Consider the following 49,114-nt stretch of genomic DNA (forward strand, 5'->3'; position numbering starts at 1 on the left):
TGGGATCATTCAATTGATCTGCCGATTAATGTTTAACTGATCGGCATTAGAGCTAATCACTCTCTCTTCGATCTTAAATTCTATAAAAATACTCCGCTCATACCATATCATTCCATCGTGTAATAAGCGTGTAAATAACAAACCAATTCAGGTAACAAGCTTCAATGATCTAGTTTACGACCGAAGCTGGCGTTAGTTTGTCTTAATATAATGGGTGTCATATCCTCTGCAAACGAATGATGGCACCAACAATGAAACAATCACTAGGTTTTACTCTCATAGAGCTTATGATAGTTGTCGCTATCATAGGAGTTCTGTCATCATTTGCCATTCCAACCTACCAAAACTATACCAAGCGTGCTCACGCCAGTGAGATGTTAAGTTCCATGTCAGCCATGAAAATGGCAGTCGGTATTTGTATATCAACCATAGGCTCTCCTACAAACTGTATTTCAGGCCAAAATGGAATACCCTCGCAGCAAGTCTTTAATGGTTATTCTATAGAAGCTCTATCTAATGACGGTGATACCATTATAAAAGCTATCACTATAGGCTCAAAAGGCTCTCTACCCTCAGATTCGACAATATCCCTGACAAGCCAAGAGTCTAACAACGGTTTGGTTTGGAACCTTGACTGTGTTGGCACCGATAGTCAATATTGGTGTCCAGGGAGCTAAGAATGAGCCTACTTCCGAGATTACTTTGTAATGCCAATATTATTAATGAGCAGCAAGTTAGCTCTACACTTACTTCGATGACAGAAGAAAAGATTGATGTATGCTCAGCTCTGATACAGCTTGATAGTTTCACTCCCCAAATTCTGACTAACACTTTAAGCAAACTGTTTAACCTTCCTATTATCAACTTAGAAGAGTTTAATTATCAGTCATGTTGTGAACAGCTAGGAGTTAGTCATCTAACCCGCCAGCACTTAGCATTACCTCTCGAAGTACAAAATCACCAGTTGGTTGTAGCGGTAACAGATCCATCAAATTCGAGTACTGAACAAGAGTTTTATTTTTCTACTGGTTTGAAAATAAAGCGGGTGCTTAGCGATATTACTCAATTAAAACTGACCATTAATTCGCTGTATGGTGCAGATAAAGATAACCTCGCCTCTAACGCCCAAGATATGAGTCTTCATGAGCTGGATAATTTAATTATCAATGAGGTAAAGATAAAAGATGAAATGGATCAAGATGGATCACCTGTTAGCCACTACATTCATCAGGTTATCTTGCAAGCCGTTGGCAAAAAAGCTTCAGACATTCACTTCGAACCATATGAACACTGGTTTAGAATCCGATTTCGCTGCGACGGAATACTGATTGAAGTTCATCAACCACCTCATACAATTTGCAAAAGACTTATAGCAAGACTCAAAATTTTAGCGCAGCTAGATATTTCTGAACACCGTTTGCCTCAAGATGGTCGCTTTACTTTGGGCCTAACAAAATCAAATAATATCCATATCCGTGTTTCAACTCTACCCACCATGTGGGGTGAGAAGCTAGTATTAAGAATTTTAGATAACCAAGTCACTAGCTTAGATCTTAAAGTACTTGGTTACAGCACAATACAACGCCAATTGTATGAAAAAGCGCTCAAAAAACCTCAAGGCCTTATTCTTATCACAGGGCCAACAGGGAGCGGTAAAACCTTATCTTTATACAGCGGCCTATCTTTACTCAATAGTGAAAACCTCAATATTTCTGCCGCGGAAGATCCAATTGAAATAAGCTTATCAGGGATCAATCAGGTGCAGATCCAGCCGCAAATTGGGTTTGGCTTCGCTGAAGCTTTACGAGCCTTTCTCAGACAGGATCCTGATGTCATCATGCTAGGCGAAATACGAGATAAAGAAACCGCCGATATTGCAACTAAAGCCGCTCAAACTGGCCATCTAGTTCTGGCGACGTTACACACAAACTCAAGTACTGAGGCTATCGTGCGTCTCAAGAATATTGGCATAGAACCACATAATATCGCGGCTTCGCTTTGTCTAGTAATTGCCCAAAGATTACTCCGTCGTCTTTGTCCTTTATGTAAGTATCCTACGGCAAAGCCCGAGTGCTTACCTAAAATCGAGAACTCAATGATTTACCAGGCCAGTGCTAATGGGTGTAGTGCTTGCAATCATGGATACCTAGGACGAATAGGTATCTATGAAATGTTAATCATGAGTCCAGAATTGACCTATTCGATACTCAAAAACGACGCCCAACACCAGTTGGAGAAACTTGCTAAAAAACAAGGCATGAAAACGCTTTATCAACTGGGGCTAGAGAAAGTTCATCAAGGAATAACTAGCTATGCCGAACTGCAACGAGTGCTAGCTCGATAAGGATTGTATCCGTATGCCAGCACCTAAATTAAACGATTATTTTTGGCGTGGATTCGGTTCAAACAGCCAAAAATTGCAAGGGAAGACCCTCGCATTCAGCCAATCCCAAGTCCTTGAACACCTTAATGACAAAGGTATTGAGGTAAGTTTAGTTCTGAAGCGAAAACTGCCTTTTTACCGTCAAATTCGAGAGAGAGTCCATACAAAAGAGATCACCCTACTAACACGCCAATGGGCTAGTATGATCGACTCAGGATTACCCATTACCACTTCACTCAAACTTATTGCAAACAATCTAACAAGAGCAGGAATTAAGTCTCTCATATGGCTAATACGTCAAAAGCTCGAATCTGGGATATCAGTAACCCAAGCTCTTAAAGAATCCTCTAAGCATTTTGACTCCTTATATTTAGCGATTATTCATGCTGGTGAAAACTCAGGGCGGTTGGCAGAATCCTTACAACGTATCGCGGTTCACAGAGAAAAAAGCGAGTATATACGCTCAAAAGCTTTGGCAGCCAGTATATATCCTTGTTTGGTTTTTGGAACAGCATGGCTTGTAACTATACTTATGCTCACTCAAGTAATTCCCGAACTCGAACGCATGTTTACAAGCTATAACGCTCCCTTACCTTGGTTCACTCAACAAGTGATTCACCTATCTCAAGCGATGCTAGATTACGGGCTTTATATCACTGTTGGGTTTATCCTGCTTATCATATCGATTCGACTTGGATACAGATACTCAAATCATTGCCGAAGAAAGCTAGACAGCATAAAGCTGTGCATTCCCCTAATTGGAAAATTATACCGTTTGGCTTGTCTTAGCCAATTTATTAGAACGTTAGCAACTTGCTTTGATTCTGGTATTCCAATTACACCAAGTTTGCAAACAGCAGCCCAAACATTTGACAATACGTTTTACCAAACAGCAATAAGTAGAGTCACTAAGGAGGTGAATTCTGGTCTTGCCTTGCATCTAGCGATGCGAAAAAGTAACACCTTTGACGAATTTATGATGCAAATGGTCATGCTAGGTGAAGAGTCAGGGCGTCTTGCTGAAATGCTAAATCGAGTCGCAGATGAATATGAAAACGAGATTGAAAAGACTATCGACTATATGAGTCGGGCATTTGAGCCTATTATGATAGTAACTCTAGGTACAATTGTAGCAAGTTTGGTGATCGCTATGTACTTACCCATCTTTAACTTAGTCAACGTAATGAGCTAATATACTCACCTTAAATCACGCCTACTTCCTAAATCAGCTGAGTCATATATGGATCTGTTTTTTTATTACCCTTGGTTATTTCCAACCTTAGCTACTTTATTTGGCTTAATCATCGGAAGCTTCATTAATGTTGTCATTCACCGTTTGCCTAAGATCATGGAATATGAATGGCGAAAAGAATGCGCAGACTGCTTTCCAGAATACAAGATAGAACCTCCTTCTGGCAATTTTAACCTGAGCACCCCGGGCTCTCACTGTCCAAAGTGCCAAACACCAGTTCGTATCCGTGATAACATTCCATTGATTAGTTGGCTACTACTAAAAGGAAAATGCCATTCTTGCCAAGGCAAAATAAGCGTTCGTTATCCTTTGGTTGAACTATTGTCTGCTCTACTCAGTTTTACCATAGCGTACCAATTCGAGTTCAGTTATTTTTCTGTCGCTTTACTCTTTTTTACCTTTGTCCTCATTGCGGCAACCTTCATAGATTTGGATACTATGCTATTGCCAGATCAACTGACTCTGCCTTTGGTTTGGTCAGGTATAGCCCTGTCTCTTCTTGGTATAAGCCCAGTATCATTACAAGACTCTGTAATTGGAGCCATCACAGGTTACTTATGCTTGTGGTCTGTATATTGGGCTTTCAAACTTATCACAGGTAAAGAAGGCATGGGTTATGGTGATTTTAAGCTGCTATCAGCTTTAGGTGCTTGGCTAGGCTGGCAGTATTTGCCCATTATTGTCCTGCTCTCTTCTCTAGTTGGACTAATATTGGGACTTATTCAGCTAAGTTTGAAAAAGCAAGGTATAGATAAAGCTTTCCCTTTTGGCCCCTATCTTGCCATAGCAGGTTGGATTAGTGCTATCTGGGGGGAAAATATTGTAAATTGGTACTTCACTCAAATTATTGGAGTCTAAGATGCCTTTTGTTGTCGGGCTTACTGGGGGGATCTCTAGTGGAAAAACCACAGTGGCGAACCTATTCAATTCTCATTATGGTATCGAGGTTATCGACGCCGATATCATAGCGAGACAAGTCGTTGAAAAAGATTCCTTGGGGTTAGAAGCGATAAAATCTCGTTTTGGTTCTAATATCTTATTGAGTGACGGAACATTAAATCGAGCTAAACTAAGAAATAAGGTCTTCGCATGTGAAGAGGACAAAACGTGGCTCAATTCGCTACTTCACCCTATGATTAGGGAAAAAATGCAGTTAGATGTTGCTAATGCGTCGTCACAATATGTGCTGCTAGTAATTCCATTACTGGTCGAGAACAACTTACAAAGCTTGACCAACAGAGTCTTGGTAGTTGATGTTGATGAACAAACCCAGCTGCTTAGAACAATGGAAAGGGACAAGGTAGGACTTGAACAAGCTCAAGCTATCATTGCAGCTCAAGCAAGTCGTGGTGATAGGCTAAATGTTGCAGATGATGTAATAAAGAATGATGCAACAAACAAGGAACTTTTGCCTCAAATCACAGAATTACATAAAAAGTATCTAGAATTAAGTATGGAAAATCGGTCAGAATAAGGGAAGAATAATCGAAGGCTACATGGAATGACAACGCACTACTTTGAACATCCATTGAATGAGAAAACTCGCATATACTTGCGAGTGGAAGCCTTGCTCAATCAATTAAATATGTCATCCCAATTTAGCGATGATATGCAGCATTTATTATTCTTTCGCTCACTTTTTGACTTACTTGAAATTTTTGAACAAATACAACTCAAAAGCGAGTTAGCGAAAGATATCGAAAAACAGCGTCTCTCTTATCGTTCATGGCTACATGTTGAAGGTGTAGATCAAAAAATGCTCAACAACGTATTAGCTGAAGTTGACGATGTTCATAGCAAACTAATGGCGGCCGAACGCTTTGGCCAAAGCCTAAAAGAAGACCGTTTTCTCAGTACTATTAGACAAAGATTTAATTTGCCCGGAGGCTCATGTTGCTTCGATCTACCAGCGCTTCACCACTGGTTGCATCTACCTATCAAGAAGAAAATTGAAGACAGTCGTCTCTGGATAGAAAATCTACAACCTCTCACTGATGCCCTCAAGCTCTGGTTACGTCTAACACGTGAAACTGGACACCTCCAACAGCAAGAAGCACACTCTGGTTTTTATCAAAGTGATGCCGAGGATGCCAATATCCTTCGTCTAGAAATCCCAATGGAGTATGGGGTATATCCCATGATTTCAGGCCACAAGAATCGATTTGCAATCAAGTTTATCTTTTTTGCTTCAGGCCAGGCTTCCTGTGATAATATTGAATTCAAGTTAGCTGTATGTAGCTAAGATATGTATTTTCCTAGAGAAGCCAACTATGACCAAAGTATTTACTGTCGCTTGCCCGAAATGTGGCACAGATGTTAAATGGTGTGAAGCCAGCCCTCATCGCCCCTTCTGCAGTAAGCAATGCCAAATGATAGATTTTGGTGGATGGGCAGACGAAGAAAATTCAATTCCCGGCGCTCCTGACATGTCTGATGCTGATGGTTGGTCAGAAGAGCAGTATTAAATCAATTATTTCAGAACATAAAAAAGCGGAGGCCGATTGGCCTCCGCTAATACGATGAGAACGCTAGTTAAAGCATTACTTCTTAGCAAGCTTCTCTTTAATACGAGCAGACTTACCAGAGCGCTCACGTAGGTAGTACAACTTGGCACGACGTACTGCACCACGGCGCTTAACTTCAATGCTATCAACCATTGGAGAGTGAGTTTGGAACGTACGCTCTACACCTTCACCGTTCGAGATCTTACGTACAGTGAATGCAGAATGTAGACCACGGTTACGGATACCGATTACAACGCCTTCAAAAGCCTGTAAACGCTCACGTTCACCTTCTTTAACCTTAACTTGAACAACAACTGTGTCACCAGGTGCAAAGTTAGGTAGGTCTTTTTTCATTTGCTCTTCTTCAAGAGCCTTGATGATGTTACTCATTTTCAATATTCCTAGAATAAACTGATACTAAATTTAATAGGTTACTGCTTTTGATGTTCTTTTATGAACTCAGCCAGTAATTGTTCCTGTTCGTCAGTCAGAGCTAGGTTTTCCAGGAGCTCTGGTCTTCTTAGCCAAGTACGGCCTAGCGACTGTTTCTGTCGCCAGCGACGAATGTTCTTATGGTTACCAGATGTCAGTACTTGTGGTACTGGTTGGCCATCTAATACCTCAGGTCGCGTATAATGAGGGCAATCTAACAAACCATTGGCAAAAGAGTCTTCTTCTGCCGACGCAAAATCTCCCAATACTCCCGGTATAAACCGTGAAACAGAATCAATTAACGTCATGGCTGGTATTTCACCACCCGTCATCACAAAATCTCCTATTGACCATTCTTGATCAACTTCAGCTTGGATGACACGCTCATCTACCCCTTCATAGCGGCCACAAATCAGAAGTAAATTCTCATTTTTTGCCAGCTCTTCTACTCCTTTTTGGTCAAGTTTACGACCTTGAGGAGATAGGTAGATAACTTTCGTCTTGCCCGGTGAGGCTCTTCTAGCTGCATGGATAGCATCGCGCAAAGGCTGAACCATCATCAACATACCAGGGCCACCACCGTAAGGCCTATCATCGACGGTGCGATGTTTGTCATGAGTGAAATCTCTAGGATTCCATGACTCAACTGACAAAAGACCTTTTTTAACCGCTTGACCTGTTACTCCATAGTCAGTAACGCTGCGGAACATTTCTGGAAAAAGGCTAATTATGCCAACCCACATGTTTTCACCAATATAAACTTGGTTCAATTGCTCCGTTACTTGGAGTTAGAATCCAGGATCCCAGTCAACTTCGATCCGTTGAGCTTGGCGATCAATAAGTTTGATCACTTGCTCTTCAAGGAACGGAATTAGTCGTTCCTTTTGACCAAAAGCATCTTTTAGATTTGCTTTTACCACCAAAACATCATTGGATCCAGTTTCAAGCATGTCAGAGACTATACCTAAATCGTAACCTTTATCAGTTACTACCTGCATTCCAATTAGATCACGCCAGTAGAATTCATCCTCTGGCAATTCTGGCAATACGGCAGGGTCGATAGCAATTTCAAAGTTGGTCAACAACTGTGCATCTTCACGCACGTCTAGACCCTCAAGTTTTACCACCAAACCTTTGTTATGGCGCTTCCAACTTTCTACTTTTTGCTCAACCCACTCACCCTTTTGGTTTATAAACCATGGAGAGTAATCAAATATACTTTCAGTATTGTCTGTGTAGGAAAAAACCTTAAGCCAGCCACGAATGCCGTAAGAAGCACCAAGCTTACCTACTACAATCTTATCACTGCTCGTTGTTTCTTTACCTTTCATCGACATAAGCTAATTACTTCTTCTTAAATTAAGAATTAAGCCGCTTTTTGAGCGTCTTTTACTAGCTTAGCTACACGGTCAGATAGAGATGCGCCTTGACCAACCCAGTGGTTTACGCGATCTAGGTCTAGACGTAGACCTTCTTCTTGACCTTTAGCCGTTGGGTTAAAGAAACCCACTTTCTCAATGAAACGGCCAGTTGCAGCATTGCGGCTGTCCGCTACTACGATTTGATAAAATGGACGCTTCTTCGCGCCGTGACGTGCCAAACGAATGGTTACCATGTCGTCCTCTTTGCTTTCTCAAAAATAAAATTAACCCCAAGGACTGCTCATATGAAACAGTTTGGGGTCTCGTGCCAAAATAAAGCTCCGGAATTTTACTCTTATTCCGCAGTATTGCAAGGTATTTAGCTATTTTTTCACCAACCTACTGCCACTTTATCATTAGATAAAGCAGTAATAATTTTGTGAGCTAACTAACACCTTGAATTTTTAATGGGTTATCGACTATCGACCAAATGGATTGAAGCCACCTCCGCCCATGCCACCCATCATACCTTGCATGTTACGCATCATGCCTTTCATGCCGCCTTTTTGCATTTTCTTCATCATCTTCTGCATCTGAGTAAACTGCTTGAGTAGGCGGTTAACATCTTGAACTTGCGTTCCTGAACCAGCGGCAATGCGTTTTTTACGAGAACCCTTAATGAGTTCAGGACGTTGGCGTTCCTTCATTGTCATCGAGTTGATAATGGCTTCCATCTGTTTGAACATTTTATCATCAACTTTATCTTTTACATCCGTAGGCAACTGAGACATACCAGGCAGTTTGTCTAGCATTCCCATCATGCCACCCATATTCTGCATCTGTCCCAATTGCTCACGGAAATCTTCAAGATCGAAACCTTTCTTTTCTTTAAACTTTTTAGCCAGTTTTTCTGCTTTTTCGGTATCAACGTTGCGTTGTAGATCCTCAATCAGAGAAAGTACATCCCCCATGCCAAGAATGCGAGAGGCAACACGCTCTGGGTGAAATGGCTCTAGGGCATCCGTTTTCTCACCAACACCTAAAAACTTGATTGGTTTTCCCGTGATATGGCGCACTGATAATGCAGCGCCACCACGTGCATCACCATCTATCTTGGTCAAAACAACCCCTGTTAATGGTAAAGCATCGCCAAATGCTTTTGCAGTGTTCGCTGCATCTTGCCCTGTCATCGCATCAACAACAAACAATGTTTCAACAGGAGAAATTGCGGTATGAAGCTCCTGAATTTCAGCCATCATCTGTTCATCAACAGCTAAGCGGCCCGCCGTATCAACAAGTAGTACGTCATAAAACTTTTTCTTGGCGTGGTCTATCGCAGCACTAGCAATATCTAATGGTTTTTGGTCTGCTGAAGATGGGAAAAAATCAACACCTACATCTGATGCAAGTGTTTCTAACTGCTTGATCGCAGCCGGTCGATATACGTCAGCGGAAACAACCAGAACTTTCTTCTTATCTCGTTCTGTTAACAACTTGGACAGTTTACCTACAGAGGTCGTTTTACCCGCACCTTGTAAACCGGCCATCAAAATAACGGCTGGCGGCTGAGCGGCTAAGTTAAGTGCCTCATTAGATTCACCCATGACGGCTTCAAGTTCAGTTTGAACAATCTTAATGAATTCTTGCCCAGGCGTTAGAGATTTTGAAACCTCAACGCCAACCGCACCTTCTTTTACACGTTTTACAAAATCACGCACGACAGGAAGGGCAACGTCCGCCTCCAACAAAGCCATACGTACTTCACGCAATGTGTCTTTTATGTTGTCTTCGGTCAAGCGACCTTTACCACTGATATTCTTCAGGGTTTTGGATAATCGATCCGTTAAATTATCAAACATCTTAGTCTCTTTATCTGAGCGACCCTATATGCCACCGCCCGTTACTTGGCGACAAAATTATTCTGAGTATACCTTAGCCTGACACTGCTTTGCACTTCTGTAGTAACTTTTGATCTATCACAACACGCAAATCAGCTATATAAGTCATAGCCCAAGCTTTTGATGCAAGGTATAATTTATCAAAAATTCACCAGATAACAGAGAAGCATGGACAACATCATAGCCGTTGCTGCTGCAATACTCTATGTTTTAGCAATCGCAAGCATAGTTCCGGGCCTAGTACATCAGGTCGGCATTCGCACCAAAACAGTCTCAGCCAGTGCATTTTTAGCTCTGGCCTTTCATGCTTGGTTGTTGGGTGATCTTATCATTGAAGGCTCAGGGCAAAACCTCAGCATTCTCAATGTTGCCTCATTGATAAGTTTCATTATTTCTTTGGTATTAAGTCTGGCAATGCTAAAAACGCGTTTATGGTTTCTGCTTCCTGTCGTTTATTGTTTTGCAGCGATTAACCTATCTGCGGCAGCCTTCTTGCCCAGTACCTTCATTACTCACTTAGAACAAGACCCGAAACTGCTCATCCATATTTCCTTGGCACTGTTTTCATACTCAACTTTAACAATTGGCGCACTTTACGCTCTGCAACTGGCTTGGCTAGATCACAAACTCAAATCAAAAAAAGCATTAAGTATCAACCCAAATTTACCACCGCTACTTATGGTCGAAAGGCAACTGTTTAAGATTATCCTGATCGGCAATCTTCTACTCACAGGAACTCTATTAACAGGATTTATTTTTGTTGAGGATATGTTTGCTCAGGGCAAAGCACATAAAGGGATACTGTCGTGTGTCGCATGGATCGTATATTCGATTTTGCTGTGGGGCCACTACCAAAAAGGTTGGCGAGGTCGTAAGGTAACTTGGTTCGCTGTTGCTGGAGCTACATTATTAACTTTGGCTTATTTCGGTAGTCGATTCGTTCGCGAAATTATCCTTAACTAATTGATATTTAAAAGTGCACACAGTGCACCTTTCTTTTACAATGTTTTACTTATCACTTGGGATTGACTTCACGCTCAGCTTAGGTCATAAATTAACCAAACCTCAAAAGGAAACAATCAGCTTTGGACGACATATCAACGGGCGCATTATTTGCCCTACTCGCATGTCTTATCGTTATTTCAGGATATTTTTCAGGTTCAGAGACAGGCATGATGGCTTTGAACCGATACCGGCTCAAACACCTTGCCAATCATGGTCACAAAGGCGCTAAACGTGTAGAAAAACTACTGGCTCGCCCAGATCGCCTCATCGGATTAATTTTAATCGGTAACAACCTAGTTAACATCTTAGCTTCCGCTATCGCAACCATATTGGGTATGCGTTTGTACGGCGATATCGGCGTGGCTATAGCAACAGGTGCATTAACTATGGTGATTCTCGTTTTCGCTGAAGTTACGCCTAAAACTCTTGCTGCCCTCTACCCTGAACGAGTTTCCTATGCAAGCAGCATTCTGCTCACCATATTAATGAAGTTATTATCACCACTAGTCATGTTGGTTAATTTCATCACTAACGGCTTTATTCGACTTTTAGGGATCAGAGCCAAACATGGCGGCGATGACCATTTAAGCTCTGAAGAGCTGCGCACTGTGGTAAACGAAGCTGGAAGCCTCATTCCAAGGCGACACCAAGATATGTTGATTTCCATTCTCGACTTAGAGAATGTGACGGTTAACGACATAATGATTCCAAGAAATGAAATTACTGGCATCGACATAAATGATGATTGGAAGTCCATAGTAAGACAACTCACTCACTCTCCGCATGGCCGCGTTGTTCTATATCGAGATCAAATCGATGAAGTCGTCGGCATGCTAAGACTGCGTGAGTCTTATCGCCTAATGCTAGAGAAAAATGAGTTCAATAAAGAAACTTTGCTACGTGCCGCAGATGAAGTGTATTTCATTCCAGAGGGCACTCCGCTCAATATTCAATTGCTCAAGTTTCAGCGCAACAAAGAACGTATTGGCCTTATTGTTAACGAGTATGGCGATATAATTGGCATTATCACTCTTGAAGACATTTTAGAGGAGATTGTTGGTGAGTTCACAACTTCCATCACTCCAAGTCTATCTGATGAAATTACACCTCAAGGTGACGGTAGCTTTCTTATTGAAGGTAGTGCAAACATCCGAGATATCAATAAAGGGCTGATGTGGAAATTACCGACAGATGGTCCTAGAACATTAAATGGCTTAATACTGGAACACTTAGAAGATATACCAGAAAGTCATATCAGTGTTCAAGTTTCGGGGCATCCGATGGAGATCGTTGACTTAGAAGAAAACCGAATCAAATTGGTGAAAGTCTATCCATGTAAGGACAAGGATAAATAACGCTATATAAAAAGGCCTGGTTAACTACCAGGCCTTTTTAAACCCAAGCTCAGTTATTCTTCATTAATACTAAACAAACTCTCCATATTGAGCCCCTGCTTAATCAGAATTTCTCTTAGGCGACGCAAACCTTCAACCTGTATCTGGCGGACTCTTTCTCGAGTAAGGTTTATCTCACGTCCCACCTCTTCCAGAGTTGAAGGCTCGTAACCCAATAATCCAAAACGACGCGCTAGGACATCTTTTTGTTTTGGGTTCAACTCATCAAGCCAGTCAATCAATGAGGACTTGATGTCATCATCCTGAGTGGAAACTTCGGGGTCTGAATTGTTTACATCAGGAATGATATCAAGCAGTGCTTTCTCACCATCTCCGCCTATTGGGGTATCGACTGAACTGATGCGCTCATTAAGACGCAGCATTTTACTGACATCATCAACTGGTTTATCAAGTTGAAGCGCAATCTCCTCCGCTGTAGGCTCATGATCGAGCTTTTGAGATAACTCTCGAGCTGTACGTAAATAGATGTTAAGCTCTTTTACAACATGAATAGGTAAACGTATAGTCCGAGTTTGATTCATCAAAGCACGCTCAATAGTTTGTCTGATCCACCATGTCGCATAAGTTGAAAACCTAAAACCTCTCTCAGGATCAAACTTTTCAACCGCTCGGATCAAGCCAAGATTGCCTTCTTCAATAAGATCAAGTAACGCGAGACCACGGTTACTATATCGACGGGATATTTTCACCACCAAACGAAGATTACTTTCAATCATACGTTTGCGAGCCGCTTCGTCCCCTCTTAGAGCACGACGCGCATACAACACCTCTTCTTCAGCGGTGAGCAAAGGTGAAAAACCAATTTCTCCTAAATAAAGTTGGGTCGCATCTAAGCTTTTGGTGGATACATCAAAGTCCTCTTTGGTATCCTCTGCTTGGGCACTACCCGTGGTTGTGGAATCATCAGCTTGAATCGCTTCCATTTCTGCTTCAAGCTCAAACTCTTCGACTTTCGTTGCTGTGTTACTGATACTCATAGCCCCTCCCCCTGGCGATCTAGCGAAACATTTCTATTAATGCCGCTATAAATCTATAAAGTATTAGGGTAAGTAGCGTTTAGGATTCACTGACTTACCTTGGTAACGAATTTCAAAGTGTAGTCGAACACTGTTAGTTCCAGAACTGCCCATCGTTGCGATTTTCTGGCCTGCTGTTACACTTTGTCCTTCGTGCACGAGCAACCGTTCATTATGCGCATAAGCACTAAGATAGTTATCGTTGTGTTTGATAATCACAAGATTCCCGTAACCTTTAAGTGCATTACCCGAATATACAACGGTTCCATTAGCTGTCGACGATATTGGCTGACCTCGCTGTCCTGCAATGTCTATACCTTTGTTTCCTTGGTCTCCAGCTGAGAAATTTTTAATTATCCTCCCTTTGGCTGGCCATAACCACTTAGAAATTTTCTCACTATTTGGATTCGCATAACTGACGGGTTTGTTAACATTTGTTTTACTTTTAGCTCCAACATACTCCTTTGCAGAGGATTGATCAACCTTGTTCACAGTGGCTTTTGCGGGAGATATGGACTGATTGCTAGCCTTCTTATTGCTAACTACTTGATTAGATTCTTTACTTGAGCTTGAATTAATCGCAGATGTCGATGCTACTACAACTGGTGCTGATGCGACTACAGCCCCCGCCCCACCGTAAGCTGGGGTTTTATATGCAGGCTGCCAAAGCTTTAATTTTTGACCGGGATAAATGGTATAAGGCTTTTTTAAATCATTGTAACGAATAATATCATTTACATTCTTATCCGTGACATATGCAATAAAATACAAGGTGTCACCTTTCTCCACTTGATAATAACTTCCTCTATAACTACCACGAGAAATGCTTGTGTAATCTTTGTTTAACCCTGAAACGGGGGCTGGAAAATTAGCGCTGCATCCAATAAGTATTGCGCTTATAAGTGGAATAACAAAAATAATGGACTCAGTCTTGCGCATCATAGTTAAGCAAGTTCACCTGCTATAAGAGGCACAAAGCGAACATTTTCTACAATTTCTGAAGGGTAATGGTTTCCACAGCGCGTAATTTTAAGCAAACGCTGCTCTTCTTCACCCACAGGAATAACTAAAACACCGTCTTCGTCCAATTGTTCGAGTAATATTGGTGGAACTGATGCAGCAGCAGCGGTAACTATAATGGCATTAAAGGGGCCTTTGGCAGGCCAGCCTTGCCAACCATCACCATGCTTTGTCGACACGTTATAAATATCCAAATATTTAAGTCGACGTTTCGCTTCCCACTGTAACAACTTTATCCGCTCTATAGAGTAAACATGTTTTACCAAGTGAGCTAAGACTGCTGTCTGATAACCCGAACCTGTACCCACTTCTAAAACTTTACTCTCCGGCGTCAATTCCAATAACTCAGTCATCTTTGCGACCATATAGGGCTGCGAGATGCTTTGTCCCTGACCAATCGGTAATGCATTATTATCATAGGCTTGATGCTGCATTGCTTGAGATACAAATTGCTCGCGAGGAATCGAATGTATTGCATTGATTACCAGTTTATCTTGGATGCCACTCGCCATTAGAAAGTCAATTAACCTATCAGCCTTGGGGTTTGTCATTGATATTTTTCCTGTAGCCAGCTGTTCATCGTAGATAGTGACTCATGTGCAGTTAGATCTACCTGAATTGGCGTTACTGAAACAAACCCTTGCTCAATAGCATAAAAATCCGTTCCTTCTCCCGCATCTTGCTCTTTGCCAGGAGGACCTAGCCAATATATATCACATCCCCTCGGGTCTTGCTGTTTCAGCATAGGTTCAGCATGATGACGGGCGCCCAAACGAGTTGAGCAGATCCCTTTTAGCTCATTCAATGATAAATCAGGAACATTCACGTTGAGAAGTTTGTTGGTTGGAATTGGAGCATTGAGATGTTGTTCGACCATTTGTTTTGCCACATGGGCCGCGGTTTGAAAGTTCACCTTGCCAGCCAAAGAAAATGCTATCGACTGAACTCCTAGAAAATGCCCTTCCATCGCAGCTGCTACCGTACCTGAATACAGCACATCATCACCCAAATTGGCACCATGATTAATACCAGATAAGACCAAATCAGGAAGTTCATCCTTCATTAATTCATTTAGCGCGAAATGGACACAGTCAGTGGGTGTTCCCTGGACTGAATATATACGCTCAGATAAAGCCTTAACTCTTAAGGGCTGCTCCAAGGTTAGCGAGTTTGATGCCCCTGAACGATTTCTATCGGGAGCAACGATAGTCACTTGCGCTAAACTACTTAGCACGTCAGCCATGGCGTGTATACCCTCAGCATGCACTCCATCATCGTTACTGAGCAATATTTTCAAAGCTTTATCAGTCATTGGTAATTGCGCTCCACTTGTATTTCTTGGATCAGCTCTCGAATCAGCGCCGTCGCAAAGCAACCAGCCTCTAGAGAAAAGTCTAACTTAACTGAGTCACTATCTATACTCCACGCTAAATTTTTTGGTTTAAGGACTATGCTTCGCCTCTCATGCCGCATTCGGTTGCCTCGAATTAACGCCATCAAATCAGGTTCAGCATCTAGCTGAGGCTGCTCGATTAAGAGAGCATCAGATACAGTAGGTAAATCATTATCACCCGCCATCGCCGCAGTAATAGCCACACTCCCTTTGCTGATGCTTTCATTTAATGCGACCAGTTTTTGTGTTTCAGCTAAAATGATACCTTCATCTGTCAGAAGGCAGTCCCCCACAATCGCTTGGTAAAACAAGTCCTGTTCGATGCGTTTTGAGACAATTGTGTTAAAAATCCATGAGCGAGCAGCAGAGAGATAAAGACTGCGTTTATTCTGATTACGAGTACGAACATTTTCCCTTCCCCAACGTCTAGCCTCATCAAGATTGTTACCCTGATTCCCAAAACGCTGACTACCAAAATAATTAGGTACACCATGCAAACTAATCGCTTGCAAGCGACGAGTGACATCTTCAACATCACTGACTTCAGTCAGTGTGATACTAAAATGGTTTCCGACTAAATCACCAGGCCTAAGCTTCTTATTGTGACGCCTAGTTTCAATCACTTCTATACTAGGATGCTTGGTAAGAAAAGTACGCAAGTCTGGCTCTCCTCCCTTGGGCAAGTGTACACTAAGCCATTGCTCCGTAATGGCATGGCGATCTTTTAATCCAGCCCAACTGACATCTTTTGACTTAACTCCACAAGCTTTAGCTAACTCATTCGCGACAAAGCTTGTATTTTCCCCTGTTTTTCGAATTCGAACCATAAGGTGTTCACCTTCACCGGAGAAATCAAAGCCCAAATCTTCACTTACCTGAAAGTGCTCTGGCTCAACTTTTAATTTTCCGGTTGAATTGGGGCGGCCATTTAAATAGGCCAAAGAAGACAAAATATCGATCATACCATTACCATTGCATAAACCCGTGAGCTTTCCTCAGGGCAGAATCATTCGTTATTTCTTTACAAGTACGACAACAGCTTCAGTTGCAATACCTTCTTTACGTCCAGTAAACCCAAGACGCTCAGTTGTTGTGGCTTTCACGTTCACATTGCCAATGTCGGTTTCAAGATCTTCTGCGATAGCTTGACACATAGCTTCAATATGGGGTGCCATTTTAGGAGCCTGCGCAATAATGGTTACATCAGCATTACCCAGTACGTATCCCATTTGCTTAACTTTCTTATAAACATCACGAAGTAGCCCTCGACTATCTGCGCCTTTCCATTTGTCGTCAGTGTCTGGGAAATGTCGGCCAATATCACCTGCCGCTATAGCGCCAAGTAACGCATCACTTAGAGCGTGCAAAGCAACATCACCATCCGAGTGAGCTAACAAACCGTACTCATATGGAACAGCGACACCACCAATGATAACTGGACCATCACCGCCAAATTTGTGCACATCAAAACCATGGCCAATTCGAATCATAAGTTATCCTTTATTCTTAGTTAGGTAGAACTCAGCCAGAGCCAAATCTTCAGGTTGAGTGATTTTTATATTTTCTGCCGAACCCGGAACAAGTGCGGGTGACAATCCTGACCATTCCATGGCAGACGCTTCATCTGTGATATGAGCACCTTTAGATAAAGCCTGCTCCAAAGCTGTCGCTAGTTGCTCAGTACGAAACATTTGCGGGGTTAATGCATGCCATAGGTTTGAACGATCAACTGTCTTCTCAATATCACCTGATAGATTGGCTCTTTTCATCGTATCTCTAACAGGAGCGGCCAGTATTCCCCCAACTGGATGATTTAATGATGCCTTAATCAAGCTATCTATATCCTGATTGTCAATACAAGGTCTAGCGGCATCATGGACCATAACCCAGTTAGATTTCTCATTATCACGTACAAAATTGACTCCAGCTAGAACAGAATCCGCACGCTCATCACCACCTATAACCGTGACAACCCTGTCATCTTGGGCTAAAGATAAACGTGAAAAATAAGGATCGTTTTTCCCTACCGCGATAACAACTTTGGCGATATTTGGATGGCTTAGCAATTTATATACTGTATGCTCGAGTACAGTTGCTTCGTTTATTTGAAGGTATTGCTTGGGACGCTCTGCTCCCATGCGGCGCCCCACACCAGCGGCTGGAACAATCGCAGTAATGGAAAGTGCTTGCATCATACTCAGTTATTCCCTTCAACAATTCGATAAAAGGTTTCACCATCCTTAACCATGCCCAGCTCATGGCGAGCTCGCTCCTCTATCGCATCTAGCCCTTGGCGTAAATCATCAATCTCAGCAAACATTTCACTATTTCTATTTTGCAGGTTACCGTTAACTTGGTGCTGTACTTCAATCTCTGCCTGGACAGTTTTAAACTCAGAAATACCATTTTTCCCCAGCCACAGCGTGTACTGCAGCCAGCCTAATAATAGAAATAAAACAAGGGCAAAAATTCGCATAACTAGTTATAACAATGACAGTAATTTGAAGCTCATGTATACCATAATACCACTTGCATGGCGACATAATGGTATAGAGAGCTCAATAAGGTCAGCGCTGTAACAAAAACAAGAGTAACCCTAAACCTAATACCAATCGATAAATTACAAATGGCGTCATTCCCATACGCGAGATAAGTTTAAGAAACAGGTGAATACATAAATAAGCACTCATAAAGGAAGTAACGATACCAGTGAGGAGCATGTTTGTGTCCACGGCCACGCCGCTACTGATAAGTTTTAAACCTAAATAACCACCAGCTAGCAAAATAATAGGAATTGACATTAAGAATGAAAACCTAGCCGCTGCTTCACGGGTAAAGCCTAAATACAACGCGGCTGTAATCGTGATCCCAGAGCGAGAGGTTCCTGGTATCATAGCCACTGCTTGCGCAGCACCTATCAATATTGCTTTCTTTCGGTCTACCTGATATTCGTCTTTAGCAAGGCTAGCATTTCTGTCAACGTACCAAAGCAACAAACCAAAAATTATGGTTGTGGTAGCAATAACCCAAGCACTGCGCAAATACAGCTCTATAATATCCTTCATTAATAAGCCAAAGACACAAGCAGGAATGGTTGCAATAACAATCATCCAAGCCAGCTTGGCTTCTTTACTGCGATCGCCTTTAAATATAGAAGCTAAAAAGGCACTGAATAAGGCTACAACTTCATGACGAAAGTAAATAACCACTGCGGCCAACGTCCCCACATGAACAGCTACATCAAAGGCTAACCCTTGATCTTCCCATCCAAGTACTGCGGAGGGCAAAATTAAATGTGCAGAACTAGAAATGGGTAAAAATTCAGTAAAGCCCTGTATCACGGCTAGAATAAAAGCTTCAAAATAACTCATTAGATTCTCAGTTAGAAGGGTGATTAAACCAAAGTTCTATTTCACTTAGGTGTTCTGGGTAAGAAAGTTCTGACCAAATTTGATCGATAGTTCGGCCATCATTGGGCACGCGAAGTTCAGAACATAATTCACGCAGCGGTTCAATGACAAAACCGTACTTGTAGATATCACTACGAGGTAGCTCTGGTGAGTGTTTGGATACCTGTTGGCCGAACAAAATAATATCCAAATCAACCGTGCGAGACTGAAGTTTTTCAGAGTCACGCTCACGACCCCACTCTAGCTCTATATCACGCAGTTGCTGCACAAATTCTTCTAAATTTTGTGAGGTATCCATTTCAACAACCAAATTATAAAAAGCATCACCATCGAAACCCACGGCTGGACATTCATAGATAGTCGACAAGCGAATATTCTGACCAATCTCATGTAATGCATATATCGCAACCTCGATATGCTTACGCGGCTCAATATTGGAGCCAACACCAATGTATGCTTTTGTCATGGGTTGCCTCGCTCAATGATGACCCCCACACCGGATGCCTGAACAACAGCTCCAGGTTTTGTTAATCGAATTCTCACCCAAGGAACAGAAAATTGGCTGATAATTAATTCAGCGACTTCTTCTGCCACTCTCTCGACCAATAAAAAACGGCCAGATTCTATATGAGAAAGTACCGCCGAGCTGACTTTGGCGTAATCAAGAGCATCAACGACATTATCACTTTTACCTGCAGCCCGATTGTCGTGGGCCATTTCAATGTCCAGAACAAGCTTTTGCTTAATGCTCTGTTCCCAATCGTACACGCCTATCGTCGTGATCACTTCTAACTGCTCGATAAACACTTTATCCATGCATTTTGATTCCTAATTAGAGGTCGGATACCCAAATCTGATAAAAAGTCGTACTATTTTTGTCCCAAACACCAAAATCTGGGTAGTTTGAGCCTTGTAAGCGCTATATGATATCAATTACTTGCTCAGCTAACACCTTTTTATAATGAGTAACGACGCTATGACCACTATCGCTATTGTCATGATCATCTCAGCTTATTTATTAGGTTCGGTTTCGAGCGCTATCCTTATTTGTCGATTACTCAAATTACCCGACCCACGCCATATAGGTTCTCACAATCCTGGGGCGACAAATGTACTGAGACTTGGTGGAAAAAAAACCGCTCTCGCAGTGCTATTATGTGACATGTTAAAAGGAACCATTCCCGTCTGGGGAGGCTACTTTTTTCATATTGAGCCTATTTTACTGGGTGTCATTGCCATCGCTGCATGTCTAGGGCATATGTACCCCATCTTTTTCCACTTTCAAGGCGGAAAAGGAGTGGCGACAGCTCTAGGGTCCATAGCTCCAATAGGCTTGGGGTTATCATGCCTTCTCATTGCTACGTGGTTGTTAGTTATCGTGTTATTTCGCTATTCTTCTCTCGCTGCAATAATCACCGTCTTGCTTGCTCCACTTTATACATGGATGATAAAGCCCCAATACACCTTACCTGTCGCTATGCTGGCATGTCTGATTATCTTCCGTCACCACAAAAACATTAAGCGCTTACTCGACGGTTCTGAGCCAAAAATCAACGAAAAAAATTCCGTTTAACTCTCATATCTCTCACACTTACTCTAACTTGTTTATTGATAGAGCTTGGTGAAGAAATCTTCCAGCATTTTTGAAACAAACTCAGGCTGCTCTAGGTTTGATATATGTCCAGCCTGAGGAATTTGAACCAGTTCAGAGCCAGTAATACAATCATGCATAAGGTATGACTCAAGGACTGGCCGAGGTACATTTTTCTCCCCAACAGCAATCAATACCGGTAATGCAAACATCTCTATATCTTCAATCTGATCTCGACGCCCAAAGATCATTCGACCTATTCGGGCCGTTTCTATCGCTCGCTCACCTTTTAAGCTTGCCAGCATCATATGAAATTGTGCTACTAGCTCGGGCGCTTGGTGCTCAGAAGCGAAAAAAAGCGGTAAGATGGATTCAATGGTGGAGTCAGAGAACATCTGCGAAAATTCCACTACATCCAACAAAGAGAAATACTTTTTATGGGCCACTTCTGGTTCCAAACCAACAAAAGTGTCTATCATAACGAGCGACTTCACTCTGTGGGGAACAAAGCTTACTACTTCAGTTCCCCACATCCCCCCAAGTTCCATACCAACAATGGAGAACTGTTCAATACTCAGATGGTCCATTAAGGCAACAACATGCCTGGCGTAGTCCACAAGAGAATTCATTGACTTAGGCGCTAAATCAGAATCTCCATGCGCCCAAAAGTCTGGCACTATACAGCGATACTTTTTGCTTAATACTTCGACTTGGGGAGCCCACATTTCACTGCTCCACAGATATGCATGACCAAAAACAATTACAGAACCTTGGCCGACATCTGTATAAGCCACTTTCTGACCGTCTAACGTAAATTGGGGCATAATTATTCTCATTTTAATCAAAAACACCTACCAAGATGATTAAGGGTACCAATGGCGCTCAAAGCTATTGAGGTATTAGAAATGATGGGAAAAGCCACCCTTTGAGGTAAGTGGCTTTACTATAAAAAATTGGATTACAAGATTGGTTTTAATTGGTCGATTGGCCAGCGTGGGGTCGCTTGCACAGATAGATCCGTCGTTTCACCATTTTTGAGCCGCTGCATACCTGCATAGGCAATCATTGCGCCATTATCGGTACAAAACTCGGTTCGTGGATAATATACCTCTCCATCAATCTTGCTAGCTAACTGTTCTAAATCTGAACGCAAGCGGCGGTTAGCACTCACCCCACCTGCAATGACAATCCGTTTCAATCCAGTTTGTTCAAGCGCTCGCTTACATTTTATGGTTAATGTTGCACAGACTGCCTCTTCAAATGCTAACGCAATATCCGCTCGCGTTTGCTCATCATCGCCATTGGCAGCAATGGTATTGGCTGTAAATGTTTTCAACCCCGAGAAGCTCATATCTAAACCCGGCCTATCTGTCATTGGGCGAGGAAACTTAAAGCGTCCAGGCGTACCTTTTTCTGCCAACTTAGACAAAAGAGGACCTCCCGGGTAATCAAGTCCCATCAATTTAGCCGTTTTATCAAAGGCTTCACCAGCAGCATCATCAATCGACTCGCCAAGAATTGTGTACTCACCAATCCCTCGGACTTCAACCATCATAGAGTGTCCTCCAGACACCAGCACAGCAACAAAGGGAAAAGGTGGCGGGTTATCTTCTAACATAGGTGCCAATAAGTGTCCTTCCATATGATGTACAGGGACAGCAGGCACACCCCAAGCATAAGCAAGACTGCGGCCTATGGTCGCCCCTACCAGCAAGGCTCCAACCAGGCCTGGTCCTGCGGTATACGCGACACCGTCGATATCCTTAGATGTCAAACCTGCTTCTGTCATTGCCGATTTAATTAACGGAATAGTCTTTTTAACATGATCACGAGAAGCAAGCTCTGGAACGACACCACCATAATCGGCGTGCAGTTTAACTTGACTGTACAATTTGTGAGAAAGCAGTCCTTTCTCATCATCATATATCGCGATGCCCGTTTCATCACATGAGGTTTCAATACCAATAATGCGCATGGTTTAACCTAGATAACTTGTTCTACGATTCAAAATTAGCGCAATCTTACCTTGGCTTGGCTTAGCAAACAAATTTTGTATACTGATTAAACGACAAAGGGCTTTACAAAGCCTATACAATCAGATTAAAATTCCGCACCATTTTTGATCAAGCTGATAATAGAACCAGCAGTAAAGCTAGGTACTTTAAAATCAGCATTAATGAATAACCCCTGAGGTGAAAGGCATATGCCAGTAGTTAAAGTACGTGAAAACGAACCGTTCGACGTTGCTCTACGTCGTTTCAAACGCTCTTGCGAAAAAGCAGGTATCCTTTCTGAAGTGCGTCGTCGTGAGCACTACGAAAAGCCAACTACAGTTCGCAAACGCGCTAAAGCAGCAGCTCAAAAGCGTCACGCTAAGAAGCTAGCTCGCGAAAACGCTCGTCGCGTTCGCCTGTACTAATAACTAAGTCCAATAAAGGAATTTAGTTATGGCTCTGATTGATACTCTCAAAGATGAGCAAAAAATAGCGATGAAAGCCAAGGACAAACTACGCCTTGGCACTATACGTTTAGCTCTATCTGCGATTAAACAGCGTGAAGTTGACGAACAGATAACTCTGACTGACAACGATATTCTTGCTGTATTAACTAAGATGGTTAAACAACGTCGCGACTCTGTCGCTCAATATGAATCTGCAGGTCGACAAGATCTTGCCGATACCGAGCAAGCTGAAATTACTGTACTTGAGGAATTTATGCCTCAACCGCTAAGTGAAACTGAAGTAGCCGCATTGATCACCAATGCCATTACTGAATCAGGTGCTGCGGGCATGCAAGATATGGGTAAAGTAATGGCTGTGCTTAAGCCAAAGATTCAGGGGCGAGCAGATATGGGTAAAGTCAGTGGTTTAGTACGCGCTAAGCTCGGATAATTACTCAACACACATTACAACAGGCCGTGCTAACCTTGGGAAAGCGCGGCTTGTTTGTATCTAGCCTATTATTCTTTTTCGTATTCTAGAGGTTTATGGCGGGACAGATACCAAGAAGCTTTATCGATGACTTACTCGCTCGGCTGGATATTGTCGACATCATCGACTCTCGAGTAAAGCTAAAGAAAAAAGGCAAAAACTACGGCGCATGCTGTCCATTCCACAATGAGAAAACACCGTCATTTAGTGTAAGCCAAGAAAAGCAGTTCTATCATTGCTTTGGCTGCGGTGCCCATGGCAACGCTATCGACTTTATGATGGAGTACGAAAGATTAGAATTCCCAGAAGCGATTGATGAACTTGCCTCTTATCTGGGGTTAGATGTACCAAGAGAACAACGCCAAAGTGGAAGGTTCGCCTCAAGTGTTCCTCAAGCCAATAATGAGCAAAAACGTAACCTCTACGATTTGATGGCAGGCATTGCTCAGTTTTACCGAGACCAATTAAAGCACTCTGGAAGCAAAGTCGCTATCGACTACCTAAAAGATCGGGGCCTCACTGGAGAAATAGTCAAAAAATTCGGTATTGGTTATGTGGCTGATGAGTGGGATTTAGTCCGTAAAAATTTTGGACACACAGAACAAACCCAAGCTATGCTCGTCTCCGGCGGAATGCTAATCGAAAATGATAAAGGTAGCCGTTATGATCGTTTTCGTGGCCGAGTCATGTTCCCTATTCATGATAGGCGCGGAAGAGTCATTGGGTTTGGTGGCCGAATCCTAGGTGATGGGACCCCAAAATACCTTAACTCACCAGAAACACCCATTTTCCACAAAGGTAAAGAGTTATACGGCTTATATGAAGTCATGCAGGCTTACCGTGAACCACCACAAATATTGGTTGTTGAAGGTTATATGGATGTGGTGGCACTGGCTCAATATGGTGTCGACTATGCGGTAGCGTCTCTTGGAACCTCGACTACAGACGATCACATACGCCAATTATTTAGGCAAACAGACACTATCGTTTGCTGCTACGATGGTGACCGGGCAGGCAGAGAAGCTGCAAGAAGAGCAATGGAGAATGCTCTGCAGTTCCTCAATGCCAACAAAGTGCTTAAAGTCTTGTTTTTACCTGATGGAGAAGATCCAGATAGTTTTGTTCGAAAATTTGGCAAAGAGGCAATTGAGCAAGAAATAGATAGAGCTGATTCACTGATTGATTTCTTGCTAGCCGAAATTAAAAAAGATGCTCCAGATTCGGATCCTAAACGCTGGGGGACCTATGTAGCGACAAATGCAGCCCCATTGCTGAACAAAACAACCGATCCCTCGCTGCAAGCATATTTATGGAAAGAATTAACACTGGGTACAGGCTGGAGTGATTTCCAACTTCAGAAGTTTCTCAATTCATTGATAACTGCAACAGCTGATACAAAACCTACCCCTCATAAAGAAATCAAAAGAACACCAATGCGTGAGGTGATAGCGTTACTTATTCAAAATCCGAACTATGCTCAAATGGTGCCAGATTTGACCACAGTTAGAGAACTATCGGTTCCTGGATTAAGATTATTCATTGAGGTGCTTGAATACTGCCATCAGCACCCCAATATAAACACAGGCCAGTTAATTGAATACTGGCGTAACACGAGCCATGAAGCTCTACTGTCTCGTTTAGCTGGATGGGAAATCCCGCTCGATGAAGATAATGAACAAGATATTTTTTTAGATTCGCTGGATAAAATATTGGCCCAGTGTGTCGAAAAGCAAATTGAAGATTTGCAGGCCAAAGAAAGAAGTGTCGGTTTATCAACCGAAGAAAGAAGGGAGCTGCTAGCCTTAATGCTAGATTTAAAAGCGTAACCCTGTTCGAATAGTCAGCAATGAATTAATGTGTTATTATGGGTGGTTTGCACTCGCATACTAATTCCTTCACCAGATACTAAGTTGGATACCGTCTATGGATCAAAATCCGCAGTCACAGCTAAAACAACTTGTCATTAAAGGCAAGGAACAAGGCTATCTGACCTACGCAGAAGTAAATGATCACCTGCCAGCAGAAATCGTAGATTCTGAGCAGGTTGAAGATATCATTCAAATGATTAACGACATGGGCATCCGAGTTGTTGAAACTGCGCCTGATGCCGATGACCTTGCTCTGAATGACGATGATACTATTACCGATGAAGATGCCGCTGAAGCAGCTGCTGCCGCATTATCTAGCGTAGAAAATGAAATTGGCCGTACCACGGACCCAGTGCGTATGTATATGCGCGAAATGGGAACAGTAGAACTACTGACTCGTGAAGGCGAAATCGATATTGCAAAACGCATTGAAGATGGTATTAACCAAGTTCAAAATGCTGTAGCCGAGTACCCAGGAACCATTCCTTATATTCTTGAGCAATTCGATAAAGTTCAAGCTGAGGAACTGCGCCTTACTGACCTCATTACCGGTTTCGTCGACCCTGATGCTGATGAAACAGCAGCGCCAACTGCAACCCACATAGGTTCAGAGCTGGCTGAGTCAGACTTAGAAGACGAAGATGATGAAGATGTCGATGAAGACAGTGAAGATAGCGACGAAGAGGAAGAAGAAATGGGCATTAACCCTGAACTCGCCCTTGAGAAGTTCACTTCACTGCGCAACACCTTCCAAAATTTTCAGCTGGCGTGTAATGAGTACGGCAATGAAAGCCCGAAAGCACAGATTGCTCACGAGCTTGTATTGGATGTGTTCAAAGAATTCCGTCTGACTCCTAAGCAGTTTGATTACTTAGTTGACGAGTTGCGCACCTCAATGGAGCGCGTCCGTACTCAAGAGCGCCTGATCATGAAAGCGTCTGTTGAATACGGTAAAATGCCGAAAAAATCCTTCATTACGCTCTTTACTGGTAATGAATCAAGCGAAGCATGGCTAGACGAAATTTTATCTTCTGATAAGCCTTATGCAGAAAAAATTCAACGTAGCGAAGAAGACATACGTCGCTCAATCATGAAACTCAAAATGATTGAGGAAGAGACTTCTCTAACGGTACAAAATATCAAAGATATTAGCCGCCGTATGTCTATCGGTGAAGCAAAGGCCCGCCGAGCTAAGAAAGAAATGGTCGAGGCTAACTTACGTCTGGTTATTTCTATCGCGAAGAAATACACCAATCGTGGTTTGCAGTTCTTGGATTTGATTCAAGAAGGTAACATCGGCTTGATGAAAGCAGTTGATAAATTTGAATATCGCCGTGGCTATAAATTCTCGACCTACGCAACTTGGTGGATTCGACAAGCAATCACTCGCTCTATTGCCGATCAAGCTCGAACAATACGTATTCCAGTACACATGATCGAAACGATCAACAAACTGAATCGTATCTCTCGCCAAATGCTACAGGAGATGGGCCGAGAACCACTTCCAGAAGAATTGGCAGAACGCATGCAAATGCCGGAAGATAAGATTCGCAAAGTACTAAAAATTGCTAAAGAGCCGATCTCAATGGAAACGCCGATAGGCGACGATGAAGATTCGCATCTTGGCGATTTTATTGAAGATACAACCTTGGAGCTTCCTCTAGACTCAGCAACTTCTACAAGCTTAAAAGTTGCGACAAAAGATGTTCTAGCAGGTCTTACACCTCGCGAAGCTAAAGTTCTTCGTATGCGTTTTGGTATCGATATGAATACCGACCACACTCTTGAAGAGGTTGGTAAACAGTTTGATGTCACTCGAGAGCGTATCCGTCAGATCGAAGCCAAGGCATTACGTAAGCTTCGTCACCCAAGCCGCTCAGAAACACTGCGCAGCTTCTTAGATGAATAATTAAACACCATGGTCAAAAGGCGAGCAGAGGCTCGCCTTTTTTATAACCAAACAGTTTAAGTGGATAAAATATAGGCTAATTTACCCTATTTTGTATCTAGACAGCCCTATCATCATCCCCTATAATCGTTGACCTACAAAGGCCCCTTAGCTCAGTGGTTAGAACGGGTGTAAACCCCCATTGATTTACAACATTTAACTAAGACCCCTGACTACAATAGGTTTGCTTGTTGTTAATTCACAACTTTTTGTTTTTCATTGACAACAAATGGTTTGCCATGCAGAATCGGCCATACAGAATTTCGTGCCCATAGCTCAGTTTGGTTAGAGCATCCGACTCATAATCGGCAGGTCCTCGGTTCAAGCCCGAGTGGGCGCACCATCATAAGAAAGCCGCATCACATGATGCGGCTTTTTCTTGTATTTTATTTTTGAGTAATCAGGGCGCAAGCCATAGAGCTAATAGGCAGCCAGCTCACTTATTTCCCTGATTTGAGTAATTTACCCACTCATGACTAAACTACTCAAATTAGATACTCTCAGAGTAGTGAGCTGCCCATAACGATCTCGAACGTCGTAAACAACGCTACTGGTCGGGATTTACCTCCTTTCGTCTCGATACGAGCAAAGCCCTTGGATGAAAGTGCTTTAAGGGTAAGATTAATATCGCTAATAGAACGCCCACTCATTTCAGCAAGTTCATCAAGACTGTTTGGCTTTTCGCGAGCAAGTAAATTCATCAGTTCAACATTTTCGTTAGACAGCAGTTGTGAAAGCACAGCCAGTGACTCAAACAAAAATTGAGGGAAAGGTTCTTCAGACGTCACTTTTCCTTCTGCAATGCGAATCATGCGCTTACGAGCAAGCTCTTCTGATAGAATGCCGATTTTTGCTTTCATACTATCCTCATTCCTAATCGTCGCCATCTAAATCGACTGAATATTCACCGACAGTATCGTCTAATTGTTCTTGCATTTCTTGAGAAGGAACGATCAATTTATTAGGATGTTGCTCTATGTCTTTTTCGAATAAATCTAGAAAGCGATCAACGTTTTGACTTTCACAAGACGGCTTTGTCAGATCACTAATTTTATCTTCCTCATTCTTCATTGCTCACTACTCCCGTTGTTTTATTGACGCGATCACTTTTAACAAATCTGTAGCGATTGCAGAGCATTTGTCGTTCATAAGAACCGTTACTTCATCACCAAACTTCATCGTTACGATACCGTTCTTATCAACACTTAACAGAGCAAAAGACTGCCTCAAATCAAGAGTCATGTTACTTTCATTAGCAATAGCGTCAGTCATATATCCCTCATTACTAGCGAGTAAGTTTACAAAAGTGGTAGTAATTGTTACCCAAGACGTTTACTTGATTGATCTGTTTAACTTCTCGACGTTTTCAGTGGCATGTTGAAATATAGCGTTCTTTACAAATGCGAACTCTTCCCCTGGGAATCGTTTGTCTATCGAGCTGAATGCGTCACTGAATTGAGTGAGAAGGTCTGAGATGATCTCATGGCATTCAGCATTACTAATACCGAACTGATTAGCGGTTTGCTCCATGTGTCGTAAGCAAATTTTGTTGATATGGTATTTATATCCCTTGGATGCTTTTAGACCCATCGACAACTTTAGTTTTCTCTTATTCAACCCTTTAGGACCTACAGCAGGATATGCAGACAGTAAATCGTAGAATGGTGTGAGTTGATGGAATCCATTGGAATCAATATGCACCGAAAAGTTTTTTAGATGACCATCAGTTGCACCAATAAGGTACTGAAAAATCATAAACTTAAAAAAGTCACGAGTATTTTCATGGCTTTTTGTAGAAGCATCCAAAAAATTAGCAACCTTAGAGATGCCCAGTTGGTTCTCCGATTGATACTTTTTAGTTTCAGGAACGCCGAAAAACTGGCAAAAATCCTCTTGATGCCTCCGAGACGTGACACTGCTACTAAAACATCTATCGAACCGCTCTACAGCCAGGGCTTTAGCTCCAGACACGGTAGTAATTATCTCCACATTAGGAACATTAAAACCAAGCTTCTTGGCAATTTGAGTACAAATGAATTCATTCTCAACACTGCTTCTCATATCTAGCACTGAGTTATTTTGAGCAATAGCCCCCATCGGGTACTTGATAATGTGGCTACTGATTGATTTTCCTTGCGGAACATACCACTTGTCATTCAGCTTCATTAGCGTTGTTTTGGGTTGTGTCCCTGAGATACACGGACGGTAGTCACCAAAAAAAGCAAGAAATGACTTACGCTGAGTAACGAGTTCATCTAATTGACTTGCAGATAGTTCTCGATATTCCCATCCTACAACTGGAGGCTCCTTGCAGTCAGTGAACGAAATGCTGCCTGTACAGTCGTGTCCGATTTTAGAGAGTAAAGTGAGCGCATCGACAGATTGCACACCTACTGAGCGAGCGAGTTCTAATCGCTCACCCGTTAAGTCAGGAAGGAGATTATTTATAAAATTCAATACATTAAATGATGAAACCTCACCTTTCATTAGCGGTAGGCTTAACGAGATCGGGAAAGCTGAATGATATGCTAACCACTCGTCAGAATAAGAAAATGATAGATTACACTTCGACTGTTGGGCAAATTTCCCTACGAGCATGTTGTTTGTAGCATATGCGTAAAGTATAGGCTTGTACAAATTAACTCCTATTCTCTACTGGTAGTGCTATGTCTTTGTATAAGTTAATCGCATTTTCTACTGCTAACATTTCAGCTTGGATGTCTAATCTACGGTTGTCATGCTCAGATATGAATTGCTCTAAGCATGGACGAAGTTCTGAATGTTGAGTACATAACAAATTGAAATACTTCCAGGCTCTTTTGTTTATGCTATAAGACATTGATAAAAAAGACAATTTATCCTGTAGTTTCGTCAAAAGACTTTCTTCCTTGAGAGCAAAGTAACTAGAGTTCTCATTGTAATTGCCATAATCAACAACATCCCAATCGATGTGATTGAACATAAATCCCTTGGAGAACTTTTCATCTCCATGTTTATCGAAGCCACATGAAAGAACGGCACCGATAAGCGACATCTCCTTTAATTTTTTTTCAACATATTGATTTGATAAACACTCCTTTTCATCAGTGTCCAGTGGCAAAGACTTAAGGTCGTTAGCTGAGAAATGTTCAGTGTGATAAATGGCGAGAAATAACTCTTTTCTAATTTTTATCTTCGTTTGCACAAAAAATAACCGTTAAAATTCATTTTGAGGATTATAGTCCGTGGATAACTGCGCCGCAACATGCGATTGTTCAACAAATTAATTTCGTAAATAAAAAAACATGAACAACATGCTTGCGATAGCCGTTGGCAGACGCATTGCAAAAGTAAGGAAGGCGAAAAACCTTTCGCAGGACAAGCTCGCGATTCTCGCTAAAATAGATAGAAGTTATATCGGGCGTATTGAGCGTGGTGAAGTCAATATTACGCTTGAAAAATTATATAAAATTGCGGAGACTCTGGGCTGTGATCCTAAAGTGTTGTTACCTTAAATACTGTGACGTACCGTTGCTCGAACCTAGCCAGCGCCTCTGTAAATCATGATTTAAAGCAAGTAGTCTGATTTTCTAAACTACTTTTCCAAAACAGCTAACCCTTCAGCCTTAACTTGATACTGTTACCATTAGTGCTCAACTCTGAGCAACTATAATCAGTGCTCGTAATTCATCATGATGCATTAGGCGAAAAGTGTTTAATCTTTTGAAGGCTTTGTTGCGTAAAAGAATAATCCATTTCATCTGTGATTCCTCAAGCGGTAACAAGCCCATCAATGCCTTATCGCTTGGTAGATAGCTGGAATCACCGAAGAGTTTCGATCTGAATTTTGGCTCCTATTCTTGGTGAATTAACTATTAAGCAACAAAGCCTCTTTTGAACTGTCTGTCCCAAATACCGATTGCGATGATGCTAGGGCTGCGGCTTTGTTACGTAAATTGATGGAACTCAGTCTCGATTCTACGATCAGAGCAGTGACATTCACTTTCCACCGTAGCATCATGCCTAAACCTCGTTACAAAACCGACTGGAAACAGTGAAAATCATGGCTCACTCACCTTCTGGATTGATGAAGAAGCATATATTCTCAACGCCTTTACGAACTCTGCAAGGATTTATTGACTCTGTCTTTATGCTTTCCCAAGTTCCATTGAAGTCCCCACATTACCCCTGTATCAGTCGCCGAGCTAAGCAGGTGGAAATCTCGTTCAAGCCTAAAAACTTCTGAAGTGATAAGAAATTTAGCCATCAATGCCACTGGTCTCAAGATTTACGGTGAAGGTGGCGTCAAAACGCATGTCACGGACGGTAAACGCAGAGTTTGGCGAAAACTCCATATTGCCGTTGATACTGATACTCACGAAATTATCACTGCGGAATGGAATCTATCGAGCGTGACTGACGCAAAAGTGCCGCCAAATCTACTCACAAACACCAGAAAGATCGCTGAGATATAAGGTGATGGAGCTTATGACACCAAGGATTATATCGGGTGAAGCAGTTGCTAGGTGGAAAAGTAAGTCTGAGAAACTACAATGCTCAGGCTGGTGAGCCTTACCCCATAATCAAAGCGTTAAACAAGCTTACAGGGAGTGGTATGCCTGAAACTTCTCGTATTGACTAAGAAACACACAAAGTGGGACAAATTTATCTCTACAACGAATTACGCTACAAAGCCCTAGACTGCGTCAAACTAATAGTTGAAAGAATTTTTAGAAGGAGAAGTTCTGCTTGACGTTTTCTGTTTAATAGCTATCAAGCGATACGATTAAATTTAGATGGATGAAAATAGTCAGAAAGCTCAGAGGAAAACTAACCTTAACACAGAGTGGTGTAATGTGGTGTAATGTGGTGTACAGTTCACCTGTCAATTACCTGAGTTAAGTGCAAATGAAGAAAAAGTGTGATGCTAGGTTGTCTGTCTCCCTAGCTTATGAAGACTATCAAGAGTTAATCAAATTGTCAGAGGAAAAAGATGTATCTATTGCTTGGTTAGTCAGAAAGGCGGTAGATCACTACCTGAAAGAGCTAAAGAAAGAGAGTAAATCCAAATGAAAGTAGTTTCTCTATTCTCAGGAGCTGGTGGTCTTGATTTAGGATTTAAAAATGTAGGCTTCGATATAGTTTGGGCAAATGATTTTGATAAAGATGCTGTAGAAACTTATAGGCACAACATCGGTGAGCACATCATTCACGGCAGTATTACCGACATAGCAACCACAGATATTCCTTATTGTGATTTAGTTATTGGGGGTTTTCCATGCCAAGGTTTTTCTCAAGCCAACCGATTGCGTTTTGAGGATGATGATAGAAATAAACTTTATTTAGAGTTCCTTCGTGTCGTTAAGTATAAACAACCAAAATTTTTTGTAGCGGAAAATGTTCGAGGAATCCTAAGTTTAGCCAATGGCGAAGCGATCAAGAAAATTGAAAATGACTTTCAAGAAGCAGGTTATGTCGTCTCCAAAAAATTGTTTAATGTAGCTAATTACGGTGTTCCCCAGTCTAGGATGCGTGTATTTATCATTGGTGTACGTAAAGATATTCAGTGGGAATATAAGTATCCAGAGCAAACTCATGCCTCGCCTAAGAAGGCACAAAAAGAAGGTTATAAGCCATGGGTGTCGATAGGTGAAGCTTTGTCCCAAATCCCTGAACCAGAAAGTAATCATGAACTATTAAACCATGTTTACTCTCAGTACAAAGTAACTAACCGTAACTTTACAGGACATCGAAAAACCGACCCTGAAAAACCGTCTCCAACGATTTTAGCTCGTGGTAATGGTAAAGGTGGGGTTTGTGCTATTCAGCACCCCAATAACCACAGAAGAATGTCTATAAGAGAATCAGCTTTGATTCAAACTTTTCCTATAGATTTCGAGTTTTTTGGCAGCATGACCTCTTGCTATAGACAGGTTGGAAATGCTGTTCCTGTACATTTTGCACAATTGATTGCAAATGGCTTTAAAGATTACTTTGAGAATAAATGATGAGAGTTGTATCGTTATTTTGTGGTGCTGGAGGTCTTGACCTAGGCCTAAAACAAGCTGGATTAGATATTATCTGGGCTAATGACATTTATGCTGATGCAATTGAAACTTACTCAAAGAATATTGGTAGTCATGCTGTTTTAGCCGATATTTCTCAGGTTGACTCCAGCTCTATCCCCGATTGTGACGTGGTAGTTGGTGGATTCCCTTGCCAAGGATTCTCTGTAGCCAATATGAACAGAAAAGCTAATGACCCTCGTAACAAGCTTTACCTAGAAATGGTTCGAGTTATAAGAGACAAGAAGCCCAGATACTTTATTGCCGAAAATGTAAAAGGGATTTTATCCTTAGACAAGGGCAAAGTAATAGAAAAAATCAAAGAAGACTTCGCGGAGTTAGGATACGAGGTTGAGTACAAACTGCTGAACTGTGCGGATTATGGAGTACCTCAAACTCGTATGCGTGTGATCATCCTTGGAGTAAGGAAAGACACCAAACCAATAGTTACTTTTCCACCTACGCCTACACATACTAAAGATGGAGTATCATATCCTAAATGGATAACTATCGGAGAGGCTTTAGCTCACTTCCCCGAGCCAGAACAAGGAACACATATACCTAATCATGTATGTTCTGCATTCAAATTAAAATTTAACGGGCATTTGGGACATAGAACGATAGATCCTCATAAACCATCGCCTACAATTACTGGGCGTGGTGATGAAAAAGGAGGTGTTGTCGTACTACACCATCCAGGTAATCATCGCAGAATTACAGTTAGGGAAGCTGCTTGCATACAGTCTTTCCCTGATAACTTTGAGTTTTGTGGTAGTAAAACTTCAGGCTACAGACAAATTGCTAATGCGGTTCCCCCAAAACTTGGTTATGCCTTAGGTAAAATGTTACTAACCGAAGCTCAGGAAACCTCTATGTGCGAAGAATGTACCTAGTTAACTGTTATTTATACAGTTAAGTGTTAGTGTTAGCATCATCTCATAACAGAGGTGATGCTATGAATTACAATAAAATCATAAAACCATTTCCTGGTTATCGCTGGCAGTGGGCTAGTAATACACCTAGTGAATCCTTAAACAAACCAAATGTTTTTTTTGGTTGCCTTAGAGTTTTGTATGAAAATCAAGGTAAACCAACAAATGCTGACTCAGTATTTGACGGATTGAAACAAATCGATATTGACCTATCGGAAGAACTTAAATCTAAAGGTAAAAGTAAGCCTTTACGATTGGCTAGAACAGGTAAAAGAAACCTCTTTCGAAACTCGCAACAATACTGGAAAAATCTTGGTCTCTTAGTTTCTACATCTCAGGGTATCGAAATATCAAATTTAGCTCGAGAATATGTTGAGAGAAAATTATCTCGAGGAGAATTTGCTACCTACATAGTTAAAACTCTTGAATTACCTAATAGCCACGTTCACTCACAGGCTGAGATTGATGATTGGAAACGTCATGGTATTTCATTAAAGCCCTTAGAGCTTATACTTGAGATCACATACAAGTTGTATCTACGCAATCCTGATTTCGGTTACCTGACAACTGAAGAGCTATATACGGTGGTTATTCCCTTAGTAGGCGCATTGACTCCAAGCGAAAAAATCGTTGATGGTGTTCTGATTTTTAGAGAGCAACCTGAAGAGTTCTCAACCATCTGGAAAGCCAGAGAAAAAGATAATGACCACAGAATTATTAGAGAGTATCTACTTTTTTTACACTATTACGGATTTTTATCACTGAGAGAGTCAACATTATCAGGAAAAAAACTTTCGAATGAAAACCAACAGTTCTTTATCAATTCCACAGATGCAGCTTTCATTGCATCTTTACTAGGAAACTCTGTTGATTTTTCTTTAAGAGAACCATTTGAACAAGCTCATGACTTTGAGGAGCGAGTCCAAATCTCCGAACAAATCCGAAACAAAGTTAACGTAACTGTTACTGCTCGCCCATCACAAGCGAAATTCAGAAAGGCGGTGCTAGAAGCTGGTAATGCTGTGTGCCTACTTTCAAGAACAAGTGTCAAAGACGTATTGCAAGCATGCCATATAATTCAAGTCAAAGATAACGGTTCAGATGAGGTGTGGAACGGAATATTACTTCGGACTGATCTCCACACCCTGTATGATAAGGGACACTTTGTGATACATCCTGATGGAAGCATTACTAAATCTGACACTATCTTGGCAGATCCGACTTATAAAGAGTCAATCCCTGACAAAGTTGATTTGCCTCCATACATAAGTACTGATGCTTTAAGAATACGAATTAATTATGGAGCTTAGCTTAGTGGCAAAATGCAGTGGACAACAAAAAGGGCAACTAAATTATAGCATATTAAATACTTCTGATACTTAATTACATTAGCCAATGATACATGTATGCTTTTTCCATAGGCGAGTTAAGTTAGAAAAGTGTAACAGTGGAAGGACACTGTTACACTTTTCCTTCCTCGCCTTCTATCAATGCCTTATATGCAGTTTCTATCGCGGCTTTAAAATCAATATCACTAAGCATGTCACCTTTTCGGATTGTTGTTTTAGCGATTAAGAAACCCTCATCATCAAATTCAATTTTACTATTACCATTCAAGAAATAGCGAATGGCATCTGCATATTCTTCAATGCATTCTTCATTTAACTCTGAGGTACTGATACCTTGAGATGGTGATACAGCATCATCGATTAGCCCATTTTTACGATATATAAGTTTTTCACCTGTATCTTCAATAATAGGTAAGTCATGAATTTGCTTGAGCATATTTATTTGATTTCTTGCTGACCTCAACTCGTTATATAAAGTTTGAACCTTGAACTTAACAACATCACTACCAATGGTTGCAAAATCAGCATCTGTCATTGAAGTAAAGTCTACAGGTGAATAATCCGCAGATGCCTTACTTACTTTTTCCTTATCTATATCATGTGACCACGCATCGAATAAGACTCTGTATGGGTTGGGTTTTCCCCGAACGGTTTTGTTATAAATTGAGCTGGCACTCATTTTTATTCCAATAGCCTCTAATGCACCAACTACATTAGGCACGGTTAAATCCACATGATTCTTTTTAAAACCATAAATAATTTTATTCAACGCTTTTAGGCGTGTTTCAACATTTAAATTTGCATCTTTAAGAAGGCTCTTTAGAACGGTATCAACATCATGCTGCATGGCATACCTCCATCAAATTCTCTAATCTCAAAGCTGCAACTAGATACTTCCCTTCCTGTGCTTTGATGTCGTTTTCAATCAACTTTGCCGTTGCTGATATAGCCTGCTCCTTTTCCTCATGACTTAAGTTCCTTAGAAATATTGGTTGCTCACCAATGGCAACAAGTGCTTTATCAACAAACGTGTCACGTTTGAACTTCAAGTTTTTATCTCTTTCGAAATAGGGCAAATAAGACTCGGACTCTACCACCGCGTTCAAATGTTCAAAGTTAGTACAATCCTCAAAACCGATACTTTCAACGAAATCTTCGCTGGTATTAGTTAGATTCCTAACCGTTTCAAACAGTAAGTTCCCATAGTAAACCTCAGAAAGAATTAAATTCACATCTCCTGAGTTCATTTCCATACTATTCTCCGCTTTCTTAATCAACTTGTTCAGGCTAGCCCATTCATCTGAACGACCATTTGCTTTGAACTCACGCTTCCTCTGTTTTATAAGCTTCCTATAATCAGCTTGCAGAAGAATATAATCATCATTGAGTTCTTTCGCTTTATAAAGAAGAGAATTAACATGCGCCCAAATATTAATTAAGAATGGTCTACCACTGATTAGATATTTGCAATTCAAGCACTTCCCTACACCATTAAACTGTGCAGCATCTTCATCACGACCTTCATGACAAAGAGTCCCTGAGTTCGGGCATATTCCCAATGTATTAGAGTTCCAGCTACGTTCTTGAACCTCTCCCCAAGACGTTAGATAGATATCAGGGACGTAAGCAATCTGTCTCGCTTTCTCGATATCCGATGTCTTCAGCTCTTCTGTAAGCGCTAACTCCATCTTGCTGCTTATTTTAGCTTGAGCTTCAGTAATTCTGTCATTTATATAGCTCTTATCATATTTGGTATAACGGTATGTAGTTCTTACGTTGGCGTGGCCAGCGATTAACTTAGAAATGATCTGAATAGGCACACCAAACTCTTCGAGCCTTGTAATTCCTGTAACTCGTGTACAGTGCGGCGTTAGATAGCTGATGTAAGAGTTACCACCGCCAACATTATTTCTAAATTTTTCAAGTTTCTCTTGAGATATTACAGAGTAATCAGCTCCCTCAGCATCAAGACGGCACTGGATCTCCATCATCAATTGGTTCCACATCTTTGTAATCAACAGCTTAGTCGGTGGGAAATCTCTACTTTTTTCATCAGAATTCAAATTACACCTAAACAAATAGAAGCGTGAAGGTGTAATTTCTAAAACCGCAGCAGTTGGCTTGCCGCCTAGGATAGTTTGAGGTCTATCAAGATCTTTCATGGCAGCAGGAGATTTAACGGGATGATGTTTGTTCAAAAACTCTAACTGTCGTGAATATATAGTAAGTGCATCTTCATGATGCCAAGGAATCGTATACCCACTAACCTCACTGAAAGCTACACTTCTATCTGCTGTCTTATTCGTGTTGATGTACATGTAGGCTTGTCTAACTATTGGGGATCCATTTTCATCAATATTTTTACTCTGTATAGCTTCCCTTACTAAGCTAATGTCACGCTTAACAAACCCTCGGTCTTGATTAACTGAATATCTCGATTTCCAATAACCTGCATGACCACTGTCATTTGGTATCCATCGTAAACTGTCAAAGTCATAACGATAGTCGTCACCCTCACCACTATCTAACACTTGAGCCTGAATTATTCTTATCGGTAATAGAAAAACCAAAGCCAATAGATTATTCAAGGTTGGGTTAAATACACTATTACCTTCATCATCAATGAAATATTGATCTTTAAGCGTCTTTGCCCACTTATATTCCTCGTCAAGCAAGATATCAATGGCTAGTTGGTGGACTCGCATTGGTATCACCGCTTTAGGTGTTTCGTCTTTACTAGAACCAGTACTTTTCTTGAAAATCTTATCTCTCTGAATACGATCCCATTCATAATTATCAAATAGAGGTTCGAAACCATTCTCAGGATCAATGTTATATTCATTCATCGCCCAAAGCATCATATCTCGGATGTACATGGACTTCGCTCTAACAGTCGCTTTAACTTCATTCTCTAGATAGTGAAGAAAACGTTGAGAACCTCTACGTCCCTGAACTAAAAGCTCAGTTAGTTCATCGACTGTATGAATACACTCAATCCCCAGCACATTCTCAACATAATCAAGCAAGTTATAAAATGCTGAATTTTGCCCCTTCTGGGTCTTTAAAATAAGCGTATCAATGTAAGATTCATTAATCTTTACAAGAAGAGAATATGCAGCTAACTGCTCTTGACGGCCTAGAGATTTGACTTTTCCACGAGCAATACTTCTACCTTGAGGTTTAATAAGATCGTCAGGAACAATCTTCTCTAAAATACCTTTCGGAACTTCAGTTTCGTTAAACTCATAGATTGTTCTTAGAAAAGCAGTTATGCCGTAAAGATCCCTCCTTGTAAGGTTATTTGATTCATCGCCTCTGTTTCCTTTGAATAAATCATAATTACTCACGACCAAATCAAAAAGGTATTGAGCATCTTCTATTTTCAATTCCTTAATACGATATCGTTTGTAAAATAACGAATAGAGCCTAGCGAAGAGCCTTCCCTTTTGTCTTGGTGCAGAGTTGTCACCATAAGATGAATTGTGCTCATCAAATTCATCCACAAACTTTTGAACATCAGGACTAGACTTAGTAGCCAAAGCCGTTAAATATGAGGCTGACCAATTGAACTTGGCAAAGTTGTAGAATTCAGAGAAGCAAACTTTCCTGCGTAGCATCTCATCATGCAGTTTTTCTGAAAAAACATCTGGTAATGATGTAGCATTTAACACCAAGAAACACTCAATCAATTTCGTGTTGCTTAACTCTTTTACGCCCGTATCTTCGATGTATTTTAAGACAGTTGATTTTGTGATTTTCAATTTAGACCTACATACCTTTTAGAGACAATAGATATACACCTGCAACATTTTTCAAAGCTTCGTCGATTGCTCGTTTATTCGCTGACTTATATATTTCTTGTGACATAATACTTCTATGGTTCATCATATCTTGAAGTACTTTTGGAGGTACGCCAGCCTCCTCCAAAATTGATGCAAACCAATGTCTCATAGAGTGCGGCGCAATCCCGTTCTTTGCACCATACTCAACATAATATCCTAATTTTTGAAGTCTCTTACATGCTTGTTTAAATGCTTTTAAATAAGAGTTAATTGACATCGGCGCACCAAGATCATTCACATCTCCAGTTTTTATAAAAAAGAATGGATGCTCATATCCATACTTGGCTTTATACTCTCTCATACAGACTTCTCTTTGATGCATATACTGTTTGAACAATTTAACGAATAATATTTCAGCATCTTCATGAATTAATCTAATTGGTGTTGTGTAGTCTGGATCAAGAGCCAAGTCTTTCCACCCAGCATAATAAGAGTTAGAATTGTTCTCGTTATCTCTCGGTAATAGGCCTCGCTCCAAAAGATACTCTGCTCGACTTTTATTTTTATATGGAGGGATATCACAACTCGATTCTGATGGGTGATGAAGAGAGATTTCAAGCTTCCCCGAGCTAGGGTAAATATTGAAATCGTTGAACCATAAATGGAACGGCTCACTCTCTCTTAGCCCACCAAAAATCAAGAGCATTGTAATCATCTTAGCACCATTATTTTCTCTTCCATTTCGCAGTTTGAATCCTTCATTTAGAAGTGGCTCAATCAAATCCTCTGGAAACTGGGACACCTTGTTGGAGGTTGTGGTAGTACTCTTGGAAAACTTGAATATGTGATCTGTTGAAGTCGCCTGTAGCCTAGCAGCAACCTTATTAACGTCTGTAACGTGGCTCAGGAACGAGTTATTCTTAACTTGGCTAGCACGAAAGAAATACTCCTTATGTATCTTAGAAGGTGACTTAGGCAGGGTGCCATTCAATCCTATGTAGCGAGAGAAATCTAGAATGTAACCGACATTCCTTCTGACTGTTTTTGCGCTGCTTGGAGTCCAACCCAAACCAGAATCTCCAGATAATGAGCACTGAATAAAGCCCCTTATGGTGTCAGCAACATTGTTGTCATTCTTGTAGGCAGGAGCCTTCTCAACACAGAAGTCGTAGAATAAGCCAATTGCTCGGGCTACCTGACGTTGCCAAGACCCGCTGTTACTATTTGTCTCGAAGTAGCTAATTAACTCTCTAAATACGATTGGCTTCTCTGAGCCAAGAGGTTTGATGTAAAGGACGATAAAGTGATTCGTCACTCCACTCTTGAGCTTTATTTTCTGCTTTACCGTAACATGGTGAACAGGATGAGCGTAAGATTGCTTCCTGAACTTCATTCACCTAACCTCTCTTGCTTACAATGATTAACTATCTTCCATCTTCTTGTTGTAAGTTGTAAGGGATCAACACTTAAACTCACTTGAACAATAATACAGTTTAACTTATAGTTATCAAGACTATTGTTGGAAGTTGTTGTAAGTACATTATAGGTTATATACGAGCAGTCGACTCATAATCGATTGGTCCGCAGTTCAAATCTGCGAGGGGCCACCAAACACAAAAAAACCTGATGAATCTCATCAGGTTTTTTACTTTCGATATCAAGGTTTTTTGCCTAAAAACCTTTTGCTTTTTTTATCAAATCATAAGCACTTTGAATTTCCTGAGCCTTTTCTTTAGCAACATTCATCATCTCAGGTGGTAATCCTTTTGCCATCAACTTATCTGGGTGATGTTCATTCATTAGCTTTCTATGAGCACGCTTAACCGTTTTGGCATCCGCGCTGCTATCTATTCCTAGGAGTTTGTAGGCATCACTAAGCTGGTTAGCCGATGAGTTTTGTTGCCAACCGCTGCCAGAACCACGAGACTGTCCACCAGCAGAATGCCCACCAAAGCCTCCTCCTTGCTGAAAACGAAATGCTGCTTCCTGCATTTTTAAACGTTGTTCAAGCTGCTGGGATGAAAAGCCAAGACCTTGGGCGATTTTATGCAGCACAGTCCTTTCACTAGGATGTATATCCCCATCAGCAAATGCTGCTGAGATCTGTAGCTCTAAGAAAAACTGCATCAAATCAAATCTTTCACCGGCAGAGATACGCACACGCTCTAAAACTGTTTCTAAGGGGAAGTCACGCTCTTTACCTTCACGGAAAGCCTCTTGCGCAGCCCTGCGCTGCTCACCATGTAAGCTCATACGTTCCATCATTGTTGTCGCTAACTGTATTTCTTCCCGTGTAACCTGCCCCTTAGCTTTTGCTACGTGTCCCATAACGGCAAATGCAGACTTAAAAAATTCTGCCTGCCTCTCGCTTTGACTCGGACCAGAACCAAAGTCTGAACTAAAACCTGCCAGCTTTAAGCGACGAGCCTTATCAAACTGATGACCTAAGAATAAGCCGAAAATAGCACCAAATGGTCCTCCCATAAGAAAACCAAAAAAAGTACCCAGTATTTTGCCGAAAATATGCATTGTTTACTCTCAATCTCTGAATTTTTTCTTCATAAAGCAGTCTGATAGTGCCGTAAGCTTTAAATTCCTTTATTATAAGGACCGTTTAATTTTACATTCGGTCATCTATTCACCGGATATATCAAGTTCAACAGGATAGTCAAACTCGATGTCACGTTTTCCTCGCACCTTGTTAGCCAGTTCAATTAGCGCCGCTTTTCTTATATCTCAAGCTAATGCTGGAGACGCTGCGGCAACATCTTCACAAGAGATGCCCTTCATTGGTCAGTGTCAGACATTAGACCCTATTGACCAATGTGTGGTCAATAATGAAGAGTCTGAAAGTAAACAACAACCCGTTAATGTTGATGCTGACCACTTAGAGGCAATAAACGGTAACAAGGCAACATATTCAGGTAATGTTACCGTAGTTCAAGGCAACAAACGCATGAAGGCAGATAACGTCACCGTACACCAGGGAGACGATATCGTTGTTGCAGAAGGAAACGTTGTGTTTAGCGATGGACAGATCAAAACCATCTCAGACAAGGCTGTACACAATATTAGCTCTGAAGAAGTCACTCTAGAAAACACTAGCTATAAGTTTCTGTGTGAACCAGGGCGTGGTGAGGCTGTATACGTTGCTAAAACAGGCAAAGCAGTATATGAAGTGGAAGATGGTACCATTACTTCATGTCCTGAGGGAGACAGCTCTTGGCGCATGCGAGCTTCAAGCATCGACATCGACCAAAACGAAGAAGAAGCGACATTTTATAACCCTCGCTTTGAGATCCAAAACGTACCTGTTTTTTATCTACCATTCCTAACTGTTCCAATTGGCGATACTCGTAAAACGGGATTTCTCTATCCGACCGCTTCCTATGGTTCGAGCGACGGCTTCGAAATGGAAGTGCCTATATACTGGAACTTGGCACCAGACTACGACTTGCAGACAACCATTAAATCGATGCAAAATCGCGGTACCCAATTAAATAGTGAATTCCGCTATCTATCCGATTTAGGCTACAGCACACTTAAATCTGAATATCTACCTGATGATAAGAAATACCCAGAACAAGGTGATCGCTGGGGTATCCAATGGCAACATTCTGGTATCTATAATGAAAATTGGAAACTAGGGGTTGATTATTCAAAAGTGAGTGATATCCGATATTTTGCAGACACTGGATCCAGTTTGGGCAATCAATCTGACGGGCAGTTGATTCAAGAAGCGGTTGTAACTTACCGTTCTACAAGCTGGGATGCCTCCATTTTGAGTCGAGATTTTCAGCTTTTAACGGAAAGCGATAACACCCCGTACCGCTTGTTGCCACAGCTTAGCTTTAACTCCTACGCTCCAGAGGTGATGCGTTATCTTGATTTAGACTTTAAAAGCCACATATCCAAATTTGATACCGATAACCCTGAAAAACCATCCGCTACTCGAGTACATATAGAGCCTGGCATAAAAGTTCCTGTCGCCTCCTCTTGGGGTAATTGGACAACAGAGGCTCGTTTACTTGGAACATATTACCAGCAGGACTTAAGTGGTTTGGATCTAGCCGAGCTGTCTAGCGAGGGGTATAACTTAAAAGAGTCAACTTCGCGGGTAATTCCTGAGTTTAGAACACATGCAGGCATTACTCTTGAACGTGATACCGTTATTTTTGATAACTACACACAGACTTTAGAGCCACAAGTCCAGTACTTATATGTCCCAGAAAAAGACCAAAGCGAAATTTACTTATACGACACTACTCTTCTGCAAACCGACTATTACGGTCTTTTTCGAAGCCGGAAGTATAGCGGTGTCGATCGTATCGCTGCTGCAAATCAATTCAGCTATGGTGCCTCCACGCGATTTTTTGATAATCAGTATAAAGAAAGACTGAACATCTCCTTTGGACAAATTTTCTACCTTGATAAAGACACCAAAAATTCTACCTTGAGTAACGAAGATACTAAGTCCAACTACTCGGCTTGGGCCGTTGAAATGGACTTTAACTACGACGATTACTTATTTTATCATGGTGGGATACAATATGACGTCGACACCAGCGATTTACAATTGGCCAATAGTACTCTTGAGTATCGCTTTGATAAAGGTTTTATCCAAGGTAACTACCGCTACGTTACCCGAGAGTATATAGAGAACACTCTAGATAGCATCGATGACCTAGATTCAATAACAGAAAATGGAATATCTCAAGCTGGTTTACTTGCTAGCTACCAACTAACCAGAAAATGGACTGCTAGCGGGCAATACTTTTACGACCTCACCACCAGCAATGCCCTAGAATGGTTAGCTGGAGTAAACTATCGGTCAGATTGCTGGTACATTGGTTTTAGCTATAGTAATCAGCTCAAAGACTGGAGCCCTAATTTTTCAAGTTATCCAAACTCTACGCCAACTTATGAGAACAACTTTAGTTTCAATTTTGGCATCATTGGGTTTGGTACTAGCATAGGCTCAAACTCAGGCGAATTGAGCGAAAATAGTGCCAATAACTCTCTTGGCTATGGCCGCCCATTTTTCCTAAACAACTAATTTAAAAGCCTGAGTTCTAAAGACACAGGTGAGACTATTACAGGTAATTGAATGAAACTTTGGAACAAAATCTTACTTGGGCTTTTTGTTGCTAGCCAGCTGACAACGGCACAAGCCACACCTTCAGAACTTGATGGTGTAGCTGTTATTGTCAACACTGGGGTTGTACTACAAAGCGATATTGAAACATCATTAAAAACTATTCGTGCAAATGCCAAAGACAATCAACAAGCTTTACCCGATGATGCGACACTGCGAGAACAAGTGACAGAAAAATTGATTGTAGACACTATACAGCAGCAGGAAGCAGATAGGATTGGCGTACGCATTGATGACAATAGACTAAACAAAGCTATTGAAGATATTGCAAAGAATAACAAACAATCTCTTGAAGAACTCAAGTCTTCTTTAACTAAAGAAGGACTAAATTACGTTCAATTTAGAGAGCAAGTTAGAAAGGAAATAGCAGCGAGTGAGGCGCGTAATGCATTAGTTCGTCGCCGGATCAATATATTACCAGCCGAAGTAGATAATTTAGCTGATATCTTAGCCAAAGAAACTAACGCGACAGTGCAGTACAAAGTCGGACATATTCAGCTAAAAGTTAACGATGATAGCAATAAAGCTGAGATGGAAGCGCAAGCCAATCAAATCGTAAAAAAGCTAAACGAAGGCGCAGATTTCAAAACCATGGCATACACATACTCTAAAGGTCCTAAAGCTTTGCAAGGCGGTGATTGGGGCTGGATGAGAAAAGAAGAAATGCCGACTATCTTCGCAGATCACATCAAACTGCAAAACAAAGGCAGCATAATCGGCCCCTTTCGCAGCGGTGTAGGCTTTCATATCTTAAAGATTGAAGATGTCAAAGGTCTAGAAACCGTCGCAGTCACTGAAGTGAAAGCTCGACATATCCTTATCAAACCAACCGTAATTCTAAGTGATGAAGGTGTAAAAAGAGAACTACTAGAGATAACTCGTAAGATTGAATCTGGTGAGTCCACCTTTGGAGAAATGGCTCAGCAGTACAGTCAAGATCCTGGCTCTGCAGCTCAACAAGGTGAATTGGGTTACCAAACCTCTGATATCTATGTTCCAGAGTTCAAGCATCAGGTAGATTCACTTCGTATCGGACAGATCAGTGAACCATTTAAAACTGTACACGGCTGGCATATTCTTGAAGTGATGGATAGAAGAGAAGTCGACCGTACCGATTCCGCTTTGAAGAACAAAGCATATAGGATTATCTTTAACCGTAAATTCAACGAAGAAGCAAGCGCTTGGTTACAAGAAATCCGAGCTAGCGCTTTTGTAGAAATCGTCAAGGATAATCGAGATGACAACTAGACGAGTTATAGTTACCGCAGGTGAACCTGCTGGTATAGGACCAGACCTCACTATTTCTCTCGCTCAAAAAGACTGGCCACACCAAGTGGTTATATGTGCAGACAAAAATATGCTAATGCAGCGAGCGAAGCTGCTAAATGTGAAGATGGAGCTTATTGATTATGACTCATCGACACTGCCAGTTCCTCAAAAAGCAGGAACCTTAATCGTCGAGCATGTCCCGTTAGTCTCTCCAGCAGTACCCGGCCAACTAGACTCTAGTAACAGTCATTACGTATTAGAGACCTTAAAACGCGCTTCTCAGGGCTGCCTAAATGGCGAGTTTGACGCCTTAGTCACAGGCCCTGTACACAAAGGCATTATTAATCACTCTGGAGTCCCTTTTAGTGGGCACACAGAATACTTGGCTGAAATGTCAAACACTCCTTTGGTTGTTATGATGCTGGCCACTGAAGGTCTAAAAGTTGCGTTGGTAACCACTCATATCCCACTATCTGCGGTTTCGCAAGCAATTACCGCGGATCGCTTACGTAATGTTATCCGCATTCTTCACCAAGATTTGATCAGTAAATTCTCCATTTCGTCACCCAAGATATATGTCTGTGGGCTCAATCCACACGCAGGTGAAGATGGTTGTTTGGGCACTGAAGAAATAGATACCATAACTCCGGTACTTGATGACCTCCGAGTAAAGGAAGGTATCTCTCTAACTGACCCACTCCCCGCGGATACAATATTTAGCCCCAAATATCTTGATGATGCGGATGTCATACTAGGAATGTATCACGATCAAGTTCTGCCCGTGTTAAAATATAAAGGATTTGGTAAGTCCGTGAATATCACCTTAGGCTTACCTTTTATTAGGACATCCGTTGATCACGGTACAGCGATAGAACTGGCTGGAACAGGCAAAGCTGATACAGGAAGTTTTGCAACGGCACTGACTCAAGCAATAGAGCTGGTCGAAAATAAAATAAGTTAACTTGAGAAAAATATGAGAAACGATGTCCATTTAGGACACAAAGCAAGAAAGCGCTTTGGTCAAAATTTTTTAAACGACCCATATATCATTGATGGAATCGTATCTGCAATCAACCCTAAACCAGGGCAAAACTTAGTTGAAATTGGCCCAGGTTTGGGGGCGATTACCGAACCTGTAGGTCGCGAAGTCGACCGATTTACAGTAATTGAACTTGATCGGGATCTTGCTGAGCGATTGAGACAGCACCCAGATCTTGCAGATAAACTGACTATACATGAAGGCGACGCAATGCGATTCGACTTCACACAGCTTGTAAAACCCAATAACAGGCTACGCATTTTTGGCAACCTGCCTTATAACATTTCCACTCCCTTAATGTTCCACCTGTTTGAATATCACAAAGATATTCAAGATATGCACTTTATGCTGCAAAAAGAAGTAGTGAATAGGCTAGCAGCAGGTCCTGGAACAAAAGCGTATGGTCGTTTGACAGTAATGGCCCAATATTACTGTAAGGTTGTGCCCGTACTAGAAGTTCCCCCGACCGCTTTTGTCCCACCACCTAAAGTTGATTCCGCTGTGGTTCGCCTCGTTCCGTATGAGACAATCCCATACCCAGCCACTAATCTTAGTTGGTTAGATAGGGTATGTAGGGAAGGCTTCAATCAGCGACGTAAAACAGTAAGAAACTGCTATAAGTCATTGGTAAGTTCAGATGTATTAGAGGAGCTTGGTATCAACCCAAGCATGCGCCCAGAAAACTTAACTCTAGAACAATTTGTTGATCTAGCTAATTGGTTAGACGCAAATCCGAGATAACACTCATATAATTAGAGTTGTAACTATTAGCTAGGCAACTCTAATTTTTGACTGATACGCAGGAGTCCCAATGGAAGCTACCCCTTGTATTAAAGTCCAAGTTCACACCAAATATATATCAGAGCAGTCTCAGCCAGATGAGAAGCATTATGTCTTCGCTTATGTCATCACAATAAAGAACTTAAGTAACCAAACTGTTCAACTTATTAGCCGTCGATGGCTCATTACCGATGCTAACGGAAAGCAAATGACTATCGAAGGTGATGGCGTAGTCGGCCAACAGCCCTTTATTTCAGGTAACGATGAATACACATACAGTAGCGGAACCGCCATTGAAACACCTGTTGGTGTTATGCAAGGTCAGTACATTTTACTGGATGAGAAAGGTAAAGAATTCATCACCGAAATCGAACCATTTCGGTTAGCACTACCTAACATTCTTAACTAATTACAAAATAGGATTGGTTGTGTCCAATTACATTGTCGGTGATATTCAAGGTTGTTTTGATGAGCTTCAATTGCTACTCAAACAAGTCAAATTTAACGCGAATAATGATGTACTTTGGGTGGCAGGAGACCTAGTTGCAAGAGGTCCCAAGTCATTAGAAACACTGCGTTTTATAAAGAATTTGGGAAGCAGTGCCAAAGTTGTTTTAGGTAATCATGATTTGCACCTCCTTGCCGTATCTCTCGGCATTCACCAGCCAAAAAAGAAAGACAATACAGGTGAAATTCTCAACTCAAAGGATCGCGATGAGTTATTAAACTGGCTACGCCAACAACCTCTTCTTGCAGAGCACGAGGAGTTTATTGTCTGTCATGCCGGGATCACTCCTCAATGGACTTTATCTACTGCAAAAAAGTGCGCAAAAGAGGTAGAGGCTATATTAAAAAGCGACCGATGGCCTTGGCTTATTGAAAACATGTATAACAACACACCCAACCTATGGTGTAACACACTGGAAGGTATCGAGAGATACCGCTTTATCATTAACGCTTTCACTAGAATGAGATATTGCTTTCCAGATGCTAGTTTGGATATGGAGTGCAAACGCCCCCCTAAAGATTTGATCGGAAGTAATTTGCAGCCTTGGTTCGAACTCAAACGACAAAAGAAGCTCAAGAAAACCATCCTTTTCGGCCATTGGGCAGCGCTTGAAGGCTATAAGGGAAAAAAAGTCATAGGTTTAGATACTGGGTGTGTATGGGGAGGAAGCCTGACTATGATCCGCTGGGAAGATAAGCAGTACTATTCTCAAGAAAGCATTTCTTAATCAAGGCTAGCTAATAAGAAATCGCAAAAGAGTGATTGATATAGAAATAAGAAAACCCCAGCATTGCTGCTGGGGTTTAGAAGAAGAGTGGCGGAGCGGACGG

At 41.5% G+C, this 49,114-nt stretch carries 52 protein-coding genes, 1 tRNA gene and 2 pseudogenes; 27 read left to right on the forward strand and 28 right to left on the reverse strand.

What is annotated here, in order from left to right:
• Positions 1-251: 251 nt before the first annotated feature.
• From AAFM34_RS08615 to yacG, 7 genes are read left to right on the forward strand one after another with little or no spacing between them, the layout of a single operon-like run.
• A complete protein-coding gene (locus tag AAFM34_RS08615) occupies positions 252-677 on the forward strand; it encodes a prepilin-type N-terminal cleavage/methylation domain-containing protein (RefSeq protein WP_341661921.1) in 426 nt (141 codons plus the stop codon).
• A 2-nt stretch (positions 678-679) separates the two neighbouring features.
• Positions 680-2,344, forward strand: coding sequence for an ATPase, T2SS/T4P/T4SS family (locus AAFM34_RS08620; protein WP_341661923.1), 1,665 nt, complete (start codon positions 680-682; stop codon positions 2,342-2,344).
• 13 nt (positions 2,345-2,357) lie between these two features.
• A complete protein-coding gene (locus AAFM34_RS08625) occupies positions 2,358-3,575 on the forward strand; it encodes a type II secretion system F family protein (RefSeq protein WP_341661925.1) in 1,218 nt (405 codons plus the stop codon).
• A 48-nt stretch (positions 3,576-3,623) separates the two neighbouring features.
• Positions 3,624-4,493 carry an A24 family peptidase gene (locus AAFM34_RS08630; RefSeq protein ID WP_341661928.1) on the forward strand — a complete coding sequence of 290 codons (870 nt, stop codon included), beginning with the start codon at positions 3,624-3,626 and terminating at the stop codon, positions 4,491-4,493.
• A gap of 1 nt (position 4,494) precedes the next feature.
• Positions 4,495-5,109 carry a dephospho-CoA kinase gene (gene coaE, locus AAFM34_RS08635; RefSeq protein ID WP_341661930.1) on the forward strand — a complete coding sequence of 205 codons (615 nt, stop codon included), beginning with the start codon at positions 4,495-4,497 and terminating at the stop codon, positions 5,107-5,109.
• A 27-nt stretch (positions 5,110-5,136) separates the two neighbouring features.
• Complete coding sequence (gene zapD / locus AAFM34_RS08640; RefSeq protein ID WP_341661932.1) at positions 5,137-5,877, forward strand: cell division protein ZapD; 741 nt, start codon at positions 5,137-5,139, stop codon at positions 5,875-5,877.
• 28 nt (positions 5,878-5,905) lie between these two features.
• Positions 5,906-6,100: a DNA gyrase inhibitor YacG gene (gene yacG, locus AAFM34_RS08645; protein ID WP_341661934.1), complete on the forward strand. Its 195-nt coding sequence runs from the start codon at positions 5,906-5,908 to the stop codon at positions 6,098-6,100.
• Positions 6,101-6,175: 75 nt separating this feature from the next.
• Here yacG and rplS read toward each other — a convergent pair whose 3' ends face one another.
• From rplS to ffh, 5 genes are all read right to left on the reverse strand, one after another.
• Positions 6,176-6,529 carry a 50S ribosomal protein L19 gene (rplS, locus tag AAFM34_RS08650; RefSeq protein WP_009602110.1) on the reverse strand — a complete coding sequence of 118 codons (354 nt, stop codon included), beginning with the start codon at positions 6,527-6,529 and terminating at the stop codon, positions 6,176-6,178.
• Positions 6,530-6,570: 41 nt separating this feature from the next.
• A complete protein-coding gene (gene trmD / locus AAFM34_RS08655) occupies positions 6,571-7,314 on the reverse strand; it encodes a tRNA (guanosine(37)-N1)-methyltransferase TrmD (protein ID WP_341661939.1) in 744 nt (247 codons plus the stop codon).
• Between the two features lie 45 nt (positions 7,315-7,359).
• Positions 7,360-7,908, reverse strand: coding sequence for a ribosome maturation factor RimM (gene rimM / locus AAFM34_RS08660; protein WP_341661941.1), 549 nt, complete (start codon positions 7,906-7,908; stop codon positions 7,360-7,362).
• 29 nt (positions 7,909-7,937) lie between these two features.
• Positions 7,938-8,186: a 30S ribosomal protein S16 gene (rpsP, locus tag AAFM34_RS08665; RefSeq protein ID WP_005438039.1), complete on the reverse strand. Its 249-nt coding sequence runs from the start codon at positions 8,184-8,186 to the stop codon at positions 7,938-7,940.
• A 225-nt stretch (positions 8,187-8,411) separates the two neighbouring features.
• Positions 8,412-9,791: a signal recognition particle protein gene (gene ffh / locus AAFM34_RS08670; RefSeq protein ID WP_341661951.1), complete on the reverse strand. Its 1,380-nt coding sequence runs from the start codon at positions 9,789-9,791 to the stop codon at positions 8,412-8,414.
• A 207-nt stretch (positions 9,792-9,998) separates the two neighbouring features.
• On the opposite strand from ffh, the gene AAFM34_RS08675 reads away from it, so the two are divergent.
• Positions 9,999-10,793 (forward strand): inner membrane protein YpjD, encoded by a 795-nt coding sequence (locus AAFM34_RS08675; RefSeq protein ID WP_341661953.1) that lies wholly within the window; start codon positions 9,999-10,001, stop codon positions 10,791-10,793.
• 122 nt (positions 10,794-10,915) lie between these two features.
• On the forward strand, positions 10,916-12,190 hold the full coding sequence (locus AAFM34_RS08680; protein WP_341661955.1) for a CNNM domain-containing protein: 1,275 nt from the start codon (positions 10,916-10,918) through the stop codon (positions 12,188-12,190).
• A gap of 53 nt (positions 12,191-12,243) precedes the next feature.
• Here AAFM34_RS08680 and rpoS read toward each other — a convergent pair whose 3' ends face one another.
• The 11 genes from rpoS to folB all read right to left on the reverse strand — a co-directional run bounded on the left by rpoS (position 12,244) and on the right by folB (position 19,905).
• A complete protein-coding gene (gene rpoS / locus AAFM34_RS08685; protein WP_341661957.1) occupies positions 12,244-13,227 on the reverse strand; it encodes an RNA polymerase sigma factor RpoS in 984 nt (327 codons plus the stop codon).
• A gap of 63 nt (positions 13,228-13,290) precedes the next feature.
• The gene (locus AAFM34_RS08690; protein WP_341661960.1) at positions 13,291-14,208 is read right to left on the reverse strand and encodes a peptidoglycan DD-metalloendopeptidase family protein; all 918 of its coding nucleotides are present in this window, start codon (positions 14,206-14,208) and stop codon (positions 13,291-13,293) included.
• Between the two features lie 2 nt (positions 14,209-14,210).
• Complete coding sequence (locus tag AAFM34_RS08695) at positions 14,211-14,837, reverse strand: protein-L-isoaspartate(D-aspartate) O-methyltransferase (protein WP_341661962.1); 627 nt, start codon at positions 14,835-14,837, stop codon at positions 14,211-14,213.
• Positions 14,834-15,598 (reverse strand): 5'/3'-nucleotidase SurE, encoded by a 765-nt coding sequence (surE, locus tag AAFM34_RS08700; protein WP_341661964.1) that lies wholly within the window; start codon positions 15,596-15,598, stop codon positions 14,834-14,836. The genes AAFM34_RS08695 and surE overlap by 4 nt, the downstream gene beginning before the upstream one ends.
• On the reverse strand, positions 15,595-16,641 hold the full coding sequence (gene truD, locus AAFM34_RS08705) for a tRNA pseudouridine(13) synthase TruD (protein WP_341661966.1): 1,047 nt from the start codon (positions 16,639-16,641) through the stop codon (positions 15,595-15,597). Before truD ends, surE begins: the two co-directional genes overlap by 4 nt.
• 51 nt (positions 16,642-16,692) lie before the next feature.
• Positions 16,693-17,169, reverse strand: a complete 477-nt coding sequence (ispF, locus tag AAFM34_RS08710; protein WP_341661968.1) for a 2-C-methyl-D-erythritol 2,4-cyclodiphosphate synthase — start codon at positions 17,167-17,169, stop codon at positions 16,693-16,695.
• Between the two features lie 3 nt (positions 17,170-17,172).
• Entirely contained in the window at positions 17,173-17,874 is a 702-nt protein-coding gene (ispD, locus tag AAFM34_RS08715) for a 2-C-methyl-D-erythritol 4-phosphate cytidylyltransferase (protein WP_341661970.1), read from the reverse strand.
• Between the two features lie 2 nt (positions 17,875-17,876).
• The gene (gene ftsB / locus AAFM34_RS08720; protein WP_341661972.1) at positions 17,877-18,155 is read right to left on the reverse strand and encodes a cell division protein FtsB; all 279 of its coding nucleotides are present in this window, start codon (positions 18,153-18,155) and stop codon (positions 17,877-17,879) included.
• A gap of 91 nt (positions 18,156-18,246) precedes the next feature.
• The gene (locus AAFM34_RS08725) at positions 18,247-19,050 is read right to left on the reverse strand and encodes an undecaprenyl-diphosphate phosphatase (protein WP_341661975.1); all 804 of its coding nucleotides are present in this window, start codon (positions 19,048-19,050) and stop codon (positions 18,247-18,249) included.
• 7 nt (positions 19,051-19,057) lie between these two features.
• Positions 19,058-19,555 (reverse strand): 2-amino-4-hydroxy-6-hydroxymethyldihydropteridine diphosphokinase, encoded by a 498-nt coding sequence (folK, locus tag AAFM34_RS08730; protein WP_341661977.1) that lies wholly within the window; start codon positions 19,553-19,555, stop codon positions 19,058-19,060.
• Complete coding sequence (gene folB / locus AAFM34_RS08735; RefSeq protein ID WP_341661979.1) at positions 19,552-19,905, reverse strand: bifunctional dihydroneopterin aldolase/7,8-dihydroneopterin epimerase; 354 nt, start codon at positions 19,903-19,905, stop codon at positions 19,552-19,554. The genes folK and folB overlap by 4 nt, the downstream gene beginning before the upstream one ends.
• A gap of 160 nt (positions 19,906-20,065) precedes the next feature.
• Between folB and plsY the strand changes: the two genes are divergently transcribed.
• Positions 20,066-20,662, forward strand: coding sequence for a glycerol-3-phosphate 1-O-acyltransferase PlsY (gene plsY, locus AAFM34_RS08740; protein WP_160930173.1), 597 nt, complete (start codon positions 20,066-20,068; stop codon positions 20,660-20,662).
• A gap of 32 nt (positions 20,663-20,694) precedes the next feature.
• Here the strand turns inward: plsY and AAFM34_RS08745 are convergent, their stop codons facing one another.
• Entirely contained in the window at positions 20,695-21,504 is an 810-nt protein-coding gene (locus tag AAFM34_RS08745) for an alpha/beta hydrolase (protein ID WP_341661982.1), read from the reverse strand.
• 134 nt (positions 21,505-21,638) lie between these two features.
• Complete coding sequence (gene tsaD, locus AAFM34_RS08750) at positions 21,639-22,655, reverse strand: tRNA (adenosine(37)-N6)-threonylcarbamoyltransferase complex transferase subunit TsaD (RefSeq protein WP_341661984.1); 1,017 nt, start codon at positions 22,653-22,655, stop codon at positions 21,639-21,641.
• 228 nt (positions 22,656-22,883) lie between these two features.
• Between tsaD and rpsU the strand changes: the two genes are divergently transcribed.
• The 5 genes from rpsU (at position 22,884) to AAFM34_RS08775 (ending at position 27,769) form a co-directional block, all read left to right on the forward strand.
• A complete protein-coding gene (gene rpsU, locus AAFM34_RS08755; protein WP_001145625.1) occupies positions 22,884-23,099 on the forward strand; it encodes a 30S ribosomal protein S21 in 216 nt (71 codons plus the stop codon).
• Between the two features lie 28 nt (positions 23,100-23,127).
• Positions 23,128-23,571, forward strand: coding sequence for a GatB/YqeY domain-containing protein (locus AAFM34_RS08760; RefSeq protein WP_341661986.1), 444 nt, complete (start codon positions 23,128-23,130; stop codon positions 23,569-23,571).
• A 95-nt stretch (positions 23,572-23,666) separates the two neighbouring features.
• Positions 23,667-25,436 (forward strand): DNA primase, encoded by a 1,770-nt coding sequence (gene dnaG, locus AAFM34_RS08765; RefSeq protein WP_341661988.1) that lies wholly within the window; start codon positions 23,667-23,669, stop codon positions 25,434-25,436.
• A 97-nt stretch (positions 25,437-25,533) separates the two neighbouring features.
• Positions 25,534-27,387: an RNA polymerase sigma factor RpoD gene (rpoD, locus tag AAFM34_RS08770; protein WP_341661990.1), complete on the forward strand. Its 1,854-nt coding sequence runs from the start codon at positions 25,534-25,536 to the stop codon at positions 27,385-27,387.
• Positions 27,388-27,691: 304 nt separating this feature from the next.
• A tRNA-Ile gene (locus tag AAFM34_RS08775) sits at positions 27,692-27,769 on the forward strand.
• Positions 27,770-27,926: 157 nt separating this feature from the next.
• On the opposite strand, the gene AAFM34_RS08780 is transcribed toward AAFM34_RS08775, so the two are convergent.
• The 5 genes and pseudogenes from AAFM34_RS08780 to AAFM34_RS08800 form a co-directional block, all read right to left on the reverse strand.
• Positions 27,927-28,286, reverse strand: a complete 360-nt coding sequence (locus tag AAFM34_RS08780; protein WP_341661992.1) for a transcriptional regulator — start codon at positions 28,284-28,286, stop codon at positions 27,927-27,929.
• 13 nt (positions 28,287-28,299) lie between these two features.
• Positions 28,300-28,497: a hypothetical protein gene (locus AAFM34_RS08785; RefSeq protein WP_089194159.1), complete on the reverse strand. Its 198-nt coding sequence runs from the start codon at positions 28,495-28,497 to the stop codon at positions 28,300-28,302.
• Positions 28,494-28,698 (reverse strand): annotated as a pseudogene (locus tag AAFM34_RS08790) (hypothetical protein). The gene AAFM34_RS08785 and the pseudogene AAFM34_RS08790 overlap by 4 nt, the downstream one beginning before the upstream one ends.
• A 60-nt stretch (positions 28,699-28,758) precedes the next feature.
• On the reverse strand, positions 28,759-30,063 hold the full coding sequence (locus AAFM34_RS08795; RefSeq protein WP_341661998.1) for a HipA domain-containing protein: 1,305 nt from the start codon (positions 30,061-30,063) through the stop codon (positions 28,759-28,761).
• A gap of 1 nt (position 30,064) precedes the next feature.
• Positions 30,065-30,610, reverse strand: a complete 546-nt coding sequence (locus AAFM34_RS08800) for a hypothetical protein (RefSeq protein WP_341661999.1) — start codon at positions 30,608-30,610, stop codon at positions 30,065-30,067.
• Between the two features lie 100 nt (positions 30,611-30,710).
• Here AAFM34_RS08800 and AAFM34_RS08805 point away from each other — a divergent pair, with 100 nt between their 5' ends.
• Positions 30,711-30,920, forward strand: coding sequence for a helix-turn-helix transcriptional regulator (locus AAFM34_RS08805; RefSeq protein ID WP_341662001.1), 210 nt, complete (start codon positions 30,711-30,713; stop codon positions 30,918-30,920).
• 353 nt (positions 30,921-31,273) lie between these two features.
• Here the strand turns inward: AAFM34_RS08805 and AAFM34_RS08810 are convergent, their stop codons facing one another.
• Positions 31,274-31,426, reverse strand: a complete 153-nt coding sequence (locus AAFM34_RS08810; protein ID WP_341662003.1) for a hypothetical protein — start codon at positions 31,424-31,426, stop codon at positions 31,274-31,276.
• On the opposite strand from AAFM34_RS08810, the pseudogene AAFM34_RS08815 reads away from it, so the two are divergent.
• The 5 genes and pseudogenes from AAFM34_RS08815 (at position 31,425) to AAFM34_RS08835 (ending at position 35,712) form a co-directional block, all read left to right on the forward strand.
• Positions 31,425-32,047, forward strand: a pseudogene (locus tag AAFM34_RS08815) (transposase). The gene AAFM34_RS08810 and the pseudogene AAFM34_RS08815 sit on opposite strands and share 2 nt — an antisense overlap.
• 266 nt (positions 32,048-32,313) lie before the next feature.
• Positions 32,314-32,478: a ribbon-helix-helix domain-containing protein gene (locus AAFM34_RS08820; RefSeq protein ID WP_113605316.1), complete on the forward strand. Its 165-nt coding sequence runs from the start codon at positions 32,314-32,316 to the stop codon at positions 32,476-32,478.
• Complete coding sequence (locus AAFM34_RS08825) at positions 32,475-33,413, forward strand: DNA cytosine methyltransferase (RefSeq protein WP_113605315.1); 939 nt, start codon at positions 32,475-32,477, stop codon at positions 33,411-33,413. The genes AAFM34_RS08820 and AAFM34_RS08825 overlap by 4 nt, the downstream gene beginning before the upstream one ends.
• Complete coding sequence (locus tag AAFM34_RS08830) at positions 33,410-34,363, forward strand: DNA cytosine methyltransferase (protein WP_220125357.1); 954 nt, start codon at positions 33,410-33,412, stop codon at positions 34,361-34,363. The genes AAFM34_RS08825 and AAFM34_RS08830 overlap by 4 nt, the downstream gene beginning before the upstream one ends.
• Positions 34,364-34,425: 62 nt before the next feature.
• A complete protein-coding gene (locus AAFM34_RS08835; protein ID WP_341662009.1) occupies positions 34,426-35,712 on the forward strand; it encodes an HNH endonuclease signature motif containing protein in 1,287 nt (428 codons plus the stop codon).
• Between the two features lie 151 nt (positions 35,713-35,863).
• Here the strand turns inward: AAFM34_RS08835 and AAFM34_RS08840 are convergent, their stop codons facing one another.
• The 4 genes from AAFM34_RS08840 to djlA form a co-directional block, all read right to left on the reverse strand.
• Positions 35,864-36,598 (reverse strand): hypothetical protein, encoded by a 735-nt coding sequence (locus AAFM34_RS08840; RefSeq protein ID WP_113605242.1) that lies wholly within the window; start codon positions 36,596-36,598, stop codon positions 35,864-35,866.
• Positions 36,588-39,512 carry a VPA1269 family protein gene (locus AAFM34_RS08845; RefSeq protein WP_341662011.1) on the reverse strand — a complete coding sequence of 975 codons (2,925 nt, stop codon included), beginning with the start codon at positions 39,510-39,512 and terminating at the stop codon, positions 36,588-36,590. Before AAFM34_RS08845 ends, AAFM34_RS08840 begins: the two co-directional genes overlap by 11 nt.
• 7 nt (positions 39,513-39,519) lie before the next feature.
• The gene (locus AAFM34_RS08850) at positions 39,520-40,926 is read right to left on the reverse strand and encodes a site-specific integrase (protein ID WP_341662013.1); all 1,407 of its coding nucleotides are present in this window, start codon (positions 40,924-40,926) and stop codon (positions 39,520-39,522) included.
• 278 nt (positions 40,927-41,204) lie between these two features.
• A complete protein-coding gene (gene djlA, locus AAFM34_RS08855; protein ID WP_341662015.1) occupies positions 41,205-42,062 on the reverse strand; it encodes a co-chaperone DjlA in 858 nt (285 codons plus the stop codon).
• A gap of 148 nt (positions 42,063-42,210) precedes the next feature.
• Between djlA and lptD the strand changes: the two genes are divergently transcribed.
• From lptD to AAFM34_RS08885, 6 genes are all read left to right on the forward strand, one after another.
• Complete coding sequence (gene lptD / locus AAFM34_RS08860) at positions 42,211-44,589, forward strand: LPS assembly protein LptD (protein WP_341662017.1); 2,379 nt, start codon at positions 42,211-42,213, stop codon at positions 44,587-44,589.
• Between the two features lie 51 nt (positions 44,590-44,640).
• Positions 44,641-45,936, forward strand: a complete 1,296-nt coding sequence (gene surA / locus AAFM34_RS08865; RefSeq protein ID WP_341662019.1) for a peptidylprolyl isomerase SurA — start codon at positions 44,641-44,643, stop codon at positions 45,934-45,936.
• The gene (gene pdxA / locus AAFM34_RS08870) at positions 45,926-46,918 is read left to right on the forward strand and encodes a 4-hydroxythreonine-4-phosphate dehydrogenase PdxA (protein WP_341662021.1); all 993 of its coding nucleotides are present in this window, start codon (positions 45,926-45,928) and stop codon (positions 46,916-46,918) included. The genes surA and pdxA overlap by 11 nt, the downstream gene beginning before the upstream one ends.
• A 12-nt stretch (positions 46,919-46,930) precedes the next feature.
• Positions 46,931-47,737, forward strand: a complete 807-nt coding sequence (rsmA, locus tag AAFM34_RS08875; RefSeq protein ID WP_341662023.1) for a 16S rRNA (adenine(1518)-N(6)/adenine(1519)-N(6))-dimethyltransferase RsmA — start codon at positions 46,931-46,933, stop codon at positions 47,735-47,737.
• A gap of 70 nt (positions 47,738-47,807) precedes the next feature.
• Positions 47,808-48,185, forward strand: coding sequence for a Co2+/Mg2+ efflux protein ApaG (apaG, locus tag AAFM34_RS08880; protein ID WP_152431280.1), 378 nt, complete (start codon positions 47,808-47,810; stop codon positions 48,183-48,185).
• A 19-nt stretch (positions 48,186-48,204) separates the two neighbouring features.
• The gene (locus AAFM34_RS08885; protein ID WP_341662025.1) at positions 48,205-49,011 is read left to right on the forward strand and encodes a symmetrical bis(5'-nucleosyl)-tetraphosphatase; all 807 of its coding nucleotides are present in this window, start codon (positions 48,205-48,207) and stop codon (positions 49,009-49,011) included.
• Positions 49,012-49,114: the final 103 nt, after the last annotated feature.

Source organism: Vibrio sp., assembly GCF_038138445.1.
GTDB lineage: Bacteria > Pseudomonadota > Gammaproteobacteria > Enterobacterales > Vibrionaceae > Vibrio.

What these genes read in the sequence shown, in the direction of transcription:
- apaG (WP_152431280.1), top strand. Translation starts at nt 47,808, where the DNA reads ATGGAAGCTACCCCTTGTATTAAAGTCCAAGTTCACACCAAATATATA.
- plsY (WP_160930173.1), top strand. Translation starts at nt 20,066, where the DNA reads ATGACCACTATCGCTATTGTCATGATCATCTCAGCTTATTTATTAGGT.
- trmD (WP_341661939.1), bottom strand. Translation starts at nt 7,314, where the DNA reads ATGTGGGTTGGCATAATTAGCCTTTTTCCAGAAATGTTCCGCAGCGTT.
- AAFM34_RS08840 (WP_113605242.1), bottom strand. Translation starts at nt 36,598, where the DNA reads ATGCAGCATGATGTTGATACCGTTCTAAAGAGCCTTCTTAAAGATGCA.
- tsaD (WP_341661984.1), bottom strand. Translation starts at nt 22,655, where the DNA reads ATGCGCATTATTGGTATTGAAACCTCATGTGATGAAACGGGCATCGCG.
- rplS (WP_009602110.1), bottom strand. Translation starts at nt 6,529, where the DNA reads ATGAGTAACATCATCAAGGCTCTTGAAGAAGAGCAAATGAAAAAAGAC.
- AAFM34_RS08675 (WP_341661953.1), top strand. Translation starts at nt 9,999, where the DNA reads ATGGACAACATCATAGCCGTTGCTGCTGCAATACTCTATGTTTTAGCA.
- surE (WP_341661964.1), bottom strand. Translation starts at nt 15,598, where the DNA reads ATGACTGATAAAGCTTTGAAAATATTGCTCAGTAACGATGATGGAGTG.
- pdxA (WP_341662021.1), top strand. Translation starts at nt 45,926, where the DNA reads ATGACAACTAGACGAGTTATAGTTACCGCAGGTGAACCTGCTGGTATA.
- ispF (WP_341661968.1), bottom strand. Translation starts at nt 17,169, where the DNA reads ATGATTCGAATTGGCCATGGTTTTGATGTGCACAAATTTGGCGGTGAT.
- AAFM34_RS08825 (WP_113605315.1), top strand. Translation starts at nt 32,475, where the DNA reads ATGAAAGTAGTTTCTCTATTCTCAGGAGCTGGTGGTCTTGATTTAGGA.
- AAFM34_RS08725 (WP_341661975.1), bottom strand. Translation starts at nt 19,050, where the DNA reads ATGAGTTATTTTGAAGCTTTTATTCTAGCCGTGATACAGGGCTTTACT.
- AAFM34_RS08625 (WP_341661925.1), top strand. Translation starts at nt 2,358, where the DNA reads ATGCCAGCACCTAAATTAAACGATTATTTTTGGCGTGGATTCGGTTCA.
- rpoD (WP_341661990.1), top strand. Translation starts at nt 25,534, where the DNA reads ATGGATCAAAATCCGCAGTCACAGCTAAAACAACTTGTCATTAAAGGC.
- yacG (WP_341661934.1), top strand. Translation starts at nt 5,906, where the DNA reads ATGACCAAAGTATTTACTGTCGCTTGCCCGAAATGTGGCACAGATGTT.
- coaE (WP_341661930.1), top strand. Translation starts at nt 4,495, where the DNA reads ATGCCTTTTGTTGTCGGGCTTACTGGGGGGATCTCTAGTGGAAAAACC.
- AAFM34_RS08695 (WP_341661962.1), bottom strand. Translation starts at nt 14,837, where the DNA reads ATGACAAACCCCAAGGCTGATAGGTTAATTGACTTTCTAATGGCGAGT.
- AAFM34_RS08690 (WP_341661960.1), bottom strand. Translation starts at nt 14,208, where the DNA reads ATGATGCGCAAGACTGAGTCCATTATTTTTGTTATTCCACTTATAAGC.
- AAFM34_RS08620 (WP_341661923.1), top strand. Translation starts at nt 680, where the DNA reads ATGAGCCTACTTCCGAGATTACTTTGTAATGCCAATATTATTAATGAG.
- ffh (WP_341661951.1), bottom strand. Translation starts at nt 9,791, where the DNA reads ATGTTTGATAATTTAACGGATCGATTATCCAAAACCCTGAAGAATATC.
- ispD (WP_341661970.1), bottom strand. Translation starts at nt 17,874, where the DNA reads ATGATGCAAGCACTTTCCATTACTGCGATTGTTCCAGCCGCTGGTGTG.
- lptD (WP_341662017.1), top strand. Translation starts at nt 42,211, where the DNA reads ATGTCACGTTTTCCTCGCACCTTGTTAGCCAGTTCAATTAGCGCCGCT.
- dnaG (WP_341661988.1), top strand. Translation starts at nt 23,667, where the DNA reads ATGGCGGGACAGATACCAAGAAGCTTTATCGATGACTTACTCGCTCGG.
- ftsB (WP_341661972.1), bottom strand. Translation starts at nt 18,155, where the DNA reads ATGCGAATTTTTGCCCTTGTTTTATTTCTATTATTAGGCTGGCTGCAG.
- AAFM34_RS08835 (WP_341662009.1), top strand. Translation starts at nt 34,426, where the DNA reads ATGAATTACAATAAAATCATAAAACCATTTCCTGGTTATCGCTGGCAG.
- rpoS (WP_341661957.1), bottom strand. Translation starts at nt 13,227, where the DNA reads ATGAGTATCAGTAACACAGCAACGAAAGTCGAAGAGTTTGAGCTTGAA.
- truD (WP_341661966.1), bottom strand. Translation starts at nt 16,641, where the DNA reads ATGATCGATATTTTGTCTTCTTTGGCCTATTTAAATGGCCGCCCCAAT.
- folB (WP_341661979.1), bottom strand. Translation starts at nt 19,905, where the DNA reads ATGGATAAAGTGTTTATCGAGCAGTTAGAAGTGATCACGACGATAGGC.
- AAFM34_RS08760 (WP_341661986.1), top strand. Translation starts at nt 23,128, where the DNA reads ATGGCTCTGATTGATACTCTCAAAGATGAGCAAAAAATAGCGATGAAA.
- rimM (WP_341661941.1), bottom strand. Translation starts at nt 7,908, where the DNA reads ATGTCGATGAAAGGTAAAGAAACAACGAGCAGTGATAAGATTGTAGTA.
- AAFM34_RS08615 (WP_341661921.1), top strand. Translation starts at nt 252, where the DNA reads ATGAAACAATCACTAGGTTTTACTCTCATAGAGCTTATGATAGTTGTC.
- rsmA (WP_341662023.1), top strand. Translation starts at nt 46,931, where the DNA reads ATGAGAAACGATGTCCATTTAGGACACAAAGCAAGAAAGCGCTTTGGT.
- rpsU (WP_001145625.1), top strand. Translation starts at nt 22,884, where the DNA reads ATGCCAGTAGTTAAAGTACGTGAAAACGAACCGTTCGACGTTGCTCTA.
- zapD (WP_341661932.1), top strand. Translation starts at nt 5,137, where the DNA reads ATGACAACGCACTACTTTGAACATCCATTGAATGAGAAAACTCGCATA.
- AAFM34_RS08830 (WP_220125357.1), top strand. Translation starts at nt 33,410, where the DNA reads ATGATGAGAGTTGTATCGTTATTTTGTGGTGCTGGAGGTCTTGACCTA.
- surA (WP_341662019.1), top strand. Translation starts at nt 44,641, where the DNA reads ATGAAACTTTGGAACAAAATCTTACTTGGGCTTTTTGTTGCTAGCCAG.
- AAFM34_RS08850 (WP_341662013.1), bottom strand. Translation starts at nt 40,926, where the DNA reads ATGAAGTTCAGGAAGCAATCTTACGCTCATCCTGTTCACCATGTTACG.
- AAFM34_RS08630 (WP_341661928.1), top strand. Translation starts at nt 3,624, where the DNA reads ATGGATCTGTTTTTTTATTACCCTTGGTTATTTCCAACCTTAGCTACT.
- djlA (WP_341662015.1), bottom strand. Translation starts at nt 42,062, where the DNA reads ATGCATATTTTCGGCAAAATACTGGGTACTTTTTTTGGTTTTCTTATG.
- AAFM34_RS08805 (WP_341662001.1), top strand. Translation starts at nt 30,711, where the DNA reads ATGAACAACATGCTTGCGATAGCCGTTGGCAGACGCATTGCAAAAGTA.
- AAFM34_RS08745 (WP_341661982.1), bottom strand. Translation starts at nt 21,504, where the DNA reads ATGCCCCAATTTACGTTAGACGGTCAGAAAGTGGCTTATACAGATGTC.
- AAFM34_RS08810 (WP_341662003.1), bottom strand. Translation starts at nt 31,426, where the DNA reads ATGATGCTACGGTGGAAAGTGAATGTCACTGCTCTGATCGTAGAATCG.
- AAFM34_RS08785 (WP_089194159.1), bottom strand. Translation starts at nt 28,497, where the DNA reads ATGAAGAATGAGGAAGATAAAATTAGTGATCTGACAAAGCCGTCTTGT.
- rpsP (WP_005438039.1), bottom strand. Translation starts at nt 8,186, where the DNA reads ATGGTAACCATTCGTTTGGCACGTCACGGCGCGAAGAAGCGTCCATTT.
- AAFM34_RS08820 (WP_113605316.1), top strand. Translation starts at nt 32,314, where the DNA reads ATGAAGAAAAAGTGTGATGCTAGGTTGTCTGTCTCCCTAGCTTATGAA.
- AAFM34_RS08780 (WP_341661992.1), bottom strand. Translation starts at nt 28,286, where the DNA reads ATGAAAGCAAAAATCGGCATTCTATCAGAAGAGCTTGCTCGTAAGCGC.
- folK (WP_341661977.1), bottom strand. Translation starts at nt 19,555, where the DNA reads ATGACAAAAGCATACATTGGTGTTGGCTCCAATATTGAGCCGCGTAAG.